The 57,671-nt window shown below is 53.1% G+C and carries 46 protein-coding genes, 7 tRNA genes and 3 rRNA genes (2 of these 56 running past the window's edge); 42 read left to right on the top strand and 14 right to left on the bottom strand.

The window, feature by feature from the left end:
- The 5 genes from rbsA to rbsR all read left to right on the top strand — a co-directional run.
- Positions 1-1,307, top strand: the 3' portion of a protein-coding gene (gene rbsA, locus M4I31_RS23830; RefSeq protein ID WP_085049159.1) for a ribose ABC transporter ATP-binding protein RbsA. 199 nt of this gene lie to the left of the window's left edge; 1,307 of the gene's 1,506 nt are visible here — the last part of the coding sequence; its start codon lies beyond the left edge, outside the window; it ends in the stop codon at positions 1,305-1,307.
- Between the two features lie 5 nt (positions 1,308-1,312).
- Complete coding sequence (gene rbsC, locus M4I31_RS23825) at positions 1,313-2,278, top strand: ribose ABC transporter permease (protein ID WP_003023762.1); 966 nt, start codon at positions 1,313-1,315, stop codon at positions 2,276-2,278.
- A 24-nt stretch (positions 2,279-2,302) separates the two neighbouring features.
- The gene (rbsB, locus tag M4I31_RS23820) at positions 2,303-3,193 is read left to right on the top strand and encodes a ribose ABC transporter substrate-binding protein RbsB (protein WP_006687780.1); all 891 of its coding nucleotides are present in this window, start codon (positions 2,303-2,305) and stop codon (positions 3,191-3,193) included.
- A gap of 140 nt (positions 3,194-3,333) precedes the next feature.
- Positions 3,334-4,263: a ribokinase gene (gene rbsK / locus M4I31_RS23815; RefSeq protein ID WP_038635803.1), complete on the top strand. Its 930-nt coding sequence runs from the start codon at positions 3,334-3,336 to the stop codon at positions 4,261-4,263.
- A 3-nt stretch (positions 4,264-4,266) separates the two neighbouring features.
- Positions 4,267-5,259, top strand: coding sequence for a ribose operon transcriptional repressor RbsR (rbsR, locus tag M4I31_RS23810; protein WP_250856845.1), 993 nt, complete (start codon positions 4,267-4,269; stop codon positions 5,257-5,259).
- On the opposite strand, the gene mdtD is transcribed toward rbsR, so the two are convergent.
- The gene (mdtD, locus tag M4I31_RS23805; RefSeq protein ID WP_038635809.1) at positions 5,225-6,652 is read right to left on the bottom strand and encodes a multidrug transporter subunit MdtD; all 1,428 of its coding nucleotides are present in this window, start codon (positions 6,650-6,652) and stop codon (positions 5,225-5,227) included. The genes rbsR and mdtD overlap by 35 nt on opposite strands.
- A 1-nt stretch (position 6,653) precedes the next feature.
- Positions 6,654-7,358 (bottom strand): FadR/GntR family transcriptional regulator, encoded by a 705-nt coding sequence (locus M4I31_RS23800; RefSeq protein ID WP_038635812.1) that lies wholly within the window; start codon positions 7,356-7,358, stop codon positions 6,654-6,656.
- A 454-nt stretch (positions 7,359-7,812) separates the two neighbouring features.
- Between M4I31_RS23800 and M4I31_RS23795 the strand changes: the two genes are divergently transcribed.
- The 6 genes from M4I31_RS23795 (at position 7,813) to M4I31_RS23770 (ending at position 13,101) form a co-directional block, all read left to right on the top strand.
- Positions 7,813-9,352, top strand: a 16S ribosomal RNA gene (locus M4I31_RS23795).
- A gap of 85 nt (positions 9,353-9,437) precedes the next feature.
- Positions 9,438-9,513 (top strand) — tRNA-Glu (locus M4I31_RS23790).
- Positions 9,514-9,722: 209 nt separating this feature from the next.
- Positions 9,723-12,627 (top strand): 23S ribosomal RNA (locus M4I31_RS23785).
- Between the two features lie 99 nt (positions 12,628-12,726).
- A 5S ribosomal RNA gene (gene rrf, locus M4I31_RS23780) occupies positions 12,727-12,842 on the top strand.
- Together the 16S, 23S and 5S rRNA genes with 3 tRNA genes alongside form the textbook arrangement of a ribosomal RNA operon.
- A gap of 54 nt (positions 12,843-12,896) precedes the next feature.
- A tRNA-Asp gene (locus tag M4I31_RS23775) sits at positions 12,897-12,973 on the top strand.
- 52 nt (positions 12,974-13,025) lie between these two features.
- A tRNA-Trp gene (locus M4I31_RS23770) sits at positions 13,026-13,101 on the top strand.
- A gap of 99 nt (positions 13,102-13,200) precedes the next feature.
- On the opposite strand, the gene hdfR is transcribed toward M4I31_RS23770, so the two are convergent.
- Positions 13,201-14,046, bottom strand: coding sequence for an HTH-type transcriptional regulator HdfR (gene hdfR / locus M4I31_RS23765; protein WP_087856748.1), 846 nt, complete (start codon positions 14,044-14,046; stop codon positions 13,201-13,203).
- Positions 14,047-14,152: 106 nt separating this feature from the next.
- Here hdfR and maoP point away from each other — a divergent pair, with 106 nt between their 5' ends.
- Positions 14,153-14,491 (top strand): macrodomain Ori organization protein MaoP, encoded by a 339-nt coding sequence (gene maoP, locus M4I31_RS23760; RefSeq protein WP_003018025.1) that lies wholly within the window; start codon positions 14,153-14,155, stop codon positions 14,489-14,491.
- Between the two features lie 24 nt (positions 14,492-14,515).
- Here the strand turns inward: maoP and M4I31_RS23755 are convergent, their stop codons facing one another.
- Entirely contained in the window at positions 14,516-16,036 is a 1,521-nt protein-coding gene (locus M4I31_RS23755) for a YifB family Mg chelatase-like AAA ATPase (RefSeq protein WP_038634615.1), read from the bottom strand.
- A gap of 352 nt (positions 16,037-16,388) precedes the next feature.
- On the opposite strand from M4I31_RS23755, the gene ilvL reads away from it, so the two are divergent.
- The 6 genes from ilvL to ilvA all read left to right on the top strand — a co-directional run bounded on the left by ilvL (position 16,389) and on the right by ilvA (position 23,024).
- Positions 16,389-16,487, top strand: a complete 99-nt coding sequence (ilvL, locus tag M4I31_RS23750) for an ilv operon leader peptide (RefSeq protein WP_001311244.1) — start codon at positions 16,389-16,391, stop codon at positions 16,485-16,487.
- Positions 16,488-16,627: 140 nt separating this feature from the next.
- The gene (gene ilvG, locus M4I31_RS23745) at positions 16,628-18,274 is read left to right on the top strand and encodes an acetolactate synthase 2 catalytic subunit (RefSeq protein ID WP_085049759.1); all 1,647 of its coding nucleotides are present in this window, start codon (positions 16,628-16,630) and stop codon (positions 18,272-18,274) included.
- Positions 18,271-18,534 (top strand): acetolactate synthase 2 small subunit, encoded by a 264-nt coding sequence (ilvM, locus tag M4I31_RS23740; RefSeq protein ID WP_085049760.1) that lies wholly within the window; start codon positions 18,271-18,273, stop codon positions 18,532-18,534. The genes ilvG and ilvM overlap by 4 nt, the downstream gene beginning before the upstream one ends.
- 17 nt (positions 18,535-18,551) lie before the next feature.
- Positions 18,552-19,481 (top strand): branched-chain amino acid transaminase, encoded by a 930-nt coding sequence (locus tag M4I31_RS23735; RefSeq protein ID WP_003829030.1) that lies wholly within the window; start codon positions 18,552-18,554, stop codon positions 19,479-19,481.
- A 142-nt stretch (positions 19,482-19,623) separates the two neighbouring features.
- Positions 19,624-21,474 (top strand): dihydroxy-acid dehydratase, encoded by a 1,851-nt coding sequence (gene ilvD, locus M4I31_RS23730; protein WP_038634606.1) that lies wholly within the window; start codon positions 19,624-19,626, stop codon positions 21,472-21,474.
- A 5-nt stretch (positions 21,475-21,479) separates the two neighbouring features.
- Positions 21,480-23,024: a threonine ammonia-lyase, biosynthetic gene (gene ilvA / locus M4I31_RS23725; protein ID WP_038642902.1), complete on the top strand. Its 1,545-nt coding sequence runs from the start codon at positions 21,480-21,482 to the stop codon at positions 23,022-23,024.
- A gap of 62 nt (positions 23,025-23,086) precedes the next feature.
- Here ilvA and fabV read toward each other — a convergent pair whose 3' ends face one another.
- Complete coding sequence (fabV, locus tag M4I31_RS23720) at positions 23,087-24,280, bottom strand: enoyl-ACP reductase FabV (RefSeq protein ID WP_038634603.1); 1,194 nt, start codon at positions 24,278-24,280, stop codon at positions 23,087-23,089.
- A 175-nt stretch (positions 24,281-24,455) separates the two neighbouring features.
- Positions 24,456-25,382 carry an HTH-type transcriptional activator IlvY gene (gene ilvY, locus M4I31_RS23715; RefSeq protein ID WP_087856750.1) on the bottom strand — a complete coding sequence of 309 codons (927 nt, stop codon included), beginning with the start codon at positions 25,380-25,382 and terminating at the stop codon, positions 24,456-24,458.
- A gap of 253 nt (positions 25,383-25,635) precedes the next feature.
- Here ilvY and ilvC point away from each other — a divergent pair, with 253 nt between their 5' ends.
- Positions 25,636-27,111 carry a ketol-acid reductoisomerase gene (gene ilvC, locus M4I31_RS23710; protein WP_085049761.1) on the top strand — a complete coding sequence of 492 codons (1,476 nt, stop codon included), beginning with the start codon at positions 25,636-25,638 and terminating at the stop codon, positions 27,109-27,111.
- A 131-nt stretch (positions 27,112-27,242) separates the two neighbouring features.
- Here ilvC and ppiC (M4I31_RS23705) read toward each other — a convergent pair whose 3' ends face one another.
- Positions 27,243-27,524 carry a peptidylprolyl isomerase PpiC gene (gene ppiC, locus M4I31_RS23705; protein ID WP_003017999.1) on the bottom strand — a complete coding sequence of 94 codons (282 nt, stop codon included), beginning with the start codon at positions 27,522-27,524 and terminating at the stop codon, positions 27,243-27,245.
- Positions 27,525-27,573: 49 nt separating this feature from the next.
- Positions 27,574-27,855: a peptidylprolyl isomerase PpiC gene (gene ppiC / locus M4I31_RS23700; RefSeq protein WP_038634595.1), complete on the bottom strand. Its 282-nt coding sequence runs from the start codon at positions 27,853-27,855 to the stop codon at positions 27,574-27,576.
- Between the two features lie 194 nt (positions 27,856-28,049).
- On the opposite strand from ppiC (M4I31_RS23700), the gene M4I31_RS23695 reads away from it, so the two are divergent.
- The 4 genes from M4I31_RS23695 (at position 28,050) to rep (ending at position 32,385) form a co-directional block, all read left to right on the top strand.
- On the top strand, positions 28,050-28,754 hold the full coding sequence (locus M4I31_RS23695; RefSeq protein WP_085049762.1) for a Crp/Fnr family transcriptional regulator: 705 nt from the start codon (positions 28,050-28,052) through the stop codon (positions 28,752-28,754).
- 25 nt (positions 28,755-28,779) lie between these two features.
- Positions 28,780-29,529, top strand: a complete 750-nt coding sequence (locus M4I31_RS23690; protein ID WP_085049763.1) for a nucleoside phosphorylase — start codon at positions 28,780-28,782, stop codon at positions 29,527-29,529.
- Complete coding sequence (pnuC, locus tag M4I31_RS23685; RefSeq protein WP_161668065.1) at positions 29,529-30,257, top strand: nicotinamide riboside transporter PnuC; 729 nt, start codon at positions 29,529-29,531, stop codon at positions 30,255-30,257. Before M4I31_RS23690 ends, pnuC begins: the two co-directional genes overlap by 1 nt.
- Positions 30,258-30,360: 103 nt before the next feature.
- Entirely contained in the window at positions 30,361-32,385 is a 2,025-nt protein-coding gene (rep, locus tag M4I31_RS23680; RefSeq protein WP_085049765.1) for a DNA helicase Rep, read from the top strand.
- Between the two features lie 37 nt (positions 32,386-32,422).
- Here the strand turns inward: rep and gppA are convergent, their stop codons facing one another.
- Both gppA and rhlB read right to left on the bottom strand, forming a co-directional pair.
- Positions 32,423-33,904 (bottom strand): guanosine-5'-triphosphate,3'-diphosphate diphosphatase, encoded by a 1,482-nt coding sequence (gene gppA, locus M4I31_RS23675; protein WP_085049766.1) that lies wholly within the window; start codon positions 33,902-33,904, stop codon positions 32,423-32,425.
- A 136-nt stretch (positions 33,905-34,040) separates the two neighbouring features.
- Positions 34,041-35,309, bottom strand: coding sequence for an ATP-dependent RNA helicase RhlB (gene rhlB, locus M4I31_RS23670; protein WP_003829013.1), 1,269 nt, complete (start codon positions 35,307-35,309; stop codon positions 34,041-34,043).
- A gap of 131 nt (positions 35,310-35,440) precedes the next feature.
- Here rhlB and trxA point away from each other — a divergent pair, with 131 nt between their 5' ends.
- The 18 genes from trxA (at position 35,441) to M4I31_RS23580 (ending at position 50,631) form a co-directional block, all read left to right on the top strand.
- Positions 35,441-35,770, top strand: coding sequence for a thioredoxin TrxA (gene trxA, locus M4I31_RS23665; protein WP_001280776.1), 330 nt, complete (start codon positions 35,441-35,443; stop codon positions 35,768-35,770).
- Between the two features lie 158 nt (positions 35,771-35,928).
- Positions 35,929-36,030 carry a rho operon leader peptide gene (locus tag M4I31_RS23660; protein ID WP_110496374.1) on the top strand — a complete coding sequence of 34 codons (102 nt, stop codon included), beginning with the start codon at positions 35,929-35,931 and terminating at the stop codon, positions 36,028-36,030.
- 78 nt (positions 36,031-36,108) lie between these two features.
- Positions 36,109-37,368, top strand: coding sequence for a transcription termination factor Rho (rho, locus tag M4I31_RS23655; protein ID WP_002437993.1), 1,260 nt, complete (start codon positions 36,109-36,111; stop codon positions 37,366-37,368).
- Positions 37,369-37,570: 202 nt separating this feature from the next.
- The gene (gene wecA / locus M4I31_RS23650) at positions 37,571-38,701 is read left to right on the top strand and encodes a UDP-N-acetylglucosamine--undecaprenyl-phosphate N-acetylglucosaminephosphotransferase (protein WP_201745949.1); all 1,131 of its coding nucleotides are present in this window, start codon (positions 37,571-37,573) and stop codon (positions 38,699-38,701) included.
- Between the two features lie 12 nt (positions 38,702-38,713).
- Positions 38,714-39,760 (top strand): ECA polysaccharide chain length modulation protein, encoded by a 1,047-nt coding sequence (gene wzzE / locus M4I31_RS23645; RefSeq protein ID WP_085049768.1) that lies wholly within the window; start codon positions 38,714-38,716, stop codon positions 39,758-39,760.
- Between the two features lie 55 nt (positions 39,761-39,815).
- On the top strand, positions 39,816-40,946 hold the full coding sequence (wecB, locus tag M4I31_RS23640) for a non-hydrolyzing UDP-N-acetylglucosamine 2-epimerase (protein WP_085049769.1): 1,131 nt from the start codon (positions 39,816-39,818) through the stop codon (positions 40,944-40,946).
- Positions 40,943-42,205 carry a UDP-N-acetyl-D-mannosamine dehydrogenase gene (wecC, locus tag M4I31_RS23635; RefSeq protein WP_085049770.1) on the top strand — a complete coding sequence of 421 codons (1,263 nt, stop codon included), beginning with the start codon at positions 40,943-40,945 and terminating at the stop codon, positions 42,203-42,205. Before wecB ends, wecC begins: the two co-directional genes overlap by 4 nt.
- Entirely contained in the window at positions 42,202-42,879 is a 678-nt protein-coding gene (rffC, locus tag M4I31_RS23630; protein WP_085049771.1) for a dTDP-4-amino-4,6-dideoxy-D-galactose acyltransferase, read from the top strand. The genes wecC and rffC overlap by 4 nt, the downstream gene beginning before the upstream one ends.
- Positions 42,880-42,883: 4 nt before the next feature.
- Complete coding sequence (gene rffA / locus M4I31_RS23625; protein WP_069325091.1) at positions 42,884-44,014, top strand: dTDP-4-amino-4,6-dideoxygalactose transaminase; 1,131 nt, start codon at positions 42,884-42,886, stop codon at positions 44,012-44,014.
- A gap of 1 nt (position 44,015) precedes the next feature.
- Positions 44,016-45,266, top strand: a complete 1,251-nt coding sequence (wzxE, locus tag M4I31_RS23620) for a lipid III flippase WzxE (protein WP_085049772.1) — start codon at positions 44,016-44,018, stop codon at positions 45,264-45,266.
- Positions 45,263-46,342: a TDP-N-acetylfucosamine:lipid II N-acetylfucosaminyltransferase gene (locus tag M4I31_RS23615; protein ID WP_085049773.1), complete on the top strand. Its 1,080-nt coding sequence runs from the start codon at positions 45,263-45,265 to the stop codon at positions 46,340-46,342. The genes wzxE and M4I31_RS23615 overlap by 4 nt, the downstream gene beginning before the upstream one ends.
- A complete protein-coding gene (gene wzyE, locus M4I31_RS23610; protein ID WP_038634539.1) occupies positions 46,339-47,694 on the top strand; it encodes an ECA oligosaccharide polymerase in 1,356 nt (451 codons plus the stop codon). Before M4I31_RS23615 ends, wzyE begins: the two co-directional genes overlap by 4 nt.
- A complete protein-coding gene (wecG, locus tag M4I31_RS23605) occupies positions 47,694-48,434 on the top strand; it encodes a lipopolysaccharide N-acetylmannosaminouronosyltransferase (protein WP_069325088.1) in 741 nt (246 codons plus the stop codon). The genes wzyE and wecG overlap by 1 nt, the downstream gene beginning before the upstream one ends.
- A gap of 276 nt (positions 48,435-48,710) precedes the next feature.
- Positions 48,711-50,096: an amino acid permease gene (locus M4I31_RS23600; RefSeq protein ID WP_038634533.1), complete on the top strand. Its 1,386-nt coding sequence runs from the start codon at positions 48,711-48,713 to the stop codon at positions 50,094-50,096.
- A gap of 102 nt (positions 50,097-50,198) precedes the next feature.
- Positions 50,199-50,275: transfer RNA gene (locus M4I31_RS23595), tRNA-Arg, on the top strand.
- Positions 50,276-50,331: 56 nt separating this feature from the next.
- Positions 50,332-50,407 (top strand) — tRNA-His (locus M4I31_RS23590).
- Positions 50,408-50,427: 20 nt separating this feature from the next.
- Positions 50,428-50,513, top strand: a tRNA-Leu gene (locus M4I31_RS23585).
- A 41-nt stretch (positions 50,514-50,554) separates the two neighbouring features.
- Positions 50,555-50,631, top strand: a tRNA-Pro gene (locus M4I31_RS23580).
- A gap of 524 nt (positions 50,632-51,155) precedes the next feature.
- Here the strand turns inward: M4I31_RS23580 and hemY are convergent.
- The 4 genes from hemY to hemC are packed head-to-tail and all read right to left on the bottom strand — an operon-like array spanning position 51,156 to position 55,233.
- Entirely contained in the window at positions 51,156-52,355 is a 1,200-nt protein-coding gene (hemY, locus tag M4I31_RS23575) for a protoheme IX biogenesis protein HemY (RefSeq protein ID WP_038634530.1), read from the bottom strand.
- A gap of 2 nt (positions 52,356-52,357) precedes the next feature.
- Positions 52,358-53,533: a uroporphyrinogen-III C-methyltransferase gene (gene hemX, locus M4I31_RS23570; RefSeq protein WP_038634526.1), complete on the bottom strand. Its 1,176-nt coding sequence runs from the start codon at positions 53,531-53,533 to the stop codon at positions 52,358-52,360.
- Positions 53,534-53,554: 21 nt separating this feature from the next.
- Positions 53,555-54,295, bottom strand: a complete 741-nt coding sequence (gene hemD, locus M4I31_RS23565) for a uroporphyrinogen-III synthase (protein WP_085049774.1) — start codon at positions 54,293-54,295, stop codon at positions 53,555-53,557.
- Positions 54,292-55,233, bottom strand: coding sequence for a hydroxymethylbilane synthase (gene hemC / locus M4I31_RS23560; RefSeq protein WP_038634520.1), 942 nt, complete (start codon positions 55,231-55,233; stop codon positions 54,292-54,294). The genes hemD and hemC overlap by 4 nt, the downstream gene beginning before the upstream one ends.
- A 394-nt stretch (positions 55,234-55,627) precedes the next feature.
- Here hemC and cyaA point away from each other — a divergent pair, with 394 nt between their 5' ends.
- On the top strand, positions 55,628-57,671 hold the 5' portion of the coding sequence (cyaA, locus tag M4I31_RS23555) for a class I adenylate cyclase (RefSeq protein WP_038634518.1). It continues 503 nt past the right edge of the window; the window shows 2,044 of its 2,547 coding nt (coding positions 1-2,044); the start codon lies at positions 55,628-55,630; its stop codon lies off the right edge, out of view.

Below are 57,671 nucleotides of genomic sequence, written 5' to 3'. Positions count from 1 at the left end.
AGACCACCTTTAATGGCCCGAAATCCTCTCAGGAAGCCGGAATCGGTATCATCCACCAGGAATTGAACCTGATCCCGCAACTCACTATCGCTGAGAACATTTTTCTTGGCCGTGAGTTTGTGAATCGCTTTGGCAAAATTGACTGGAAGAAGATGTACGCCGAAGCCGATCTGCTGCTCGCCAAACTCAATCTACGCTTTAAAAGCGACAGGCTGGTCGGTGAGTTGTCGATTGGCGATCAGCAAATGGTCGAAATTGCTAAAGTGCTGAGCTTTGAATCGAAGGTCATCATTATGGATGAGCCGACGGATGCGCTCACCGATACCGAAACCGAATCCCTGTTCCGCGTTATCCGCGAGCTGAAATCGCAGGGGCGCGGCATTGTCTATATCTCCCACCGTATGAAAGAGATCTTCGAAATCTGTGATGACGTGACCGTCTTCCGTGACGGGCAGTTTATTGCCGAGCGTGAAGTCGCAACGCTGACCGAAGACTCACTGATTGAAATGATGGTGGGACGTAAGCTGGAAGATCAGTACCCGCGTCTGGAAAAAGCGCCGGGCGATATTCGCCTGAAGGTCGATAATCTGTGCGGCCCAGGGGTAAACGATGTTTCGTTCACGCTGCGTAAAGGCGAGATCCTTGGCGTATCGGGGCTGATGGGCGCCGGACGTACCGAGCTGATGAAAGTGTTGTATGGCGCATTGCCGCGCACCAGCGGCTACGTCACGCTTGATGGGCATGAAGTTGTCACCCGTTCGCCACAGGATGGCCTTGCAAACGGCATCGTCTATATTTCTGAAGACCGTAAACGTGATGGCTTAGTGCTGGGCATGTCGGTGAAAGAGAACATGTCACTGACCGCGCTGCGCTATTTCAGCCGCGCCAGTGGAAGCCTGAAGCATAAAGATGAGCAGCAGGCGGTAGGTGATTTTATTCGTCTGTTCAATGTTAAAACGCCATCGATGGAACAGGCTATCGGCCTGCTCTCGGGCGGTAACCAGCAGAAAGTGGCCATTGCGCGCGGTCTGATGACCCGACCAAAAGTCCTGATCCTCGATGAACCAACACGCGGCGTCGACGTTGGGGCTAAGAAAGAAATTTATCAGCTTATCAACCAGTTTAAGGCCGATGGGCTGAGCATCATTCTGGTCTCCTCTGAGATGCCAGAAGTATTGGGCATGAGCGATCGTATTATCGTTATGCATGAAGGGCATCTCGGCGGTGAATTCACTCGCGAGCAGGCCACTCAGGAAGTATTAATGGCTGCCGCTGTGGGCAAGCTTAATCGCGTGAATCAGGAGTAAAAAAGATGACTACCCAGGCTGTTTCTGGTCGCCGTTATTTCACTAAAGCATGGCTTCTGGAGCAAAAGTCGCTCATCGCTCTGTTAGTGCTGATCGCGATTGTTTCCACCATGAGCCCCAACTTTTTTACCGTTAATAATCTGTTCAACATTCTCCAGCAAACGTCGGTAAACGCCATCATGGCCGTCGGCATGACGTTGGTCATACTGACGTCGGGTATCGATCTGTCCGTCGGTTCCTTGCTGGCGCTTACCGGTGCGGTGGCAGCGTCCATTGTCGGTATTGAAGTCAATGCGCTGGTGGCCGTTGCCGCTGCTTTGGCGCTCGGCGCTGCCATTGGCGCAGTAACCGGGGTCATTGTCGCGAAAGGCCGCGTGCAGGCGTTTATCGCCACGTTGGTGATGATGCTGCTGCTGCGCGGTGTGACCATGGTGTACACCAACGGCAGTCCGGTAAATACCGGGTTTACTGACAATGCCGATCTGTTTGGTTGGTTTGGTATTGGTCGTCCGTTAGGCGTGCCTACGCCTGTGTGGATCATGGGGATTGTCTTCCTGGCGGCGTGGTACATGCTGCACCATACGCGTCTTGGGCGTTATATCTATGCGCTGGGCGGTAACGAAGCAGCAACGCGTCTGTCCGGTATCAGCGTGAGTAAAATCAAAATTATCGTTTACTCCCTGTGCGGTCTGCTGGCATCGCTGGCGGGCATCATTGAAGTGGCTCGTCTCTCCTCTGCGCAGCCGACGGCAGGTACTGGCTATGAGCTGGATGCTATCGCTGCGGTGGTGTTAGGCGGTACCAGCCTGGCGGGCGGTAAAGGACGTATTGTTGGGACGCTGATCGGCGCATTAATTCTTGGTTTCCTCAATAATGGTTTGAATTTGTTAGGTGTATCCTCCTATTACCAGATGATCGTCAAAGCGGTGGTGATTTTGCTGGCGGTACTGGTAGACAACAAAAAGCAGTAACAACGATTACAGGACATCTTAAATATGAACATGAAAAAACTGGCTACCCTGGTTTCTGCTGTTGCGCTGAGCGCCACCGTGAGCGCGAATGCGATGGCGAAAGATACCATTGCGCTGGTGGTCTCCACCCTCAATAACCCGTTCTTTGTGTCTCTGAAGGATGGCGCGCAAAAAGAGGCGGATAAGCTGGGCTATAACCTGGTGATTCTGGATTCACAGAACAACCCGGCGAAAGAGCTGGCTAACGTTCAGGACTTAACGGTTCGTGGAACTAAAATACTGCTGATTAACCCGACTGACTCTGATGCCGTTGGTAACGCTGTGAAGATGGCTAACCAGGCGAAGATCCCGGTTATTACCCTGGATCGTCAGGCGACAAAAGGTGATGTGGTCAGCCACATTGCGTCTGATAACGTGCTGGGCGGTAAAATTGCGGGTGATTACATCGCGAAGAAAGCAGGTGAAGGCGCGAAAGTTATCGAACTGCAGGGGATTGCCGGTACTTCAGCGGCGCGTGAGCGTGGCGAAGGTTTCCAGCAAGCCGTTGCGGCACACAAATTTAACGTACTGGCCAGCCAGCCGGCAGACTTCGACCGCACTAAGGGTCTGAACGTCATGCAGAACCTGCTGACTGCACATCCTGACGTGCAGGCCGTATTTGCCCAGAATGATGAAATGGCGCTGGGTGCGCTGCGCGCACTGCAAACCGCGGGTAAATCTGATGTGATGGTGGTTGGATTTGACGGCACGCCAGATGGCGAAAAAGCAGTAAATGATGGCAAACTGGCTGCGACCATTGCTCAGTTGCCGGATCAGATCGGCGCGAAAGGCGTGGAAACTGCGGATAAGGTTCTGAAAGGCGAGAAGGTTCAGGCTAAATATCCGGTTGATCTGAAGCTGGTCATCAAGCAGTAACACCGATTCAGGTCGCTCGCGGCCTGATGGAGACATAAATACGCCATCCCTGGGCCTGGTTCTAAGGATGAAAGCGTAAAAAGAAAAGCAGGGCACGCGCCACCCTAACCCGGTGGCGCACTTTACTGGACACTCCGAACATGAAAACCGCAGGCAACCTCGTTGTTCTTGGCAGCATCAATGCCGATCACATCCTCAACCTTAAATCTTTCCCAACGCCTGGTGAAACCGTAACCGGTAGCCATTATCAGGTCGCATTTGGCGGAAAGGGCGCTAATCAGGCTGTTGCTGCGGGTCGTAGTGGCGCGAACATCGCGTTTATTGCCTGTACGGGTGACGACGATATTGGCGAAAGTGTGCGTAAACAGTTGGCCAAAGATAATATCGATATTGCGCCGATCAGCGTCATTTCAGGGGAATCGACCGGCGTGGCACTGATTTTTGTGAATGGTGATGGCGAGAACGTTATTGGCATTCACGCCGGAGCGAACGCAGCCCTTTCTCCTGCACTGGTGGAAGCGCAGCGCGACCGCATTGCGCATGCCTCCGCCTTACTGATGCAGTTAGAGTCGCCGATCGAAAGCGTGCTGGCTGCGGCAAAAATTGCGCAGCAAAATAAGACCACGGTCGCCCTTAACCCGGCTCCGGCGCGTGAACTTTCTGACGAACTGCTGGCGCTGGTGGATATTATTACCCCGAATGAAACCGAGGCTGAGAAGCTGACGGGGATCCGGGTTGAAAACGATGAAGATGCGGCCAAAGCGGCGCAGGCATTACACGCGAAAGGGATCCATACTGTATTGATTACTTTAGGTAGTCGCGGAGTGTGGGCCAGCGTGAATGGTGAAGGTCACCGAGTGCCTGGTTTTAAAGTGGACGCCGTTGATACCATCGCTGCCGGGGATACTTTTAACGGCGCGTTAATTACAGCGTTACTGGAAGAGACACCGCTGCCTGAAGCGATCCGTTTTGCCCATGCAGCTGCGGCGATTGCGGTTACCCGTAAAGGTGCGCAGCCTTCCGTTCCATGGCGCGAAGAAATAGAAGCGTTTTTAAGTCAACAGAGGTAACGCTTGGCTACAATGAAGGACGTCGCCCGCCTGGCGGGTGTTTCTACGTCGACGGTTTCTCACGTCATTAATAAAGATCGCTTTGTCAGTGAGTCTGTCACTGACAAAGTTGAAGCGGCAATTAAAGAGCTTAACTATGCGCCCTCCGCACTGGCGCGTAGTCTCAAGCTAAACCAGACCCGCACCATTGGCATGTTAATCACTGCCAGTACCAATCCTTTTTATTCCGAGCTGGTTCGTGGCGTTGAACGTAGCTGTTTTGAACGCGGTTACAGCCTGGTTTTATGCAATACCGAAGGCGATGAACAGCGAATGAACCGCAATCTGGAAACGCTGATGCAAAAACGGGTGGATGGCTTGCTGCTGCTCTGCACCGAAACGCACCAGCCTTCCAGAGAGATAATGCAACGCTATCCTTCTATTCCTACCGTAATGATGGACTGGTCGCCCTTTGATGGCGAAAGCGATTTGATTCAGGATAACTCTCTGTTAGGCGGGGACTTAGCCACTCAGCATCTTATCGATAAAGGTTTTACGCGCATTGCCTGTATTACCGGGCCGCTGGATAAAACACCGGCGCGTTTACGTCTGGAAGGATATCGGGCGGCCATGAAGCGAGCGGGCTTGCCGGTCCCGGAAGGTTACGAGATCACCGGTGACTTTGAGTTCGGCGGTGGTTTTGAAGCTATGCAAACGTTGTTGTCACATAAACAGCGACCGCAGGCCGTTTTCACCGGGAACGACGCAATGCCCGTCGGAGCGTATCAGGCATTGTATCAGTCAGGATTGCGCATTCCGCAGGATATGGCGGTGGTGGGTTATGATGATATCGAACTGGCACGCTATATGACGCCGCCGCTGACGACCATCCATCAACCCAAAGATGAATTGGGCGAGCTGGCCATCGATGTGTTAATCCACCGGATGGCGCAGCCCGCATTGCAGCAACAACGCCTGCAACTTACTCCTGTTTTGATGGCGCGGGGGTCGGTTTAGGCTTGTGTCGATCTTTGATCAGGTTACGTCCGTCTTTGGCTTTTAGCAGCATAAACATCAGCGCAGAGACAATAGTGATCGCGCCCATGGTTATAAAGGTGTAATGGAACTGTTCAACCGTATTAGTACCTTCCATACCTTCATAGATACGCAGGACGGCTGCGCTGATAGCGACCCCTAAACTGATCGACAGTTGCTGCGTAACGGCCAGCACGCTGTTACCGCTGCTGGCGTTCTCATCGGTCAGGTCCGCCAGAGTGATGGTATTCATTGAGGTAAACTGGGTGGACATCGCCATACCTAAAATAAATAACGGTAGGATCAGCATCCAGACCGGCATGGCAGGCGATTGCAAAGCGAATTGTGCAATCATCAGGCCGATAAAAACCGTTACACCCACCAGTGTCGTTCTGTAGCCGAGTCGGCGCAGCACCTGCGTCACCATTGATTTTGCCAGTATTGATCCCAGCGCCGTTGGCGCCATCATGCAACCCGCAATTAGCGCCGGATATCCAAAGCCTACCTGCAGCATCAGCGGCATTAAGAACGGCACACATCCTGTACCCAGACGCGTGGCAAGGTTTCCAGCGATCCCAACGGAAAAGGTTCTGGTCTTAAATATGGGAAGCGATATCAGCGGCGTTGGGTGACGACGCGCGTGACGAATGTAGGCAAGTAGCAACAGAATACTGGTCACAATTATGCTGAGTGCGACCCAGGTAGCGACAAGCTTCTCACCAAACAGCTCAACACCACTGGAAAACAACACCAGGCTCAGGCCAAAGAGGAAGAAACCTGTCATATCAAAGCCGCGGCGCGGCGTGGTGAAGTTCGGCATATATTTGCGTGCATAGAAGATACCCGCCACGCCTATGGGAATATTAATCAGGAAAATCCAGTGCCAACTGGCCCACGTGACCAGAACCCCGCCCAATACCGGACCTAAAATCGGGCCCACAAGCCCAGGCATGGTCACGAAGTTAAGCACAGGGAGTAATTCGCTGCGCGGGTAAGCTCGCAATAAAGCCAGACGGGCAACAGGCATCATCATCGCGCCGCCGATGCCCTGAATGACGCGGAAAACCACCAATTCACTTAAGGAACTGGATAGCGCACAAGCCAGTGAGCCCAGCGTAAACAGGCTTACGGCAATCATAAAGACGCGTCGGGTACCGAACCTGTCTGCCAGCCATCCACTCACCGGGATCAGCATGGCGACCGTCAGGGTATAACTGATAATAGCCGACTGCATGGCGAGTGGAGAGCGGTTAAGGCTGTGCGCTATTGCGGGTAAAGCGGTATTGAGGATAGTGGCGTCTAATGCCTGCATAAAAAAGGCCATGGCTGCTATCCATGGCAGCCCGGCCATACTGCGAGATTTCTTTTCTGACATATTATTTATCCGGTAGCACGTTCGGTGCTATCAGCAATGCCTGACAGGCGGTGAAGGCGCGATCGCCATCGCTATCCTCTATTGCATCGACAATAGCCTGGTGCAAATCCAGCTTCACCACATCGTTATAGGTAATAGAGGTAAAGTAGGTCTGGTAGACGGAATGGAATAGTGATGCAAAGGAGATAAGGAACGGATTCGCACTCATTTCATAGATGTGCTCATGCCAGGCGATATCAACTTCTATCCAACGCTCGCGCCGGAAATTTCTTTTCAGCTCGACCATCTCTTCCATCAGTGTATTGAGATGCGCTTTTTGTTCTGCCGTACCGATAGTCGCCGCCAGTAAACAGGCCTGAGGCTCCAGACTGATGCGCATCACCAGAAAATGTTTTATGACCTGAGGGAAATTATCTTCCGTCATCCACCAGGTAAGCAGCTCCTGGTCGAGGAAGTTCCAGTTTGCCTGAGGCATGACGCGAGTGCCAATACGCGGGCGCGGTAATACCATACCTTTTGCCGTTAACGTTTTTACCGCTTCTCTTACTGCGGTACGACTCACGCCAAACTGATCGCCCAGCTCTATTTCACCGGGCAGGATAGCTCCCGGCGCATATTCACCTTTTAAGATTCGCTGAGCTAACTTTTCGGCCAGAACGTAGGACAGATTCTTCTGTGCGGCTAGCTGTTGGGCATTTAAAGGCATGAATGTTATTCCTTACTCTTTCTCTTATTCATTAGTATGCCACCAGGTAGTGTGATTGCGGCTGCAAAAACGGCAAATTGCTTATTTTATGGCATGTTAATGGTTGTTTTGGTGAAAAAATGTGCATTCGGAAAGTTATTTTGAATTTCCCCTTGTCAGCCTGAAATAACTCCCTATAATGCGCCTCCACTGACACGGAACAACGGATTACACGCCGCCGGGTCAGCGGAGAAAAGCGTAAATAAACGCTTGACTCTGAAGCGGGATAGCGTAATATGCACACCCCGCGCCGCTGAGAAAAAGCGAAGCGGCACTGCTCTTTAACAATTTATCAGACAATCTGTGTGGGCACTCGAGGATACGGATTCTTAACGTCGCAAGACGAAAAATGAATACCAAGTCTCTGAGTGAACACGTAATTCATTACGAAGTTTAATTCACGAGCATCAAACTTAAATTGAAGAGTTTGATCATGGCTCAGATTGAACGCTGGCGGCAGGCCTAACACATGCAAGTCGAACGGTAGCACAGAGAGCTTGCTCTCGGGTGACGAGTGGCGGACGGGTGAGTAATGTCTGGGAAACTGCCCGATGGAGGGGGATAACTACTGGAAACGGTAGCTAATACCGCATAATGTCGCAAGACCAAAGAGGGGGACCTTCGGGCCTCTTGCCATCGGATGTGCCCAGATGGGATTAGCTAGTAGGTGGGGTAACGGCTCACCTAGGCGACGATCCCTAGCTGGTCTGAGAGGATGACCAGCCACACTGGAACTGAGACACGGTCCAGACTCCTACGGGAGGCAGCAGTGGGGAATATTGCACAATGGGCGCAAGCCTGATGCAGCCATGCCGCGTGTATGAAGAAGGCCTTCGGGTTGTAAAGTACTTTCAGCGAGGAGGAAGGCGTTGTGGTTAATAACCACAGCGATTGACGTTACTCGCAGAAGAAGCACCGGCTAACTCCGTGCCAGCAGCCGCGGTAATACGGAGGGTGCAAGCGTTAATCGGAATTACTGGGCGTAAAGCGCACGCAGGCGGTCTGTCAAGTCGGATGTGAAATCCCCGGGCTCAACCTGGGAACTGCATCCGAAACTGGCAGGCTAGAGTCTTGTAGAGGGGGGTAGAATTCCAGGTGTAGCGGTGAAATGCGTAGAGATCTGGAGGAATACCGGTGGCGAAGGCGGCCCCCTGGACAAAGACTGACGCTCAGGTGCGAAAGCGTGGGGAGCAAACAGGATTAGATACCCTGGTAGTCCACGCCGTAAACGATGTCGACTTGGAGGTTGTGCCCTTGAGGCGTGGCTTCCGGAGCTAACGCGTTAAGTCGACCGCCTGGGGAGTACGGCCGCAAGGTTAAAACTCAAATGAATTGACGGGGGCCCGCACAAGCGGTGGAGCATGTGGTTTAATTCGATGCAACGCGAAGAACCTTACCTACTCTTGACATCCAGAGAACTTAGCAGAGATGCTTTGGTGCCTTCGGGAACTCTGAGACAGGTGCTGCATGGCTGTCGTCAGCTCGTGTTGTGAAATGTTGGGTTAAGTCCCGCAACGAGCGCAACCCTTATCCTTTGTTGCCAGCGGTCCGGCCGGGAACTCAAAGGAGACTGCCAGTGATAAACTGGAGGAAGGTGGGGATGACGTCAAGTCATCATGGCCCTTACGAGTAGGGCTACACACGTGCTACAATGGCATATACAAAGAGAAGCGACCTCGCGAGAGCAAGCGGACCTCATAAAGTATGTCGTAGTCCGGATTGGAGTCTGCAACTCGACTCCATGAAGTCGGAATCGCTAGTAATCGTGGATCAGAATGCCACGGTGAATACGTTCCCGGGCCTTGTACACACCGCCCGTCACACCATGGGAGTGGGTTGCAAAAGAAGTAGGTAGCTTAACCTTCGGGAGGGCGCTTACCACTTTGTGATTCATGACTGGGGTGAAGTCGTAACAAGGTAACCGTAGGGGAACCTGCGGTTGGATCACCTCCTTACCTTAAAGAACCGACCTTTGCAGTGCTCACACAGATTGTCTGATGAAAAGTGAATAGCAAGGCGTCTTGCGATTGAGACTTCAGTGTCCCCTTCGTCTAGAGGCCCAGGACACCGCCCTTTCACGGCGGTAACAGGGGTTCGAATCCCCTAGGGGACGCCACTTGCTGGTTCGTGAGTGAAAGACACGTACCCTGATATCTCAAAACTGGCTTGCGAGTCATGTTTGAGATATTTGCTCTTTAAAAATCTGGATCAAGCTGAAAATTGAAACGACACACTGTGTCTGTTCTCCGTAATAAGAACAGATAAAAGGTGTGTTCGAGTCTCTCAAATTTTCGCAATCAGAAGTGAAACATCTTCGGGTTGTGAGGTTAAGCGACTAAGCGTACACGGTGGATGCCCTGGCAGTCAGAGGCGATGAAGGACGTGCTAATCTGCGATAAGCGCCGGTAAGGTGATATGAACCGTTATAACCGGCGATTTCCGAATGGGGAAACCCAGTGTGATTCGTCACACTATCGTTAACTGAATACATAGGTTAACGAAGCGAACCGGGGGAACTGAAACATCTAAGTACCCCGAGGAAAAGAAATCAACCGAGATTCCCCCAGTAGCGGCGAGCGAACGGGGAGCAGCCCAGAGTCTGAATCAGCATGTGTGTTAGTGGAACGGTCTGGAAAGTCCGACGGTACAGGGTGATAGTCCCGTACACAAAAATGCACATGTTGTGAACTCGAAGAGTAGGGCGGGACACGTGGTATCCTGTCTGAATATGGGGGGACCATCCTCCAAGGCTAAATACTCCTGACTGACCGATAGTGAACCAGTACCGTGAGGGAAAGGCGAAAAGAACCCCGGCGAGGGGAGTGAAAAAGAACCTGAAACCGTGTACGTACAAGCAGTGGGAGCACCTTCGGGTGTGACTGCGTACCTTTTGTATAATGGGTCAGCGACTTATATTCTGTAGCAAGGTTAACCGTATAGGGGAGCCGAAGGGAAACCGAGTCTTAACTGGGCGTTAAGTTGCAGGGTATAGACCCGAAACCCGGTGATCTAGCCATGGGCAGGTTGAAGGTTGGGTAACACTAACTGGAGGACCGAACCGACTAATGTTGAAAAATTAGCGGATGACTTGTGGCTGGGGGTGAAAGGCCAATCAAACCGGGAGATAGCTGGTTCTCCCCGAAAGCTATTTAGGTAGCGCCTCGTGAACTCATCTTCGGGGGTAGAGCACTGTTTCGGCTAGGGGGTCATCCCGACTTACCAACCCGATGCAAACTGCGAATACCGAAGAATGTTATCACGGGAGACACACGGCGGGTGCTAACGTCCGTCGTGAAGAGGGAAACAACCCAGACCGCCAGCTAAGGTCCCAAAGTCATGGTTAAGTGGGAAACGATGTGGGAAGGCACAGACAGCCAGGATGTTGGCTTAGAAGCAGCCATCATTTAAAGAAAGCGTAATAGCTCACTGGTCGAGTCGGCCTGCGCGGAAGATGTAACGGGGCTAAACCATGCACCGAAGCTGCGGCAGCGACACTATGTGTTGTTGGGTAGGGGAGCGTTCTGTAAGCCGTTGAAGGTGGCCTGTGAGGGTTGCTGGAGGTATCAGAAGTGCGAATGCTGACATAAGTAACGATAATGCGGGTGAAAAACCCGCACGCCGGAAGACCAAGGGTTCCTGTCCAACGTTAATCGGGGCAGGGTGAGTCGACCCCTAAGGCGAGGCCGAAAGGCGTAGTCGATGGGAAACAGGTTAATATTCCTGTACTTGGTGTTACTGCGAAGGGGGGACGGAGAAGGCTATGTCGGCCGGGCGACGGTTGTCCCGGTTTAAGCATGTAGGCGGAGGTTCCAGGTAAATCCGGTACCTTTTAACGCTGAGGTGTGATGACGAGGCACTACGGTGCTGAAGTGACAAATGCCCTGCTTCCAGGAAAAGCCTCTAAGCATCAGGTAACACGAAATCGTACCCCAAACCGACACAGGTGGTCAGGTAGAGAATACCAAGGCGCTTGAGAGAACTCGGGTGAAGGAACTAGGCAAAATGGTGCCGTAACTTCGGGAGAAGGCACGCTGATATGTAGGTGAAGTGATTTACTCATGGAGCTGAAATCAGTCGAAGATACCAGCTGGCTGCAACTGTTTATTAAAAACACAGCACTGTGCAAACACGAAAGTGGACGTATACGGTGTGACGCCTGCCCGGTGCCGGAAGGTTAATTGATGGGGTTATCCGTAAGGAGAAGCTCTTGATCGAAGCCCCGGTAAACGGCGGCCGTAACTATAACGGTCCTAAGGTAGCGAAATTCCTTGTCGGGTAAGTTCCGACCTGCACGAATGGCGTAATGATGGCCAGGCTGTCTCCACCCGAGACTCAGTGAAATTGAACTCGCTGTGAAGATGCAGTGTACCCGCGGCAAGACGGAAAGACCCCGTGAACCTTTACTATAGCTTGACACTGAACACTGGTCCTTGATGTGTAGGATAGGTGGGAGGCTTTGAAGTGTGGACGCCAGTCTGCATGGAGCCATCCTTGAAATACCACCCTTTAATGGCTGGTGTTCTAACGTGGGCCCGTAATCCGGGTTGCGGACAGTGTCTGGTGGGTAGTTTGACTGGGGCGGTCTCCTCCCAAAGAGTAACGGAGGAGCACGAAGGTTAGCTAATCCTGGTCGGACATCAGGAGGTTAGTGCAAAGGCATAAGCTAGCTTGACTGCGAGAGTGACGGCTCGAGCAGGTGCGAAAGCAGGTCTTAGTGATCCGGTGGTTCTGAATGGAAGGGCCATCGCTCAACGGATAAAAGGTACTCCGGGGATAACAGGCTGATACCGCCCAAGAGTTCATATCGACGGCGGTGTTTGGCACCTCGATGTCGGCTCATCACATCCTGGGGCTGAAGTAGGTCCCAAGGGTATGGCTGTTCGCCATTTAAAGTGGTACGCGAGCTGGGTTTAGAACGTCGTGAGACAGTTCGGTCCCTATCTGCCGTGGGCGCTGGAGAATTGAGGGGGGCTGCTCCTAGTACGAGAGGACCGGAGTGGACGCATCACTGGTGTTCGGGTTGTCATGCCAATGGCACTGCCCGGTAGCTAAATGCGGAAGAGATAAGTGCTGAAAGCATCTAAGCACGAAACTTGCCCCGAGATGAGTTCTCCCTGAGACTTAAAGTCTCCTGAAGGAACGTTGAAGACGACGACGTTGATAGGTCGGGTGTGTAAGTGTAGCGATACATTGAGCTAACCGATACTAATGAACCGTGAGGCTTAACCTTACAACGCCGAAGGTGTTTTGGCGGATTTGAGAAGACAGATTTTCAGCCTGATTACAGATAAGATTAACCGGCGAAAAGCGGGTTAATAAACAGAATTTGCCTGGCGGCTGTAGCGCGGTGGTCCCACCTGACCCCATGCCGAACTCAGAAGTGAAACGCCGTAGCGCCGATGGTAGTGTGGGGTCTCCCCATGCGAGAGTAGGGAACTGCCAGGCATCAAATTGCAGTAAGCCGGGATGAAAATCCGGGTGGTGACAAAGAAATTCGGTGGAGCGGTAGTTCAGTTGGTTAGAATACCTGCCTGTCACGCAGGGGGTCGCGGGTTCGAGTCCCGTCCGTTCCGCCACTTATTAGAAAATTAAGCCTGCTACTAAGCAGGCTTAATGATAAAAAAATTTAGGGGCGTAGCTCAGTTGGTAGAGCACCGGTCTCCAAAACCGGGTGTCGCGAGTTCGAGTCTCTCCGCCCCTGCCAGAAACAATCCTTAGCATCCTTGCTAAGGATTTTTTTTATCTGCAATTTGAGCTGTGCCTTTCTGCTGTATTACTTCCGGCATCCTTGCCAGTGCTTTCTTTAATCTTCCAGAATACTTGTTCTTAGCAGATCGCAAATAAGGGCATGTTTGTCGCTGTTTTGCAGCCAGACTGCATATAAAGGACGTGAGAGCGTTGTGCTGTCGGTAACCGTGTGTAGATCGCTTTTGGCTTTAGCCCAGTTAACGGGCAACCAACTAAAGCCCTTAAGGACAGAAAGTTGCTGCCTGGCCAGTTCTGCCGAACTGGTGGTAAGTACCGGCACTTCATCCCCCGCGATCAGTCCTGCTTCGTGTTGTTGAAAATCGGGTCCCCATTCCAGGCGTAGGTAATTCAGTTCATCTTTGGTTTGTGAAGGTGAACTGCAATAGAGCGCCAGCGTGAAATATCCCAACAGTTGGCTGCTAAATTCGTCCATTTTGGGCGTTTCGGTGGTGATCAGCAGATCAAGCTGTCGTTCATGTAGCTGCTTTACTAACGACTGCCGTTGAGCGATTCTCGCTTCAAACTGCAGGCTGGTTTGTGGTTCCTGTGACTGATACAAACGCCTTAACCAGTCATTAAGCATACATTCCCAAAGGGATGCGCTGGCACCAATTGAAAACTCGTTATGCCGCGAGGTATTCGCGACCTCCTTGCGCGCTGCTTGCCATGTATTCATCAGCGTTTCAGCGTAAGGCAATAATTTCTCACCCGCCGCGGTTAAACGGATATTGTTTCTGTGTCGGGTGAACAGATTTACACCCAATTGATTTTCCAGTTGTCTGATCCGAAAACTAACCGCCGATTGGGTCAGATAGAGCGCTTCAGCAGCCCTGCCAAAGTGGCGTGTCCGGCTAACCTCCAGGAAAGTTTTTAACAATTCCGTATCCACAACTCGCTCCATAAAATTATTTGTCGTGATGATTTAAATCTTTTGTTTGACGCTCTGTCAAGCGTAACTAATACTCCGCGCCATAAATAGCTCGGCCAAAGAATTAGGAGCGTGCAGGATGGCGGAAAGCTTTACGACGACTAATCGATATTTCGACAATAAATATTATCCCCGCGGATTCTCCCGTCATGGTGATTTCACCATTAAAGAAGCACAACTGCTTGAGCGTCACGGTTATGCTTTCAACGAGCTGGATCTGGGCAAACGTGAGCCGGTAACGGAAGAAGAAAAACTGTTTGTTGCGGTATGCCGTGGTGAACGTGAACCGGTTACCGAAGCCGAACGCGTGTGGTCTAAGTATATGACGCGTATTAAGCGTCCAAAACGTTTCCATACGTTGTCTGGTGGGAAACCTCAGGTGGAAGGTGCAGAAGACTACACCGAATCTGATGATTAATAAAAAAGGGCGAAAGCCCTTTTTTTATGTCAGTAGTTTCTGCAAATGAATGAGTAACCTGTCTATCGCCCTATACCCAACGGCCTCTTGCAAGTGCTGACGGGTAATATGATCACATTGCTCGAGATCCGCGATGGTTCGGGCGACCTTTATCAATCGCAGCCAGGCGCGGATAGACAATCCGAGATGCGCTAATGTCTCTTCAAGCCACTGCGCATCATCACTGCGAAGTCGGCAATATTCATGTATATCCTGACTGTCCAGATGCGCGTTTAACTTATTTTGCCGCCGATACTGACGCTCTTGTGCGGCGATAACGCGTTGCTTCACCGTTGCGCTATCTTCCCCTTTCATCGCACTCTGGCTGAGTATGCCGGGCGGAGGCAAAGGGATTTCGAGGGAGAGATCGAAACGGTCAAGAAACGGTCCTGATAATCGATTGAGGTAACGCAGCGTCTGCTCTGGGGTGCAGCGGTTATGGTTCCCCTGATAATGACCCGTTGGGCTTGGATTCATTGCAGCAATGAGTTGAAAGCGTGCAGGGTAGGTTATTTTAGCCCGAGTGCGGGATAAATGGATCTGCCCGGACTCGATAGGTTCACGCAGGGCATCCAACGTACGTCGCTCAAACTCAGGTAATTCATCCAGGAATAGTATGCCGTTATGCGCCAGAGAGATCTCTCCCGGCGCAGGAATAGACCCGCCACCTACCATGGCGGTTAATGAAGCACTGTGATGCGGTGAGCGAAAGGGGCGCTGCTTCCACTGTTTTTGTATCGTAGTGGAATTGACCAGGCTGAGTATCGCAGCACTTTCTAGTGCCTCATCGTTGCTAAGCGGCGGGAGTAGTCCTCTGAGGCGACTGGCCAGCATGGTCTTTCCCGTCCCCGGAGGGCCGATAAGCAGCAGGTTGTGACCGCCAGCCGCAGTGAGCTCCAACCCGCGTTTGCCTTGTTCCTGACCGATGACATCGCTCAGATCATCGGCTAATGGCTCTGGCGTGAAGTCTGCAGATAACGGTCTGTCTAAATCATGCTTCCCTTCGAGAAATGCGCATACGGACTGTAGGTGATCGGCAATCAGACACCCTTCACCATGTATCAGTCCAACTTCAGCGGCATTCTCTTTTGCGACAATAATTCTCCTGCCTGCTCGTATTGCTTCGGTTGCGCTTGAAATCGCTCCTGGAACGCCGCGTAGCGTGCCTGTAAGCGCTAATTCGCCTACCAGCTCGTAGGTATCGAGATTATGGGCTGTAAGCTGCTCAGAAGCGGCCAGAAGCGCAACTGCGATAGGTAAATCATATCGCCCTCCTTCTTTGGGAAGATCGGCAGGAGCGAGGTTAATGGTTATCTTCTTCGCCGGGAATTCATACCCACTATTAATAATCGCACTGCGAACCCGATCGCGGGCCTCTTTCACCGTTGTTTCTGGCAATCCCACCATGGTTAAACCAGGTAGACCATTGCTGATATGTACCTCAATGGTAATGGCTGGCGCATTCACGCCAAGCGCGGCGCGTGTATGAACAATCGATAGTGACATAACCCCTCCTGATGAAGGCATTATGCGGTAATGCATCACGGCAAAATTTAATTTGATCGCGGATTTTAGATGCTGATTCACGTATTTTTCTGCAAATTAAATCTTTTGCATGAAACCAGGGATAACGCTCGCAAACGTATTTATGAGGTGTTGTCGCGGGGGAGTGTGTGCTCAAGCATGACCTGAAACGTGAAATATTTTCATTTTTTAATTTTTTATATAAAAAACAAGGCGATTTATCAAAACCGTTACCGGGCTCAGAAAAACGAATAAAAAAAATTCTTGTGTTATTTGCAAATTCTATGGTAACTCTTTAGGTATTCCTTCGAACAAGATGCAAGAAAATATAAAAATGACAGCCCTTCTACGAGTGATTAGCCTGGTCGTGATTAGCGTGGTGGTGATTATTATCCCACCGTGCGGGGCTGCACTTGGACGAGGAAAGGCTTAGAAAACAAGCCTTAACGAACTAAGACCCCCGCACCGAAAGGTCCGGGGGTTTTTTTTTGACCTTAAAAACATACACGAGGAGCAGAAAGTGAACGGTAGCATAAAATTCTGTTTCTCAAGATTTACGGCGGGGATGTAACTATGAATGGGGCACAGTGGGTGGTACATGCGTTGCGTGCACAAGGGGTTCAAACCGTCTTTGGTTATCCCGGTGGCGCAATTATGCCGGTTTATGATGCGTTATATGACGGCGGCGTAGAACACCTGTTGTGTCGACATGAGCAGGGCGCGGCGATGGCGGCGATTGGTTATGCTCGTGCTACAGGTAAAACCGGTGTTTGTATCGCTACGTCCGGCCCAGGCGCGACCAACCTGATCACCGGTCTTGCCGATGCGCTGTTAGATTCTGTCCCCGTTGTGGCGATCACCGGCCAGGTTGCATCACCTTTCATCGGAACGGATGCGTTCCAGGAAGTGGACGTTCTCGGTATGTCTCTGTCTTGCACCAAGCACAGTTTCCTGGTGCAGTCACTGGAGGAACTGCCGCGCATCATGGCAGAAGCTTTCGACGTGGCGAACTCTGGTCGTCCGGGCCCCGTACTGGTCGATATCCCAAAAGATATTCAGTTAGCCAGCGGTACGCTGGAACCGTATTTCACGACCGTCGGAAACGTAGAGACTTTCCCGCATGCTGACGTTGAGCAGGCGCGTAAAATGCTGGCTCAGGCGCAAAAACCCATCCTGTACGTAGGTGGTGGCGTGGGTATGGCGCAGGCGGTCTCTGCCCTGCGTGAGTTTATCGCGCATACCCAAATACCGGTCGCTTGCACGCTGAAAGGCCTGGGCGCAGTAAACGCGGACTACCCGTACTATTTGGGCATGCTGGGAATGCACGGTACTAAGGCGGCGAATTTCGCGGTGCAAGAGAGTGATTTACTGATCGCAGTGGGCGCACGTTTTGATGACCGGGTAACCGGTAAGCTGAATACTTTCGCGCCTAACGCCAGCGTCATCCATATGGATATCGACCCGGCAGAAATGAATAAGCTGCGTCAGGCACACGTCGCGTTGCAGGGCGATTTAAATTCGCTGTTGCCAGCATTACAACAACCGCTGAAGATCGACGCATGGCGTCAGTCCTGTGCAGAGCTGCGCGCAGAACATGCCTGGCGCTATGATCATCCGGGTGACGCTATCTACGCGCCGCTGTTGTTAAAACAGCTGTCTGAACGCAAACCAGCAGATAGCGTGGTGACGACGGATGTTGGTCAGCATCAAATGTGGTCCGCGCAGCATATGACCTACACCCGCCCGGAAAATTTCATCACCTCCAGCGGTTTGGGTACGATGGGCTTTGGCCTGCCAGCTGCTGTTGGCGCGCAGGTGGCTCGTCCGAACGATACGGTAATCTGTATCTCCGGTGACGGTTCTTTCATGATGAATGTACAAGAACTGGGCACCGTAAAACGCAGGCAGTTGCCGCTGAAGATAGTCTTACTCGACAACCAGCGCTTGGGCATGGTGCGACAATGGCAGCAGCTGTTTTTCCAGGAACGTTATAGCGAAACCACCCTTACCGATAACCCCGATTTCCTCATGTTGGCCAGCGCCTTCGGCATACCTGGTCAGCACATCACCCGTAAAGACCAGGTTGAAGCGGCACTCGACACCATGCTGAACAGCGAGGGGCCATACCTGCTTCATGTCTCAATCGACGAACTTGAGAATGTCTGGCCTCTGGTGCCGCCTGGCGCCAGTAACTCAGAAATGCTGGAGAAATTATCATGATGCAACATCAGGTCGCCGTTGAGGCTCGTTTCAACCCGGAAACGTTAGAACGTGTTTTACGCGTGGTACGCCATCGTGGTTTTCAGGTGTGCTCCATGAATATGGCAGCCGCCAGCGATGCGCAGAATATAAATATCGAATTGACCGTTGCCAGCCCCCGGTCGGTCGACTTACTGTTTAGTCAGTTAAGTAATCTGGTAGACGTTGCACATGTTGCTATCTGCCAGAGCACAACCACATCACAACAAATCCGCGCCTGAGCGCAAAAGGAAGAAAAATGACGACGAAAAAAGCTGATTACATTTGGTCTAATGGCGAGATGATTCGTTGGGAAGACGCGAAGGTTCACGTGATGTCCCACGCTCTGCACTACGGTACTTCTGTATTTGAAGGCATCCGTTGCTACGATTCTCACAAAGGGCCGGTGGTGTTCCGTCATCGTGAACATATGCAGCGTCTGCGTGATTCAGCCAAGATCTACCGTTTTCCGGTCTCTCAGAGCGTTGATGAACTGATGGAAGCCTGCCGCGAAGTGATCCGCAAAAACAACCTGACCAGCGCCTATATTCGTCCGCTGGTATTTGTTGGCGATGTCGGGATGGGCGTTAACCCGCCAGCGGGTTACACCACTGATGTGATCATCGCCGCGTTCCCGTGGGGGGCATACCTCGGCGCAGAAGCGCTGGAACAGGGGATCGATGCGATGGTTTCTTCCTGGAACCGCGTTGCGCCGAACACCATCCCTACCGCTGCTAAAGCGGGCGGTAACTATCTGTCTTCGCTGCTGGTGGGTAGCGAAGCGCGTCGTCATGGTTATCAGGAAGGTATTGCGCTGGACGTGAATGGCTACATTTCCGAAGGCGCGGGCGAGAACCTGTTTGAAGTTAAAGACGGCATTCTGTTTACCCCGCCATTTACCTCTTCCGCGCTGCCGGGTATCACCCGTGATGCCATCATTAAACTGGCGAAAGATCTTGATATCGAAGTGCGTGAGCAGGTGCTGTCCCGTGAATCGCTGTACCTGGCCGACGAAGTGTTTATGTCCGGTACCGCGGCGGAAATCACGCCAGTACGCAGCGTAGATGGTATTCAGGTAGGCGAAGGCCGCTGCGGCCCGGTCACCAAACGCATCCAGCAGGCCTTCTTTGGCCTCTTCACCGGTGAAACGGAAGACAAATACGGCTGGTTGGATTCAGTAAACCAATAACAATATTAATATTTCCCCAAAATAATTCACGTTGCAGGAAGTCCCAGGAGCTTATTGTAGTAAGTGACTGGGGTGAGCGAGGCAGCCAACGCACCTGCGGCGTGAAGTATGCAGGGGAAAGACAGACGGGAGTTAATCAAGCATGCCTAAGTATCGTTCTGCCACCACCACCCACGGCCGCAATATGGCGGGTGCCCGCGCACTGTGGCGCGCCACCGGGATGACCGACGCCGACTTCGGCAAGCCGATTATCGCTGTGGTGAACTCCTTTACCCAGTTCGTGCCGGGTCACGTACACCTGCGCGATCTCGGTAAGCTGGTTGCCGAACAAATCGAAGCCTCAGGCGGTGTGGCGAAAGAGTTCAACACCATCGCGGTGGATGACGGTATCGCTATGGGCCACGGGGGCATGCTTTATTCACTGCCGTCCCGCGAGCTGATCGCCGACTCCGTTGAGTACATGGTTAACGCCCACTGTGCCGACGCGATGGTCTGCATCTCCAACTGCGACAAAATCACCCCCGGTATGTTAATGGCCTCGCTGCGTCTTAATATTCCAGTGATCTTCGTCTCTGGCGGTCCGATGGAAGCCGGGAAAACCAAGCTTTCCGACAAAATCATCAAGCTCGACCTGGTTGACGCGATGATTCAGGGCGCAGACCCGAAAGTCTCCGACTCGCAGAGCGAGCAGGTTGAACGTTCCGCCTGTCCGACCTGCGGCTCCTGCTCCGGGATGTTCACCGCCAACTCGATGAACTGTCTGACCGAAGCGCTGGGCCTGTCACAACCGGGCAACGGCTCGCTATTGGCCACTCACGCCGACCGTAAAGAGCTGTTCCTCACCGCAGGTCAACGCATCGTTGAGCTGACCAAACGTTATTACGAGCAGGATGATGCATCGGCGTTGCCGCGCAACATTGCCAGCAAAGCAGCGTTTGAGAATGCCATGACGCTGGATATCGCCATGGGTGGTTCCACTAACACCGTTCTGCATCTGCTGGCGGCAGCACAGGAAGCGGAAATTGACTTCACCATGAGTGATATCGACAAGCTGTCTCGTAAAGTGCCGCAACTGTGTAAAGTGGCGCCAAGCACGCAAAAATACCATATGGAAGACGTTCACCGTGCCGGCGGCGTCTTGGGCATTTTAGGTGAGCTGGATCGTGCTGGGCTGCTGAACCGCAACGTGAAAAACGTCCTTGGTCTCTCTCTGCCGCAGACGCTGGAGCAGTACGACATCGCCGTGACCCAGGATGAGGCGGTCAAAAAAATGTTCCGCGCTGGTCCGGCGGGCATCCGCACCACCCAGGCGTTCTCGCAGGATTGCCGTTGGGATACGCTGGATGACGATCGCGCCGAAGGCTGTATCCGCTCGCTGGAGCACGCTTACAGCAAGGATGGCGGTCTGGCGGTGCTGTACGGCAACTTCGCGGAAAATGGCTGTATCGTAAAAACCGCAGGTGTTGACGACAGTATTCTCAAATTTACCGGCCCGGCGAAAGTCTACGAAAGTCAGGACGAGGCGGTTGAGGCTATCCTCGGCGGTAAAGTGGTCGAAGGCGACGTGGTGGTGATTCGCTACGAAGGGCCGAAAGGCGGGCCGGGCATGCAGGAAATGCTCTACCCAACCACGTTCCTGAAATCAATGGGTCTCGGCAAAGCCTGTGCGCTGATCACCGATGGCCGCTTCTCCGGCGGCACCTCCGGCCTGTCTATCGGCCACGTTTCCCCGGAAGCGGCCAGCGGCGGCAACATCGCGATCATCGAAGACGGCGATATGATTGCTATCGATATCCCGAATCGCGGTATTCAACTGCAACTGAGCGATGCGGAAATCGCCGCCCGTCGTGAAGCGCAGGAAGCCCGCGGCGATCAGGCGTGGACGCCGAAGAATCGTGAGCGTCAGGTCTCCTTTGCCCTTCGCGCCTATGCCAGCCTGGCCACCAGTGCCGATAAAGGCGCGGTGCGCGATAAATCCAAGCTGGGGGGTTAATGACCATGGCGGATTCACAACCCTTGTCCGGTGCCCCTGAGGGCGCCGAGTATCTCAGAGCGGTGCTGCGTGCGCCGGTATACGAAGCGGCGCAGGTAACGCCGCTACAAAAAATGGAAAAGCTCTCTTCGCGCCTCGATAACGTGATTCTGGTCAAGCGCGAAGACAGACAGCCGGTGCACAGCTTCAAGCTGCGCGGGGCCTACGCGATGATGGCAGGCCTGACTGAAGAGCAAAAAGCGCATGGCGTCATTACCGCATCGGCAGGTAATCACGCCCAGGGTGTGGCTTTCTCCTCTGCGCGATTAGGCGTGAAGGCGCTGATTGTGATGCCGGTGGCGACCGCGGATATCAAAGTCGACGCCGTTCGCGGCTTCGGCGGTGAAGTTCTGCTGCACGGCGCGAATTTTGATGAAGCCAAAGCCAAAGCGATTGAGCTTTCCCGGCAGCAGGGCTTTACCTGGGTGCCGCCGTTTGATCACCCGATGGTGATTGCCGGGCAGGGCACGCTGGCGCTGGAGTTACTTCAGCAGGATGCTCACCTTGACCGCGTCTTTGTGCCAGTTGGCGGCGGTGGTCTGGCGGCGGGCGTGGCGGTGCTGATTAAACAGCTGATGCCGCAGATCAAAGTGATCGCCGTCGAAGCCGAAGATTCAGCCTGCCTGAAAGCGGCGCTGGATGCCGGTCATCCGGTGGATCTGCCACGCGTCGGTCTCTTTGCTGAAGGTGTGGCGGTCAAACGCATCGGCGATGAAACCTTCCGTCTGTGCCAGGAGTATCTCGACGACATTATCACAGTCGATAGCGATGCTATCTGTGCGGCAATGAAAGACCTGTTTGAAGATGTACGCGCGGTGGCGGAACCTTCCGGGGCGCTGGCGCTGGCGGGGATGAAGAAATACATCGCCCAGCACAATATTCGCGGCGAACGTCTGGCGCATGTGCTGTCCGGCGCTAATGTGAACTTCCATGGTCTGCGCTACGTTTCCGAACGCTGCGAGCTGGGCGAACAGCGCGAGGCGCTGCTGGCGGTGACGATTCCGGAAGAGAAGGGCAGCTTCCTGAAGTTCTGCCAACTGCTGGGCGGGCGTTCGGTGACCGAGTTCAACTATCGCTTTGCTGACGCCAAAGATGCCTGCATCTTCGTGGGCGTGCGGCTGAGCCGTGGCGTTGAGGAGCGCAAGGAAATCCTTAGCCTACTCAAAGACGGCGGTTACAGCGTGGTGGATCTGTCAGATGATGAAATGGCCAAGTTGCATGTGCGCTATATGGTCGGCGGCCGTCCTTCTAAGCCGTTGCAAGAGCGCCTTTATAGCTTTGAGTTCCCGGAATCACCGGGCGCGCTGCTGAAGTTCCTCTACACCCTGGGAACGCACTGGAATATCTCGCTATTCCACTACCGTAGCCACGGTACCGACTATGGCCGTGTACTGGCGGCGTTTGAACTGGGCGAGAATGAACCGGACTTTGAAACCCGGCTCAATGAACTGGGCTATGAGTGCCACGACGAGACGAATAACCCGGCGTTCCGCTTCTTCCTGGCGGGCTAACGGCGGCCATAAAAAAAGGGTTCATGGAGACATGAACCCTTTTTTACATCTGAATCAGAGAATTACAGCGTGATCACTTCGAATTCGACTTCGGTGTTCACGTCCGCATCGTAATCCACACCGTCGAGGGCAAAACCGAACAGGTTCAGGAATTCCTGCTTGTAACCTGCATAGTCAGTTTCCTGCGTCAGGTTTTCGGTGGTGATCAGCGGCCACAGGTCGCGGCAGGCTTGCTGAATATCGTCACGCAGTTCCCAGTCATCCATACGGATGCGTTGATTGTCATCCAGCGCCACTTTATCGCCGTACAGGCTGGTGGTCATCAGACGGTTGATCTGCTCGATGCAACCTTCGTGAATGCCTTGCTCTTTCATCAGCTTGAAGACCATAGAGATGTACAGCGGCATCACCGGAATAGCAGAAGATGCCTGCGTGATAACCGATTTCAGGACGGCAACGTTAGCGGAACCGTTGAGCGGTGCCAGCTGCTTACGCAGTTCACCCGCCGCGCGGTCGAGGTCTTCTTTCGCTTTACCCAGCGCGCCGTGCCAGTAGATTGGCCAGGTCAGGTCGGTACCGATGTAAGAGTAAGCCACGGTTTTCACGCCGTCAGCCAGCACGCCTGCTTCGCTCAGCGCGCCCATCCACAGTTCCCAGTCTTCGCCGCCCATCACGGTGACGGTGTTCTGAACTTCTTCTTCGGTTGCCGGCTCAATGCTGGCGGTGATGATCTGATCTTTGTTGGTATCAATCGCTTTAGAGGTGTAAACCTCGCCGATCGGCTTCAGCGCAGAACGAACGATTTCGCCGGTTTTCGGCATTTTACGCACCGGGGATGCCAGTGAGTAAACCACCAGGTCGATTTGGCCCAGATCTTCTTTGATCAGTTTGATAACTTCATCGCGGCACTCGTCAGAGAACGCGTCGCCGTTGATGCTTTTGGAGTACAGACCTTCACGCTTAGCGGCTTCATCGAAGGCGGCAGAGTTATACCAGCCCGCGGAACCTGGTTTGGTTTCCGTGCCCGGTTTTTCAAAAAATACGCCGATAGTGGCGGCACCGCTGCCAAAGGCGGCGGAAATTCTGGATGCCAGGCCGTAACCGGTGGAAGCACCGATCACCAGCACGCGGGAAGGACCGTTCTCAATTTTCCCGTTTTGCTTTACGTACTCGATCTGTTTTTCCACATTGACTTTGCAGCCAGTCGGATGGGTCGTTGTACAGATGAATCCACGAATTTTTGGTTTGATTATCATAATGATGGCTAATTAAGTTTGTATTTTCGCTGTCAAGTGCGCAATGACACCGTCTGTTCTGGCTTGCTTAACGACATGGTTAACAAGCCCCCCACATCTATTATGGCACGGGACATTATACAGAAAAGGAGTGCCAATACTGAATCTACCACTGATTTTAGGCCAGACGCTGGCGCTACTCGGCGATTTTACGCTCCAGCACAATCTTCCAGAAGGCATCGATCAGCGGCTCATGCAGCCGCTTTTTCGGCGCGCAGACGCCCAGTTCAAACGGCGTTTTTTCGTCGCTGCGCTCTAAAATCATCACGCGATTGCGCACCGGCTCCGGGCTGTTTTCCAGCACAACTTCCGGCAGCAGCGCCACGCCGCAGCCTAGCGCTACCATTGAGACCATCGCCTCATGGCCGCCGACGGTGGCGTAAATCTGCGGGTTACTGATTTTGTGGCGACGGAACCACAGCTCAATGCGACGGCGCACCGGCCCCTGGTCGGCCATGATAAACGGCACGGTTGACCAGTCGGGCTTATCGACGGAAACCTGATTGCGCACCGGGCAGGGCAGCGCCGGGGCGATCAGCACCACCGCCAGATTCTCCAGCATGGAAAACGCCACCGCGCCGGGCAGCGTTTCCGGCTTACCGGCAATCGCCAGATCGGCCTCGCCGGTGACCACTTTGTCCATGGCGTCGGCGGCGTCGCCGGTGGTGAGCTTAATTTCGACGGAGGGATGCTCGGCGCGAAAACGATCGAGAATCGGCGGCAGATGGCTATAAGCCGCCGTCACCGAACAGAAAATGTGCAGTTCACCAGAAAGTGATGGCCCCTGCTGATCGAGGGTGTGGCGCAGTTGCTGATACTGCAACAACGTTTGCTGGGCAAATACCCGTAGTTCTTCCCCTGCTTCGGTCAGCGTGACCGTGCGGTTATCACGCACAAACAGTGCCTGACCGAGGTCCTCTTCCAGCCGCTGAATTTGCCGGGAGAGCGTGGAGGGGCTGACGTGCATCGCCCGCGCGCTGCGACCAAAGTGGCGGCTTTCCGCCAGATGCAGGAAGGTTTTCAGATCGCGTAAATCCACCGATTTCACCTCACGGCTTAACATTGCAGAACTTGCAACATGACGTTGTGAATATATCAATTTCCGCAATAAATTTCCTGTTGTAATGTGGGTACATTCTCGCTGAAACGCGAACCGAACAATATACTCGTCGTCTTTCAAGTTGCAGATGTGTTGGCTGCGTCAGCTCACCCCAGTCACTTACCTGAGTAAGCTCTTGGGGATTCGCTGCCTTACCGCCTTCCTACAACTCGAAATCCATAGAGTAACGACACACAACATCACGGAGTACACCATCATGGCTAACTACTTTAATACACTGAATCTGCGCCAGCAGCTGGCGCAGCTGGGTAAATGCCGCTTTATGGGCCGCGACGAATTCGCCGACGGCGCGAGCTACCTTCAGGGTAAAAAAGTGGTCATCGTCGGCTGTGGCGCTCAGGGTCTGAACCAGGGCCTGAACATGCGTGACTCCGGTCTGGATATTTCTTATGCCCTGCGTAAAGAAGCCATTGCTGAGAAGCGTGCTTCCTGGCGTAAAGCGACCGAAAACGGTTTTAAAGTGGGGACCTACGAAGAGCTGATCCCGCAGGCGGACCTGGTGGTTAACCTGACGCCGGACAAACAGCACTCTGACGTGGTGCGTTCCGTACAGCCGCTGATGAAAGACGGCGCGGCGCTGGGCTACTCTCACGGCTTCAACATCGTCGAAGTGGGCGAGCAGATCCGTAAAGACATCACCGTAGTGATGGTGGCGCCGAAGTGTCCGGGTACCGAAGTGCGCGAAGAGTACAAACGTGGTTTCGGTGTTCCGACGCTGATCGCCGTTCACCCGGAAAACGATCCGAAAGGCGAAGGTATGGCGATTGCTAAAGCCTGGGCTGCGGCCACCGGCGGTCACCGTGCGGGTGTACTGGAATCTTCTTTCGTGGCGGAAGTGAAATCTGACCTGATGGGCGAGCAGACCATCCTGTGCGGCATGCTGCAGGCCGGTTCTCTGCTGTGCTTCGACAAGCTGGTGGCAGAAGGCACCGACCCGGCTTACGCCGAAAAACTGATTCAGTTCGGCTGGGAAACCATCACCGAAGCGCTGAAGCAGGGTGGTATCACCCTGATGATGGACCGTCTGTCTAACCCGGCGAAACTGCGTGCTTACGCGCTGTCTGAACAGCTGAAAGAGATCATGGCGCCGCTGTTCCAGAAACACATGGATGACATCATCTCCGGCGAATTCTCTTCCGGCATGATGGCTGACTGGGCCAACGACGATAAGAAACTGCTGACCTGGCGTGAAGAGACCGGCAAAACCGCGTTCGAAACCGCGCCGCAGTATGAAGGTAAAATCGGCGAGCAGGAGTACTTCGATAAAGGCGTGCTGATGATTGCGATGGTGAAAGCGGGCGTTGAGCTGGCGTTCGAAACCATGGTCGATTCCGGCATCATCGAAGAATCTGCTTACTACGAATCACTGCACGAACTGCCGCTGATTGCCAACACCATCGCCCGTAAGCGCCTGTATGAAATGAACGTCGTTATCTCCGATACCGCAGAATACGGTAACTACCTGTTCTCTTACGCTTGCGTACCGCTGCTGAAAGAGTTCATGACCACGCTGCAGGCTGGCGATCTGGGCAAAGCGATTGCCGAAGGCGCGGTAGACAACGCGCAGCTGCGCGACGTGAACGACGCAATTCGCGGTCATGCTATCGAGAAAGTAGGCCAGAAACTGCGTGGCTACATGACTGATATGAAGCGCATTGCAGTAGCTGGATAAGAGGCTGCTGGAATCGCCGGATGGCGGCGTGAACGCCTTATTCGGCCTACAATAAAGTGACCATTATGTAGGCTGGATAAGCGTATCGCCATCCGATAAAAAAGCCCGGTGTTTAAACACCGGGCTTTTTATTAGTTGCGGTACAGCACTTTAATGATGTGGTAACCGAACTGGGTGTGCAGCGGGCCGGTTGGCTCCAGCACCGGGCAGGAGAAGACCACTTTGTCGAACGCCGGCACCATCTGGCCCTGACGGAATTCACCTAAATCGCCGCCGCGTTTGCCCGATGGGCAGATGGAATGCTTCTTCGCCAGTTTGCCGAAGTCGGCGCCGTTTTTAATCTGCTCCAGAAGATCCAGTGCCAGTTTCTCTTCTTTTACAAGGATATGCACTGCTGCTGCTGTTTTTGCCATGATCGTGCCTTCAAAAGGGAATATATAAGGCTGGCGATTTTAGCATGGCTTATCGGCGATACAGCACCTTGATGATGTGATAGCCGAATTTGGTTTTGACCGGCCCGTAAGGTTTAAGCAGTGGGCAGCTAAACACGGCGGCATCAAATGGCCCGACCATCATCCCCTGTTTGAACTCACCCAAATCGCCGCCGTTGCGCCCGGATGGGCAGCGAGAGTAGCGTTTTGCCAGGTGATCGAAGCTAATACCGCGATCCAGCTTGCTCAGGATTTCCAGAGCAAGTTTTTCTTCTTTTACCAGGATGTGCAGGGCTGCCGCGCTCTTAGCCATTATTTTGTTCTCATGTCTCAAAGATATCTCGTTACTTTATCATCCGCCTTCGCCGTGAACATATACTCTTCGCCATCACGGGACAGATGTCTCGCCTGATGTATGGAAGCGAGAGATGAGCGACATTTTTATCTGTCCTGTTCCTTCTTGTCACGGACAGCCGTCCTGTCCCTACCGCTGTGGAGCGAGATAACATGGATACAATGAAAAAACCTGAATTTTCAGTCGGCTGGCTTTCCGGGCTTAGTGATATTGTTCGCGATCCACAGCTTTATGAATTACTGAAATATTGCCCTCTGGAAATCATGCAGCAATGGCGCTTTGAAGAGATCCCGCGTGGAGACTTTATTTGCCGGCAGGGGGAAATATGTCAGCGCTTTTCGCTGATTATTGCTGGCGAAGTGGATGTGTTCTATGAGGCTGAAGATGGACGTCGTTATCGTCAGGCCCGCTACCGGAAAGGCGACATGCTGGGCGAGCTCGAGATCTTTGAGTCACGTCATTACATCTGTTCGGTGGTGGCGGTAGGGCATGTGCAGCTCCTGAGTTTGTCGCAGGAATATTTTTGCCGCTGGCTGGCCTTAGATAACCATTTTAACCAGCGGATGCTGCGCTTCTTTAGTCAGCAATATTATCAGCTGTCAAAAAAGGCCAGCAGCGACAATCTTTACTCGCTGCATCAGCGAGTATGTCAGGCGTTATGGCTGCGTTATCAACAAGATGGCACCAACGCAATCTTGCTGGATAAGCTAAACCTCAGCGAGGAGCTGGCGGCGACGACCCGTAGTATTAATCGTATTTTACATGATCTGAAAGCGTTACAGATTATTGATACCGATGGTGAAAGCATTGTGTTGTTAGTCCCTGAAAAGTTAAAGCAGGAGGCTGATATCGGATAACCGCAAGAGTGAAGGAGGCGCGAGAATGTCGCTGCAACCCCATATCCAGTTAAGCAAGGAGATGACCGGCGCACGCTATGCGCTGCTGCCGGGCGATCCGTTGCGGGTGGACCGCATCGTCAATTTTCTTGATAACCCAGAACTGCTTGGTCAAAACCGGGAGTTTCGCGCCGCGCGAGGTTGGTATAAGGGCGTCGAGATTTTGGTGCTCTCTACCGGGATCGGCGGGCCGTCTACGGCGATTGCCATTGAAGAACTGCGCCAGATCGGCCTAACAACCCTGATTCGTATCGGTAGCTGTGGGGCGTTGCAGGATAATCTTGCGCTCGGTGACGTGATTATCGCCCATGCCGCAGTAACGGATGACGGGACCAGCCGTACCTATGCGCCAGCAGGCTATCCGGCCTGCGCCGACCCGCAGTTAACCTGGGAACTGATGGCGCAGGCTCGCCAGATGAATATCCCCGCCGTGTGCGGCCTGGTGCGTAGCCACGACAGTTTTTATACCGATCGGGAAGCAGAACTGGATGCGCAGTGGTCGGCGCTCGGCGTTCTGGGCGCGGATATGGAGAGCGCCGCTCTGATGACTATCGGCGCGCTGCGAGGGTTACGTACGGCGTCATTACTCAACGTGGTGGTTGCCCACAACGGTTGTCTGGATAGCAGCATCAATGATTATGTCCAACAGGACGCGTTGTGCCAGCAGGGCGAAGAACGGCAAATTGCCCTGGCGCTCCGCGCCATTTATTCCGTCAGCCAGTCAGGAGGTCAGTGATGGACTTTTTTAGCATTAACAATGTGATGGTCAACATTCCTCTCGGCGAAGGCGGGTATGCGCTATCGTGGATTGAAGCCATTGGTACCGTATTTGGTCTGTTATGTATCTGGTGTGCCAGCCGGGAAAAAATCATCAATTACCTGTTTGGCTTGATTAACGTCACGCTGTTTGCCGCGATTTTCTTCCAGATTCAGCTCTATGCCAGCCTGCTGCTGCAGGTGTTTTTCTTCGCCGCTAACATTTACGGCTGGTATGCGTGGAGCCGGCAAAACGAGGCGCAGGAAGCTGCGCTCAAAGTACGTTGGCTTTCCCGCCAGCAAACCCTGGTACTGGGCGGCGTATGCGCGGTGGCGATAGTTCTGATGACGCTGTTTATCGACCCGGTGTTTTCGGCGCTCACCCGCATCATGATTGCCCTGCTGCAGACATTTGGTATGCAGGTCGCTTTGCCTGACCTCCAGCCTGATGCTTTCCCGTTCTGGGATTCCACCATGCTGGTATTGTCGATTGCGGCCATGGTGCTGATGACGCGTAAATATGTTGAAAACTGGCTGCTATGGGTACTTATCGATGTTATTAGCGTGGTTATATACGCGGTGCAGGGCGTTTACGCCATGTCGCTTGAGTATGTCCTCCTGACTGCGATTGCTGTCATGGGAGCGTACGGCTGGATCAAAAGTGCGCAGCGAAACGGCTATACACCGCTTGCCGCGACGGTCTCCTGATTGACCCGATTTTCTGGCTACCCGCAGAGGTAGCCAGTTACTCTTTCTCCCCCTCTTTCTGCTACAATCCACCTCCCCGTGTTTACAGATTGAGCAATCCTCTATGCGTTTGAACCCCGGACAACAACAAGCCGTCGAATTCGTCACCGGACCTTGCCTGGTGCTGGCGGGAGCTGGTTCCGGTAAGACACGTGTTATCACCAATAAAATCGCGCATCTGATTCGTGAATGTGGCTACCAGGCACGACATATTGCGGCCGTAACCTTTACCAATAAGGCTGCGCGCGAGATGAAAGAGCGCGTGGCGCAAACGCTGGGGCGTAAAGAAGCACGCGGGTTGATGATCTCCACTTTCCACACACTGGGACTGGATGTCATTAAGCGCGAATATGCGGCGCTGGGGATGAAGTCGAACTTCTCGTTGTTTGACGATACCGACCAGGTGGCCCTGCTTAAGGAACTGACCGAAGGGCTAATTGAAGACGACAAGCTTATTCTCCAACAGTTGATCTCGACGATCTCCAACTGGAAAAACGATCTGATGACCCCGGCGCAGGCTGCAGCCAGCGCGAAGGGCGAACGCGATCGTATTTTTGCCCACTGCTACGGTTTGTATGACGCCCATATGAAGGCGTGTAACGTTCTCGATTTTGACGATCTGATCCTGCTCCCGACGCTGCTGCTTCAGCGCAATGAAGAAGTGCGCGAGCGCTGGCAGAATAAAATCCGCTATCTGCTGGTGGATGAATATCAGGACACCAACACCAGTCAGTACGAGCTGGTGAAGTTGCTGGTGGGGAAACGGGCACGCTTCACCGTCGTGGGCGATGACGATCAGTCGATCTACTCTTGGCGCGGCGCGCGTCCGCAGAACCTGGTGCTGCTGAGCAAAGACTTCCCGGACTTGCAGGTGGTTAAACTGGAGCAGAACTACCGCTCCTCCGGGCGCATTCTCAAGGCGGCGAATATTCTCATCGCTAATAACCCGCATGTGTTTGAAAAGCGACTCTTTTCTGAGCTGGGCTATGGTGCGGAGCTTAAGGTATTGAGCGCCAATAATGAAGAGCATGAAGCGGAGCGCGTCACCGGTGAACTGATCGCCCATCACTTCGTCAATAAGACGCAGTATAAGGACTATGCAATTCTGTATCGCGGCAACCATCAGTCGCGGGTGTTTGAAAAATTCCTGATGCAGAACCGCATCCCGTACAAAATTTCCGGCGGTACCTCGTTCTTCTCTCGTCCGGAGATTAAAGACTTGCTGGCCTATCTACGCGTACTCAGCAACCCGGATGACGACAGCGCGTTCCTGCGCATCGTTAATACGCCGAAGCGCGAGATTGGCCCGGCGACGCTGCAGAAATTGGGTGAATGGGCGATGACGCGTAATAAAAGCCTGTTTACCGCCAGTTTTGACATGGGCCTGAGCTCGACGCTGACCGGACGCGGATATGATTCACTGACCCGTTTTACGCACTGGTTGGGTGAAATTCAGCGCCTGGCAGAGCGTGAGCCCGTTGCGGCCGTGCGCGATCTTATCCACGGCATTGATTACGAGTCCTGGCTGTATGAAACCTCGCCGAATCCGAAAGCGGCAGAAATGCGCATGAAGAACGTCAACACGCTGTTTAGCTGGATGACAGAGATGCTGGAAGGCAGCGAGCTGGAAGAGCCAATGACCCTGACCCAGGTGGTTACTCGTTTTACCCTGCGTGACATGATGGAGCGCGGAGAGAGCGAAGAAGAACTGGATCAGGTGCAGTTGATGACGCTGCATGCTTCGAAAGGGCTGGAGTTCCCGTACGTGTTTATGGTGGGAATGGAAGAGGGATTTTTGCCGCACCAGAGCAGCATTGATGAAGACAATATCGATGAAGAGCGTCGTCTGGCTTACGTAGGGATTACCCGCGCACAGAAAGAGCTCATCTTTACCCTGTGCAAAGAACGCCGTCAGTACGGTGAGCTGGTACGCCCGGAACCGAGCCGTTTCCTGTTAGAACTGCCACAGGATGACGTTATCTGGGAACAGGAGCGTAAAGTGGTAAGCGCTGAGGAACGGATGCAAAAAGGGCAGGCCAGTATTGCCAATATTCGGGCGATGATGGCAAAGGCGAAAGCGAAGCCGTAGGCCGGATAAGCGCAAGCGCCTTCCGGCAAATCAACGATTAACGTACTTCCAGCGGCCAGTGGACATAGCTTTGCCACTCGCTTTCCTGATCGATGAGCTCTTTACCTAGCGGGTGATGTTCCAGCCAGCCTTCAGGCAGTATGACCGTCAAGTGCTCATCTCTTGCATCCAGCTGAATTTCCGGCACCAAATCATCGCGGCGACGGCTGGCGAAAATAATCGCCAGACGCAGCAAACGGCAAAGGTGCTCCGCGATGCGCGGTGGCACGGCGTTTTGCTGATGGAGCGAAGAGAGATCGACCGGATTGGTCTGGTTAAGTAACAACGTGGCTAACAGTTTTTTCTGCGCCGGCGTAAAACCTGGAAGATCGAGATTGCGCACCAGATAAGCCGCATGCTGTGGTGCCTGTTTAAAATCAACGCTCAACCCAATTTCATGCAGCTGGCAGGCGCTAATCAGCAGTTCGCGGCTAATTGCTTCCAGATGCCACTTATTTTCCACTTGATCGAGGAATTTCGTTGCTAACATGGCAACGCGATGCGCTTGCTCTGTATCGACCATGAATCGACGCTGAATATTACGTAACGTGCGGCTGCGAATATCCTGATCCACCGCCAGATGTAGCATGCCATAGACCAGCCCTTCGCGTAATGCGCCGCCAGCAAGGGTCATGCACTGAATATTCAGTTCGGTGAAAATGGCAATCAGGATCGCCAGCCCGCTGGGGAAAACCAGCGCACGTTCCAGCGTTAAGCCTTCAATTTCCAGCTCTTCCAGACGGCCACAATGAATGGCTCGCTGCTTTAGCTGCTGAAGTTTCGCCAGCGTGATACGCTCATCCATGCCTTGCGCCATCATGATTTCCTGCAACGCCTGGACGGTACCAGAAGCACCAACGCAGACTTTCCAGCCATGAAAACGCAGTTTGTCAGCGACCGGACGCAGCACTTCGCGCGCAGCCTGCTCGGCCTGGTCGAAGTTTTCCTGCGCCAGATTACGATCGGTAAAATACCGTTCGAGCCAGGTGACGCAGCCCATTGACAGGCTAAACAAGGAAGTCGTTTGTGCGCCGGAGCCGGTAACCAGTTCAGTGCTGGCGCCGCCAATATCAACGACCAGACGCTGATCGGCCCCGCCGGTAGTGTGGGCTACACCCTGATAAATCAGTCGTGCTTCTTCTTCGCCGCTAATGACCTGGACAGGACAGCCGAGGATTCCTTGCGCTTTAGCGATAAACTCATCGGCATTTACGGCGATGCGTAATGTTGCCGTGGCGACCACGCGGATTTGCGGTTGAGGTATATCCTGCAGGCGTTCAGCAAACAGGCGAAGACATTGCCAACCGCGCTCCATCGCCTCTGTGGAGAGAACGTAGTCGCTATTGAGTCCAGCGGCCAGACGCACTTTGCGTTTAATACGCGTGAGCGTCTGGATGCTTCCCGCCACCTCGCGTACGACCAGCATATGAAAACTATTGGAGCCGAGATCGATTGCCGCATACAACGAGGTCGAGTTCATACACTTCATCCTTCAACCTGTATCTGTGTTGGCTGCGTTCTCTCACCCGAATCACTTACTTTAGTAAGCTCATCGGGATTCGTTTTCTTGCCGCCTTGATAAAGGCTGAATGATTTTGTGTATGGCATAACTTTTCTTAACCTGAACGACGACGATTACGCGGAGCGCCACCGGTACGACGTGGGCCATTACCTGTGCGCGGGCGCGTCAGGCGCAGCGGCTTCGGCAGATCGGTCATTAGCGCATCCGGGTTGTACTTGCTGACCGGAATCGAGTGGCCGATATAGGTCTCGATTGCAGGTAAATTCAGCGCGTATTCTTCGCAGGCCAGGCTGATAGAGTGACCGCTTGCGCCAGCACGACCCGTACGACCGATACGGTGAACGTAATCTTCACAGTCATCCGGCAGGTCATAGTTAAAGACGTGCGTTACGGCTGGGATATGCAGGCCACGCGCGGCCACGTCAGTCGCAACGAGAATGTCGAGATCGCCACGGGTGAACTCATCCAGGATACGCAGGCGTTTTTTCTGCGCCACGTCACCGGTCAACAGGCCGACGCGATGACCATCCGCAGCGAGGCTGCCCCAGATATCTTCACAACGATGCTTGGTGTTAGCAAAGACGATGGCGCGATCTGGCCACTCTTCTTCAATCAGCGTTTGCAATAAACGCATTTTTTCTTCGTTGGAAGGATAGAAGAGTTCTTCTTTAATGCGGTGACCTGTCTTCTGCTCTGGTTCGACTTCCACATACTCAGCGTTATTCATTTGTTCGAACGCCAGTTCGCGGACGCGATAAGAGAGGGTTGCAGAAAACAGCATGTTCAGACGTTGGGTGGTTGGCGGCATACGACGGAACAGCCAACGGATATCTTTAATAAAGCCCAGATCGTACATACGATCGGCTTCATCCAGCACCACGACCTGAATCGCGCCCAGGTTAATGTGGTTCTGCTTTGCATAGTCAATGAGACGACCGGTGGTGCCGATAAGAATATCGACGCCGCTTTCCAGCACTTTCAGCTGTTTGTCGTAACCGTCGCCGCCATAAGCCAGGCCTAATTTCAGACCGGTGGTCTGTGCCAGCGGCTCGGCATCGGCGTGGATTTGCACGGCTAACTCACGCGTTGGCGCCATAATTAACGCACGCGGTTGGTTCACCTTGCGATCGGCAATCGCGGGATGAGAGAGAAGATAATGAAACGTTGACGTCAGGAACGCCATCGTTTTTCCGGTACCGGTTTGCGCCTGCCCTGCAACATCACGACCTGCCAGCGTTAGCGGCAGCGCGAGGGCCTGAATGGGCGTGCAGTTATGAAACCCTTTATTTTCAAGGGCTTCTATCACCTTTGGGTGCAGGGCGAAGTCGGAAAACTTCTGTTCTGTTAAATGTGTTTTGCTCATAGTGTGGTAGAATATCAGCTTACTATTGCTTTACGAAAGCGTATCCGGTGAAATAAAGTCAACCTTTAGTTGGTTAATGCTACACCAACAGCCTACACCAACACGCCAGGCTTATTCCTGTGGAGTTATATATGAGCGATAAAATTATTCACCTGACTGACGACAGTTTTGACACGGATGTACTCAAAGCGGACGGAGCGATCCTTGTTGATTTCTGGGCAGAGTGGTGCGGTCCGTGCAAAATGATCGCTCCGATTCTGGATGAAATCGCTGACGAATATCAGGGCAAACTGACGGTTGCTAAACTGAACATTGACCAAAACCCAGGCACCGCGCCGAAGTATGGTATTCGTGGTATCCCGACCCTGCTGTTGTTTAAAAACGGCGAAGTAGCGGCGACTAAAGTCGGCGCACTGTCCAAAGGTCAGTTGAAAGAATTCCTCGACGCGAATTTGGCGTAAGGAAGTCTCATGATCGGGCGACCATACTTCGAATTGATTCGGATGACTGGACGCCCGACTTGAGTCGTGCTAAGTTAGTGTTGACTTCGTATTAAACATACCTTATTAAGTTTGAATCTGGTTATATCCCATACTTCCCGTAGTTTCTCGCGCGAGGAGTGGACAGATTCAGGGCCTTATCACTCAATCCGTCTTGTCGTTTCAGTTCTGCGTACTTTCCTGTGACCAGACAGCGAACAGACATGAGTCGATGGCCGTAAACAGGCATGGATGACCCTGCCATACCATTCACAACATTAAGTTCGAGATTTACCCCAAGTTTAAGAACTCACACCATTATGAATCTTACCGAATTAAAGAATACGCCGGTTTCTGAGCTGATCACTCTCGGCGAAAATATGGGCCTTGAAAACCTGGCTCGTATGCGCAAGCAGGACATTATTTTTGCCATCCTGAAGCAGCACGCAAAGAGTGGCGAGGATATCTTTGGTGACGGTGTGCTGGAGATATTGCAGGACGGATTTGGTTTCCTCCGCTCTGCAGACAGCTCCTACCTCGCCGGTCCTGATGACATCTACGTTTCTCCCAGCCAAATCCGCCGTTTCAACCTCCGCACTGGTGATACCATTTCTGGTAAGATTCGCCCGCCGAAAGAAGGTGAACGCTACTTTGCGCTGTTGAAAGTTAACGAAGTTAACTACGACAAACCAGAAAACGCCCGTAACAAAATCCTCTTTGAGAACTTAACCCCGCTGCACGCAAACTCACGTCTGCGTATGGAACGTGGTAACGGTTCTACTGAAGACTTAACGGCGCGCGTACTGGATCTGGCATCGCCGATCGGTCGTGGTCAGCGCGGTCTGATCGTTGCTCCGCCGAAAGCGGGTAAAACCATGCTGCTGCAGAACATCGCGCAGAGCATTGCTTACAATCATCCAGACTGTGTGCTGATGGTGCTGCTGATTGACGAACGTCCGGAAGAAGTAACCGAGATGCAGCGTCTGGTGAAAGGTGAAGTTGTTGCGTCTACTTTTGACGAACCCGCCTCCCGTCACGTTCAGGTTGCGGAAATGGTCATCGAGAAGGCGAAGCGTCTGGTTGAACACAAGAAAGACGTTATCATTCTGCTTGACTCCATCACCCGTCTGGCGCGTGCTTATAACACCGTAGTTCCGGCTTCCGGTAAAGTTCTGACTGGTGGTGTGGACGCTAACGCCCTGCACCGTCCGAAACGTTTCTTCGGTGCTGCGCGTAACGTGGAAGAGGGCGGCAGCCTGACCATCATCGCGACTGCGCTGATCGATACCGGCTCTAAAATGGATGAAGTTATCTACGAAGAGTTTAAAGGTACCGGCAACATGGAACTGCACCTCTCTCGTAAGATTGCTGAAAAACGCGTCTTCCCGGCTATCGACTACAACCGTTCCGGTACCCGTAAAGAAGAGTTGCTCACCACCCAGGAAGAGCTGCAGAAAATGTGGATCCTGCGCAAAATCATCCATCCGATGGGTGAAATCGACGCGATGGAATTCCTCATTAATAAGCTGGCGATGACCAAGACCAACGACGACTTCTTCGATATGATGAAGCGTTCCTGATTCTGGCATCATCTGAAAACGCCACGTTTTTACGTGGCGTTTTGCTTTTACGATTCATCCTAATGTTTGGTCAGATAAAATTGTCAATATTATCGGCGTCATGGATTGTCACAATGTGCGGCATGACCTACAAGAGGTAGGAAGTGTAATGTTTTAGCTGCTCTCTTCAAGGGGGCGTCTTAACGCATTATACTTTAAGGAAATGATATATGCTGAGAACACATACACTGTGAATCTACTCGCTGCTTTCTCTGAGCTAGTTAGTATTTTTTTATTCACAACCATTTTTATTTTTTTGGCGCGAAAAGTAGCCATAAAAATAGGTTTAGTGGATAAGCCAAACTTCCGCAAACGTCACCAAGGGATTATTCCTTTAGTGGGCGGGATTTCTGTGTTTGCAGGGATCAATTTTATGTTTGGTCTTTCGGATTATTACATTCCCCATGCCTCGTTATACCTCTTTTGTGCAAGTGTGCTGGTGTTTGTTGGCGCGCTTGACGATCGTTTTGATATCAGCGTAAAAATTCGGGCAGTCGTTCAGGCGGCGATTGCTATTGTGATGATGGTAAAAGGGGAGCTTTACCTAAGTAGCCTGGGGTATATTTTTGGCCCGTGGGAGTTGTTGTTGGGTCCCTTTGGTTATTTTCTCACCCTTTTTGCCGTCTGGGCGGCGATTAACGCCTTTAATATGGTTGATGGCATTGATGGCTTGTTAGGCGGGCTATCCAGCGTCTCATTCGCCGCGATGGGGTTTATCCTGTGGTTCGATGGTCAGACAAGCCTGGCTATCTGGTGTTTTGCCATGATTGCCGCCATCCTGCCTTACATCATGCTGAATCTGGGCATTCTTGGACGCCGCTATAAAGTCTTTATGGGCGATGCGGGGAGTACGCTGATTGGCTTTACAGTAATTTGGATCCTGCTGGAGACCACACAAGGTGCAACACACCCTATTAGCCCGGTCACTGCACTGTGGATTATCGCCATTCCGTTAATGGATATGGTGGCGATTATGTATCGTCGTTTACGTAAAGGCATGAGTCCTTTCTCGGCAGATCGCCAGCATATTCATCATTTAGTGATGCGCGCAGGGTTTACTTCCCGACAGGCATTTGTTCTGATCACGCTGGCTGCAGCGATTCTGGCCTCTATCGGCGTACTGGCTGAATATTTTCGTTTAGTCCCTGAATGGGCCATGTTGGTGCTCTTTTTACTGGCATTCGGTCTTTACGGTTACTGTATTAAGCGGGCATGGAAGGTGGCGAGATTTATTAAGCGTGTTAAGCGCAGGCTGCGAAGGCACCGCGAAGGCAAACCAAACTTAACCAAGTGAATTGAGGATGCGATGACACAACCATTACCGGGGGAACACGCCGTGAGCGCAGAAAATGAACTGGATATCCGTGGGTTGTTTCGTGCCTTATGGGCAGGGAAAGTGTGGATTATTGGTATCGCGCTTGCCTTTGCGATAGTCGCTCTTGCCTATACGTTCTTTGCTCGTCAGGAGTGGAGTGCTACGGCGATTTCAGACAAGCCAACGGTTAATATGTTGGGCGGTTACTACTCTCAACAGCAGTTTTTGCGTAACCTGGATATTAAGGCCAGCCTCGCATCTGCGGACCAGCCGTCGGTAATGGACGAAGCCTATAAAGAATTCATCATGCAGCTCGCCTCCTGGGATACGCGTCGTGAATTCTGGCAGCAGACTGATTACTATAAGCAGCGTATGGTAGGTAACAGTAAAGCCGATGCGGCGATGCTGGATGAACTGATTGGTAACATCCAGTTTATGCCAGGCGATGCGTTGCGTAATACCAATGACAGTGTGAAACTGATTGCGGAGACGGCTCCTGATGCCAACAATCTACTGCGTCAGTACGTCGCCTTTGCCAGCCAGCGCGCGGCGCATCATCTGAACGAAGAGTTAAAAGGAGCCTGGGCTGCGCGCACTGTGCAGATGAAGGCGCAGGTTAAACGCCAGGAAGAAGTGGCGAAATCACTATTCTCCCGCCGTGTTCACAACATTGAGCAGGCACTCAAAATTGCCGAACAGCATAACATTTCGCGTACCTCCACTGATGTTCCTGCTGATGAGTTGCCGGATTCTGAACTGTTCTTACTTGGACGTCCTATGCTGCAGGCGCGACTTGAAAACTTGCAGTCTGTTGGTCCGGACTTCGATCTGGACTACTTCCAAAACCGAGCCATGCTGAACACACTGAACGTTGGGCCAACTCTGGATCCGCGTTTTCAGACCTATCGTTATCTGCGTACGCCGGAAGAGCCAGTAAAACGTGACAGCCCTCGCCGTGCCTTCCTGATGATTATGTGGGGCATTGTTGGGGCTCTGATTGGTGCTGGCGTCGCGTTAACCCGTCGCCGCGCGATTTAGCAATACCGTTGCAGTGAGGGGCTGGGCCCTTACTGCCAATCCGAAGAGAATCGATGTGAAAGTACTGACTGTATTTGGCACGCGACCGGAGGCTATAAAAATGGCACCTCTGGTTCATGCGTTGGCAAAAGATCCTGATTTTGAGGCAAAAGTTTGCGTCACAGCGCAGCATCGGGAGATGCTCGATCAGGTGTTGAACCTCTTTTCCATAGTACCTGACTACGATCTCAATATTATGCAGCCAGGTCAGGGGCTAACAGAAATTACCTGCCGAATTCTTGAAGGGTTAAAGCCAATTCTGGCTGATTTCAAACCTGATGTGGTGCTGGTTCACGGTGATACCACGACCACTATTGCTACCAGTTTGGCTGCGTTCTATCAGCGCATCCCGGTGGGGCATGTCGAGGCGGGGTTACGTACTGGCGATCTTTACTCTCCCTGGCCGGAAGAGGCGAACCGTACGCTGACCGGGCGTCTGGCTATGTATCATTTTGCGCCGACAGAAAACTCGCGGCAGAATTTGTTACGGGAAGCTATTCCTGATAATCGTATTTTCGTCACGGGCAATACGGTTATTGATGCGTTGATCTGGGTACGCGACCGCGTACTGGCGAGTGATGCATTGCGGGCTGAACTGGCCGAACATTACCCTTTCCTCGACGCTAATAAAAAGATGATACTGGTGACCGGTCATCGTCGGGAAAGCTTCGGTCGCGGCTTTGAAAACATTTGCCACGCGCTGGCGGAAATTGCCGCGGCTAATCAGAATGTGCAGATTGTCTATCCGGTACACCTGAATCCTAACGTCAGCGAGCCGGTCAACCGCATCCTGGGGCACGTTGAAAACGTGATTCTGATTGAACCGCAGGACTACATGCCGTTTGTCTGGCTGATGAATCACGCCTGGCTGATCCTGACCGATTCCGGCGGGATTCAGGAAGAAGCCCCATCCCTGGGGAAACCTGTGCTGGTGATGCGTGAAACAACGGAACGGCCTGAAGCTATTACCGCAGGCACTGTACGCCTGGTGGGGACTGACCCACAGCGTATCGTAGAAGAAGTCACGCGTTTGCTGCATGACGACAATGAATATCAGACCATGAGCCGTGCCCATAACCCATATGGTGACGGGCTGGCGTGTGGCCGCATTTTACACGCGTTAAAAAATAATCGGGTATCGCTATGAGTTTTACGACCATTTCTGTCATTGGGCTGGGTTATATCGGACTGCCAACGGCGGCTGCCTTTGCTTCCCGTCAAAAACATGTAATTGGCGTAGATGTAAATCAACATGCAGTGGATACCATTAATCGCGGCGAAATTCACATTGTTGAGCCCGATCTGGCCGCTGTGGTGAAAACGGCGGTCGAAAACGGATTTCTTCGTGCAACCACTACTCCCGTAGACGCTGATGCGTATCTGATTGCTGTGCCTACCCCGTTCAAGGGAGAGCATGAACCCGATATGGTCTACGTTGAAGCTGCGGCGAAGTCTGTCGCGCCGGTGCTGAAAAAAGGCGCGTTGGTGATACTTGAATCGACGTCACCTGTCGGGGCAACTGAACAGATGGCCGCATGGCTTGCAGAAATGCGGCCTGATCTGACTTTCCCGCAGCAGGTCGGTGAAGAGGCCGATGTGAATATTGCGTATTGTCCGGAGCGCGTGCTGCCAGGCCAGGTCATGGTCGAACTGATTAAAAACGACCGCGTGATCGGCGGGATGACCGCCGTCTGCTCCGCGCGTGCCAGTGAGTTGTATAACATCTTCCTTGAGGGCGAATGTGTCGTGACCAACGCCCGCACCGCGGAAATGTGCAAGCTGACTGAGAATAGCTTCCGCGACGTTAATATCGCCTTTGCGAATGAATTATCGCTAATTTGCGCCGATCAGGGGATTAACGTCTGGGAACTGATTCGCCTGGCAAACCGTCATCCGCGAGTCAATATTCTGCAACCAGGACCTGGCGTTGGTGGACACTGTATCGCGGTCGATCCGTGGTTTATCGTGGCGCAGAACCCGCAGCAGGCGAAACTGATCCGTACCGCACGCGAAGTTAATGATGGTAAGCCTCATTGGGTCGTCGAGCGGGTAAAAGCCGCTGTGGCCGACTGTCTGGCAGATACCAACAAACGGGCCAGTGAAGTGAAAATCGCCTGCTTTGGTTTGGCTTTTAAACCGAATATTGATGATTTACGTGAAAGCCCGGCGATGGGAATTGCGCAGAGTATCGCGCATTGGCACAAAGGTGAAATGCTGGTGGTGGAACCGAATATCCATCAACTGCCGAAAAAACTGGACGGCATTTGCCAACTGGCGACATTGGACGATGCGCTGGCAAGCGCCGATGTGCTGGTCATGCTGGTCGACCATAATGAATTTAAAGCCATTAAAGGCGATGCGGTTCTTCAGCAGTACATCGTTGATACCAAAGGGGTCTGGCGGTGACAATTCGCGCCAGTATTGAGCCGCTTAGCTGGGAAAATACGTTTTTTGGCGTGAATAGCGCCATTATACGGTTTGACCAACACGCGCCGGTTCTGACGGTGGATGCGTTACGTCCCTGGTCGCGGGTACAGGCAAAAATTGCTGCCGCAAATACCCATGAATTGGATGCCTTGCAGCGGTTGGGTTTCTCACTGGTCGAAGGCGAAGTGGATTTTGTACTGCCAGTGACGTGTGCCAGCGGCAACTCTGACGCGCAGATCGCGCAAACTACGGATATCCCGGCATTACGCTGCCTGGCAGAACAGGCATTCGCGCAAAGTCGTTTTCGCGCTCCGTGGTACGCCGCAGATGCCAGTTCGCGTTTTTATGCGCAGTGGATTGAAAATGCGGTGCTGGGGACGTTCGATCATCAATGCCTCGTTTTACGCACGCCGACAGGTGAAATTCGTGGTTATATCTCGCTGCGCGAACTGAATGCGACCGAGGCGCGAATAGGCCTACTGGCTGGGCGTGGCGCGGGTGAAGAACTAATGCTGGCTGCGCTTTGCTGGGCGCAGGCCCGCGGTAAAACAATATTGCGCGTGGCAACCCAAATGGGTAACACCGCCGCGCTTAAACGTTACATACACAGTGGTGCGAATGTGGAAAGCACCGCGTATTGGTTATACAGGTGACACGATGATTCCATTTAATGCACCGCCGGTGGTGGGAACTGAACTCGATTACATGCAGTCTGCGATGAACAGCGGCAAACTGTGTGGCGACGGCGGCTTTACCCGTCGCTGTCAGCAGTGGCTGGAGCAGCATTTTGGCAGCGAGAAAGTTCTGTTGACGCCATCTTGTACCGCATCGCTTGAGATGGCGGCATTGCTGTTGGACATTCAGCCCGGCGATGAAATCATCATGCCGAGCTACACATTTGTCTCCACGGCTAACGCATTCGTTTTACGCGGGGCGAAAATCGTCTTTGTTGATATCCGTCCGGATACCATGAACATTGACGAAACGCTGATTGAAGCGGCGATCACCGACAAAACCCGCGCTATTGTGCCGGTACATTACGCGGGCGTGGCCTGCGAAATGGATACCATTATGGCGCTGGCCAGCAAACATAACCTGTATGTGGTCGAAGATGCGGCTCAAGGCGTGATGTCGACCTACAAAGGCCGGGCGCTGGGGACAATTGGTCACATCGGCTGCTTTAGCTTCCATGAAACCAAAAACTACACTGCAGGCGGTGAAGGCGGCGCGACGTTGATTAATGATAAAAAATTAGTCGAACGTGCCGAGATTATTCGTGAAAAAGGAACGAACCGTAGCCAGTTTTTCCGTGGCCAGGTAGATAAGTATACCTGGCGCGATATCGGCTCCAGCTATCTGATGTCCGATCTGCAGGCCGCCTATCTGTGGGCGCAACTGGAAGCGGCCGACCGTATTAACCAGCAGCGTCTGGCGCTGTGGCAGAATTACTATGATGCCCTCGAACCGCTGGCGCGTGCCGGACGTATTGAGCTGCCTGCTGTCCCGGAAAACTGCGTGCAGAATGCCCATATGTTTTATATCAAGCTGCGCGATATCGACGATCGCACCGCGTTGATTAATTTCCTCAAAGAAGCCGAAATTATGGCGGTGTTCCACTATATCCCGCTACATGATTGCCCGGCTGGCGATAAATTTGGCGAGTTTGCCGGTGTTGATCGTTACACCACCAAAGAGAGCGAGCGTCTGCTGCGTTTACCGCTGTTCTATAACCTGTCACCGGTTAATCAGCGAACGGTAATCTCGACCTTACTCAATTACTTCTCCTGATATGTCGCTTGCTAAAGCGTCCTTATGGACGGCGGCCAGTACGCTGGTAAAAATTGGGGCGGGTCTGCTGGTGGTGAAGTTATTGGCCGTCTCCTTTGGCCCGGCAGGTGTGGGTCAGGCGGGTAATTTTCGCCAAATGGTCACCGTGCTGGGCGTGTTGGCGGGAGCCGGCATTTTCAACGGCGTCACGAAATACGTTGCGCAGCACCATGACGATCCGGCCCGGCTCCGTAAGGTGGTCGGTACATCTTCCGCAATGGTGCTGGGATTCTCTACGCTGATGGCGGCGGTTTTTCTGCTGGCGGCCGCGCCGATCAGTCAGGGGTTGTTTGGCCATACGCATTATCAGGGGCTGGTTCGACTGGTTGCGCTGGTGCAGATGGGCATTGCCTGGGCTAACCTGCTGCTGGCGCTGATGAAAGGCTTCCGCGATGCGGCAGGCAACGCGCTGTCGCTGATTGTGGGTAGCCTGGTTGGCGTAGTGGCTTACTATGGCTGCTATCGCCTGGGGGGCTATGAAGGCGCTTTACTGGGCCTGGCCCTGGTGCCTGCGCTGGTCGTTATCCCTGCCATCATTATGCTGCTTAAACGTGGAACTATTCCGCTGCATTACCTGAAGCCCTCGTGGGACAATGGTCTGGCAGGGCAGTTAAGCAAGTTTACGCTGATGGCGCTGATTACCTCTGTAACGCTGCCTGTGGCATACGTGATGATGCGAAACCTGCTGGCGGCACAGTACAGCTGGGATGATGTGGGGATCTGGCAGGGGGTCAGCAGTATCTCCGATGCGTATCTGCAATTTATTACCGCCTCATTCAGCGTTTACTTGCTGCCGACGTTGTCGCGGCTGACAGAAAAGCATGACATTACCCGCGAGGTCATTAAGTCGCTGAAGTTCGTGCTGCCGGCGGTTGCCGCCGCGAGCTTTACGGTTTGGCTATTGCGTGATTTTGCGATCTGGCTGCTCTTTTCCGCAAAATTTACCGCCATGCGCGACCTGTTTGCCTGGCAACTGGTCGGCGATGTACTGAAAGTTGGCGCCTACGTTTTTGGTTATCTGGTGATCGCGAAAGCGTCGCTGCGGTTTTATATTTTGGCTGAAATTAGCCAGTTCATGTTATTGACGGCGTTTGCCCACTGGCTGATCCCGGCACAGGGTGCTCTGGGCGCAGCGCAGGCGTATATGGCAACATACATCGTCTATTTTTCTCTTTGTTGTGGCGTGTTTTTACTCTGGCGTAGGCGGGCATGACTGTACTGATTCACGTTCTGGGATCGGATATCCCTCACCATAACCACACCGTGCTGCGGTTTTTTAACGATTCGCTGGCTGCGACGAGCGAGCACGCGCGCACGTTTATGGTTGCAGGCCAGGATGCTGGGTTCAGTGAGAGCTGCCCGGCGTTATCGCTGAGTTTCTACGACGGAAAAAAGGCGCTGGCCCAGGCGGTTATTGCGAAGGCGAAAGCGGATCGCCAACAGCGCTTCTTCTTTCATGGTCAGTTCAACACCAGCCTGTGGCTGGCGCTGCTGAGCGGGGGAATTAAACCGGAGCAGTTTTACTGGCACATCTGGGGCGCGGATTTATATGAAGTTTCCAGTGGGCTGAAATTCCGCCTGTTTTACCCGATTCGTCGCATGGCGCAGAATCGCGTGGGCTGCGTGTTTGCTACGCGAGGCGATTTACGTTATTTCGCCGGGCAGCATCCGCACGTTCGCGGCGAACTGCTCTATTTCCCAACGCGGATGGATCCCTCGCTCAATAATATGAGCAGTGAAAGCCAGCGCAGCGGTAAGATGACGGTGTTGGTTGGCAACTCTGGCGATCGCAGCAATGAGCATATTGCCGCGCTACGTGCTGTTCACCAGCAGTTTGGTGACACGGTGAATGTGATCGTGCCAATGGGGTATCCGGCCAATAATACGGCCTATATCGACGAGGTTCGTCAGGCGGGTCTGGCATTATTTAGCGCGGATAATTTGCAAATATTGAGTGAAAAACTGGAGTTTGATGCCTATCTGGCACTATTGCGTCAGTGCGATCTGGGCTACTTTATTTTTGCTCGTCAGCAAGGGATCGGCACCTTATGTTTGTTGATCCAGGCCGGTATCCCATGCGTGCTCAACCGTGAAAATCCTTTCTGGCAGGATATGGCAGAGCAAAATATCCCGGTTCTGTTTACGACAGATCAACTCAATGAAGGTCTCGTACGCGAAGCGCAGCGGCAACTGGCGTTGGTAGATAAAAATACGATCACCTTCTTTAGTCCGAATTATCTGCAGCCGTGGCATAACGCGCTGCGCATTGCTTCAGGAGAAACTAAATGAGCCTGATGCAATTCAGCGGGCTGCTGGTGGTCTGGCTGCTCTCCACTTTGTTTATCGCCACGCTGACCTGGTTTGAATTCCGCCGCGTGCGTTTTAACTTCAACGTCTTTTTCTCGTTGCTGTTTTTGCTAACGTTCTTCTTCGGATTCCCGCTGACCAGCATCCTGGTGTTTCGTTTTGATGTGGCGGTAGCGCCCCCGGAGATCCTGCTGCAGGCTTTGCTGTCAGCCGCTTGCTTCTATGCCGTTTACTACGTGACGTATAAAACGCGTTTACGTAAGCGCGTAGAGGATAAGCCGCGCAGGCCGCTATTTACCATTAATCGCGTTGAAGCCCATTTAACCTGGGTTATTCTGATGGCGATTGCGTTGGTGAGCGTGGGCGTCTTCTTTATGCACAATGGGTTCCTGCTGTTCAGACTGCAATCCTACAGCCAGATTTTTTCCAGTGAAGTCTCTGGCGTGGCGTTAAAGCGCTTCTTCTACTTCTTCATTCCGGCGATGCTGGTGGTCTACTTTCTGCGTCAGGACAGCAAAGCGTGGCTGTTCTTCCTGGTAAGCACCGTCGCTTTTGGCTTGTTGACCTATATGATTGTCGGCGGAACGCGCGCCAATATTATTATCGCGTTTGCCATCTTCCTGTTTATCGGCATTATTCGCGGTTGGATTTCGCTGTGGATGCTGGCCGCCGCAGGCGTGTTGGGCATCGTCGGTATGTTCTGGCTGGCGCTGAAACGCTACGGGATGAACGTGAGCGGTGACGAGGCGTTCTATACGTTCCTGTACCTGACGCGTGATACTTTCTCGCCGTGGGAAAACCTGGCGCTGTTGCTGCAGAACTACCACAATATTGAGTTCCAGGGGCTGGCGCCGATCGTCCGTGATTTCTACGTCTTTATCCCCACCTGGCTGTGGCCCGGGCGGCCGAGTATCGTTCTCAACTCCGCGAACTACTTTACCTGGGAAGTGTTGAACAACCACTCGGGGCTGGCGATTTCACCCACGTTAATTGGTTCGCTGGTGGTGATGGGCGGGGCGCTGTTTATACCGTTAGGCGCGATTGTCGTCGGGTTAATCATTAAATGGTTCGACTGGCTATATGAATTAGGTAACCGCGAAACCAATCGCTACAAGGCGGCCATTTTGCACAGTTTCTGTTTTGGCGCCATTTTCAATATGATCGTTTTGGCACGTGAAGGACTGGATTCGTTTGTCTCGCGAGTGGTCTTTTTCCTCGTGATTTTTGGCGTTTGTCTGCTGGTGGCAAAACTGCTGTTCTGGCTATTCGATAGCGCGGGACTTATCCATAAACGAATTAAATCGCTGCCCCGGACACAGATTGAAGGATCGTAATGACGGATAACACAACTGCGCCACTCTATTCGCTGCGCGGACTACAACTGATTGGCTGGCGCGATATGCAACACGCGCTAAATTACCTGTTTGCCGAAGGACGCCTCAGGCCTGGGACGCTGGTGGCTATCAATGCCGAGAAAATGCTGACGGCAGAAGATAACCCTGAAGTACGGGATCTGATTAACGCCGCTGAGTTCAAATATGCGGATGGTATTAGCGTGGTGCGTTCGGTGCGTAAAAAATTCCCGCAGGCTCAGATTTCACGCGTAGCGGGGGCCGATCTCTGGGAAGCGCTAATGGCGAGAGCCGGGCAGGAGGGAACGCCGGTTTTCCTGATTGGCGGCAAGCCTGAGGTTCTGGCGCAAACCGAAGCCAAATTGCGTGCGCAGTGGCATGTGAACATTGTGGGTAGCCAGGACGGTTATTTTACGCCGGAGCAGCGTCAGGCATTGTTTGAACGTATCCACGCCAGCGGTGCGCAAATTGTGACGGTAGCGATGGGATCGCCGAAACAAGAAATTTTTATGCGTGATTGCCGGAAGATCCACCCTGAAGCGCTGTATATGGGGGTAGGGGGGACCTACGACGTCTTTACCGGTCACGTTAAGCGTGCGCCTAAACTCTGGCAAAATCTGGGGCTGGAGTGGCTGTATCGCTTACTGTCACAGCCGAGCCGTATCACCCGTCAACTTCGTTTGTTGCGCTATCTCCGCTGGCACTATACCGGCAACCTCTGATGCTCTCTCCTCTGATAAGTAGCGTGATCTGCTAATCACGCTACTTATTCACAACATAATCGCTGCTTTCTCGCACAATCTATTCATTTTTTGAATGCTTTAATTGCCATTTAAGCGATTTTAGGAAACCATTCGCAACAATCATTACAGTGCCGTGGTGTTTTTGGCGCCAACCGTTAAGCGGTCGGTGCCGTATGGCCTGTTATGGAATAACAAGATGTACCCATAACGAGAACCGGTAATACCGGACAGCATGCAAACACATCAAGAGGATTTATGGCCGAGAACAAACCTGAGCTACAGCGTGGGCTGGAGGCTCGTCACATCGAATTAATTGCCCTTGGAGGCACTATTGGCGTCGGACTGTTTATGGGCGCCGCCAGTACCCTGAAATGGGCGGGGCCTTCGGTACTGCTGGCGTATATCGTCGCGGGGCTGTTCGTCTTTTTCATTATGCGTTCCATGGGGGAGATGTTATTCCTCGAGCCGGTTGCCGGTTCATTCGCGGTTTACGCGCACCGTTACATGAGCCCCTTCTTTGGCTATCTCACCGCCTGGTCATACTGGTTTATGTGGATGGCGGTAGGGATATCAGAGATTACCGCCATCGGGGTGTACGTACAGTTCTGGTTCCCGGAAATGGCGCAATGGATACCTGCCCTGATTGCTGTCGGGCTGGTTGCGCTGGCAAACCTCGCCGCGGTTCGCCTGTATGGTGAAATTGAATTCTGGTTTGCCATGATCAAAGTGACCACCATCATTGTGATGATCGTTATTGGGTTAGGGGTCATTTTCTTCGGCTTTGGCAATGGCGGTCAGGCGATTGGCTTTGGCAACCTGACCGACCACGGCGGCTTCTTTGCCGGCGGCTGGAAGGGTTTTCTGACGGCATTGTGTATTGTCGTGGCTTCCTACCAGGGCGTAGAGCTGATCGGCATTACTGCGGGTGAGGCGAAGAACCCCCAGGTCACGCTGCGTAGCGCGGTGGGGAAGGTGCTGTGGCGTATCCTGATTTTCTACGTCGGCGCGATCTTTGTTATCGTCACTATTTTCCCGTGGAACGAGATCGGCAGCAACGGCAGCCCGTTTGTTCTCACTTTTGCCAAGATTGGTATTACCGCCGCGGCAGGGATTATTAACTTTGTGGTCCTGACGGCGGCACTGTCTGGCTGTAACAGCGGCATGTACAGCTGCGGGCGTATGCTCTACGCGCTGGCAAAGAATCGCCAGCTACCAGCAGTTGTTGGAAAAGTCTCTCGCCATGGCGTGCCGGTTGCCGGTGTAGCGATTTCTATCGCGATCCTGCTGATTGGTTCGTGCCTGAACTACATCATTCCCAATCCGCAACGGGTGTTCGTTTATGTCTATAGTGCCAGTGTGTTGCCGGGGATGGTGCCGTGGTTTGTGATCCTGATAAGCCAGTTGCGTTTCCGTCAGGCGCATAAAGCGGCGATCGCCAGTCATCCTTTCCGCTCGATTCTGTTCCCGTGGGCGAATTATTTGACGATGGCGTTCCTGATTTGCGTATTAATCGGTATGTACTTTAATGAAGATACCCGAATGTCGCTGTTTGTTGGGATTATCTTCTTACTGGCTGTGACGCTCATTTATAAGGTTTTTGGTCTGAATCGTCATGGCACAGCCCATAAATTGCGGGAATAAGCGACAAAACGCACAAACCATGACCAAACGATAATTTATTTTAAAAAAGCACTAGACAGAAGACCGAGACCTCCGTAATATCCAGCCCCGCAACGGCGCTAAGCGCCCGTAGCTCAGCTGGATAGAGCGCTGCCCTCCGGAGGCAGAGGTCTCAGGTTCGAATCCTGTCGGGCGCACCATTTAGTTAGGTGCCGGAGCTGCGGTGGTTTTAATACCGCGTAAAAGATTTGCAGTGGTGGCTATAGCTCAGTTGGTAGAGCCCTGGATTGTGATTCCAGTTGTCGTGGGTTCGAATCCCATTAGCCACCCCATTAATTTAAAGTTGTGAAATGCGAAGGTGGCGGAATTGGTAGACGCGCTAGCTTCAGGTGTTAGTGTCCTTAGGATGTGGGGGTTCGAGTCCCCCCCCTCGCACCACGACTTAAAGAATTGAACTAAAAATTCAAAAAGCAGTAAAACGGCGAGTAGCGCAGCTTGGTAGCGCAACTGGTTTGGGACCAGTGGGTCGGAGGTTCGAATCCTCTCTCGCCGACCAATTTTGAACCCCGCTTCGGCGGGGTTTTTTGTTTTCTGATTTTCCCTCCTCAGCCTTTATTCTCGCGAATTACCTGATGTCTTAAAAAGTTCGAATCCATAGTTTTTGCAGTGCAATCGTGGCATGCGTTGTGCAATAATATACGGGTAGATGCTCATTCCATCTCTTATGTTCGCCATCAGGCCTCATAAACTCAGGAATGATGCAGAGCCGTTTACGGTGCTTATCGTCCACAGACAGATGTCGCTCATGCCTCATCAAACACCATGGACATAACGTTGAGTGAAGCACCCATTATGTTGTCATACAGACCTGTTTAACGCCTGCTCCTTACCGAGCGGGCGTTTTTTTATGCATATACACGTCATCCTTCAAGCTGCCTCTTTGTTGGCTACGTCTGCTCACCCCAGTCACTTACTTATGTAAGCTCTTGGGGATTCCCAGACTTGCCGCCTTGATGCATCTTGAATGATTTTGTGTAGACGGTAGGCCCGGTAAGCGAAGCGCCACCGGGCAAGAGGGAATTACTGCGGGGGATTGTTGTTCTGCAGCGTCAACATCAGACCATCACGGCGCATGGTGGCGGCTTCTTCCGGCTGATGCAGCCTGTCCAGCGCGTCAGCAAGCCAGGCGTAGTCGTAGGCGTCCGGGCGCTGTTTGAGCGCAGCACGGAAGGCGAGCGTGGCTTCCTGCCATTCGCCATGCTTCATTAACGATTGCCCCAGCGTGCTCCACAGCAACGGGCGATCGCCAACGGCCTTAATCTGCTGGCGCAACACTTTTTCTATCTGTTCCGGGTTGTTGGTTTTCAGGCGCGGGATCGGCAGCACCAGACGGTCGTCATACTGACGTTTCAGACCGTCAATGATGACCTGCTGAGCCGTATCGTGATCGTCGCACTCAATCAGATGTTCAGCCATCGCTACCTGCAGGGCAACCTGATGACGGGTTTTACGGTTCTGGTTTTTCCACCACGTACGTAGCCCCTCACTGCCCTGATCGGCGCGAACCTGATCCATCAGACCCACCCATGCCTGTTGTTCCAGCATTGCGCGGTGCTCTTCATCACCCACATGCGCTTTAGCCATAGATGGAATGATATCCAGTAACGAACTCCATGCGCCGGTGCGAATGTAGGCTTGCTCAGCCAGACGCAGCACTTCCGGATGACGTGGCGTCACCTCCAGCAGCTTATCTACGCTGTGGCGCGCGGCGTGATTTTCATTACGCGCCAGTTGCAGACGAACGCGAGCGATTTCTACCGGGATCGTATCATTCCCGGCCAGTTCAGCTGCACGCTCAAGGTGTTGATTCGCGCGCGCTTCATCGCCGCGTTGCTGGGCCGCTTCTGCCGCCAGCAGGTAATTCACTACCGGTTGTTCAGCATGATCGGCGTTTTTCGACATCAGCTTTTCAACCTGCTGATAATCGCCTTCCGCCAGTTTGAGCAGCGCTTGTTCAGTCTGCTTGCGGGCGCGGCGACGTTTACGGCCGACAAACCATCCGCGGGTATGCGCGCCAGTGCGGAAAATTCGGCGCAGCAGCCATTCAATCGCAAACAGGACGACCATCGCGACGATCAGGATGATCACCAGGCCCGTCACGCTGGTTTCAATGTTGTAATTATCGGTTTGGATCAGCACGTAGCCCTGATGACCGGCAATCATTGGACCAACGACGATCCCGGCAATCAACAGTACAAAGAGTAATAATACTTTTAGCATCATTATTCTCCTTGCGGCGCGGTTGCCGGGGTGTCTGCCGAAGGAGCAGGAGCGGCGGCAACCGGCGCTGTGACAGGCTGCGCCAGTAAATTACGCACGCGGGTCTGCATTAATTTGTCGAGAATAGCCTGGCTCTGCAGTGTTTCTGGCACATCCATACTGATGCTTTGTTGGCTCAGCTGGTCTACCTCTTCCAGGAAAGCTTTGGTGGTTGCATCGTCGGTGTCGTAGTAGGCGCGTACCCAGGTAGAGACATTTTCCAGCGCCTGGCGGTATGTCTCTTCCTGATGACGCGGTACGGCCTGGGCGGCTACTAACAGGCGAGAACGAATGTTCTCACGTAAGTAAACGTCCTGGTTCGGCGCCAGCAGCGGGACGGCGGTTTCATCTCGACGGCGAACAGTGATAAAGCTGTCCATAAAATTCTGCCAGCTTTTTTGCAGGTTGACGCGCCATTCACTAATTGAGCTGGACAGCTCGCTGCTGTCGGAGTCCATCGGTGAATCGTCGGTGTCGTTGTCGGCCAGACGCAGGTTATCAATCTGGTTAGAGAGCTGATTCACTTTCAGGATAATGCCGTCATAGTCGACCTGAGTTACCGCGGAGAGGCTCGCGATGTCGTCAGTAATCGCGCGACGGGCGGCAATTAAGCTCGGGTCGTTCATATCCGCCAGACTGGCGTCGGCGCTTTTCAGCAGCGCCGCGGCGGTGGTAACGTCCTGATCGCTCCATAATTTACGACCAGCCAGTTTTACCAGAAAATCAGCCTGCGCCAGCAGCCATGTCCCAGCATCGCTGCCGGAGATAGTGGCGACTTTTTGCTGTACTTCATCAAGCTGTTTGACCAGCGCGGCTTGCTGGCGAGTGGCTTCATCAAGCTGCGTTGCCTGCTGTTTAATGATGCCTTCCAGCTCAGCTTTTTGGCTTTCTTGCGCTTTTTGCAGCGCCGTCAGCTGGTTCGCCAGCGCATCGCTGGTTGCCGTCTGCGTTGTTGCCTGCTGTTTCCCCCAGCCATACAGACCCACACCTGCTGCCAGCGCAATAGCAATCGCCACCGCGCTCAGAATCAGCGCCGTGCTGTTGTTACCCTTTTTTTCAGTATTGACTGGCTGTGCTGTGGTTTCCACGGCCTCCCTGGTCTCTTCAACCACGGCGGAGGATTTTTCTTGTTCCGTCATTATGGCATCCCATTATGAGAGTTATTGTAATGCGCGTAGTAGCGCATCGTTGTCGGCGTTATCAGCGACCTTAATATCTTGCCAGCCCAGTTCCCGGGCGAGGTGCGCCAGACGCTCACTGACGACCAGCAGCCGACAGCGTAGTAACCAGTGCTCACGATACCACTGCGGAATGAGCGACCAGAGCTGTTGTAACATCTCACCGCTGGTGACCACCACCGTGGTCACGCCGCGAGATTGCCAGCGCATTGCTTCTTCCGCACCATCGTAATTTTTTGCACTGCGTTGATAACATTCAAAAAAATCAACATCGGCTCCACGCACCGTCAGGGTTTCACCTATCAGTTCCCGACCGCCGTTGCCGCGTAAAATAAGCGCGCGTTTTCCCGCAATATTTTGTAATTCAGGTAATTGTAGCAAGACTTCGCTGATTTCCCGATCCAGAGGATAGTGAATATTGCAGCCGCTAACAGTATGCAGTGCCAGCGCCGTTGTACGACCAATGGCAAAATAATGCGGAAGGGAAGGCCAGCTTTTCCCTTGTTGCTGAAGTTCGGCATCGGCAAAGGTGACAGCGTGCTGCGAGAGGGCAAAAACCAGATCGTTATCCGTCAGCGCCGACAGTCGGGAGGCGAGTGTTGCCAGTTCCCGACCCGGGGAAAACTCGATGAGCGGAAAACTCCAGGCCACCTGCCCCAGTGTGCGCAGACGGCTCACTAACTCTTCCCCTGCGGGAGACGGGCGGGTGACCAGAATACTCATGCGGGTGCTTCTCCGTTATAAACTTCAGCCAGAATGGCGCGCGCACCATTCTCCAGGAGCTCTTCTGCCAGAGAGATGCCCATCTGTTCAGCATCCTGCGCGGCGCCGCGACGTTCCCCGCATACCATCTGCGATCCGTCAGGCGCGCCGACCAGCGCGCGTAGCCAAATCTCACCGTTGATGAGTTCGGCATAACTGCCGATAGGCACCTGACATCCCCCTTCGAGGCGAGTGTTCATGGCGCGTTCGGCTGTTACGCGTAGCGCGGTCTCTTCGTGGTTGAGCGGCGCTAACAACGCCTGAGTACGCATATCGTCCAGTCGGCACTCTATGCCGACGGCGCCTTGCCCGACTGCGGGCAGGGAGACTTCCGGCGGCAGTGCGGTACGGACTCGCGACTCAAGCCCTAAACGTTTTAACCCAGCGACCGCCAGAATAATGGCGTCATAATCGCCGTTATCCAATTTGCCGAGACGCGTACCGACGTTGCCGCGCAGCGAACGGATGACGAGATCCGGGCGACGCTTTGCCAATTGGCACTGGCGACGCAAACTGGATGTCCCGACAATGCTACCTGCGGGAAGGTCATCCAACGTGTTGTACTTATTTGAGACGAAAGCATCACGCGGATCCTCTCGCTCGCAAATGGTGACCAGTCCAAGACCGTCAGGGAATTCAACCGGCACATCCTTCATGGAATGCACGGCGATATCGGCGCGTTTTTCCAGCAGCGCGACTTCCAGCTCTTTAACAAACAACCCTTTCCCTCCGACCTTTGCCAGCGGGGTATCAAGGATCACATCGCCACGGGTTACCATAGGAACCAGTTCCACGATCAGACCGGGGTGATTTGCCATTAAGGCGTCTTTGACATAATGTGCCTGCCAGAGCGCAAGGGGGCTTTGGCGTGTGGCAATTCTCAAAACATTGTCTAACATGCTTGTTACCGTCATTATCAATCATTGACCATCCTAACATCCTTATCAAAGGGATGTCAGCGTTACGCTCAAACGTAAGTGAGAGGAAAAGCTGCTGCATCATCAGTGGCAGTGAATAATGACGAGAAACCTTCCGACCGTATGAAGGAATTTACACGTAACGAACGGTGCTACACTTGTATGTAGCGCATCTTTCTTTACGGTCAATGAGCAAGGTGTTAAATTGATCACGTTTTAGACCATTTTTTCGGCTGTACCGCACAAAAAAATACGGGCGAAAAACAGGTAACGGTTATTTTTGACATACGGTTTATCCGAATTGATGACGATTATTGTGAGCGCTTGCGCCGCAGTAATCGACAACATGACGGATAGCAACATCAGGCGATACGTCTTGTACCTCTATATTGAGACTCTGAAACAGAGACTGGATGCCATAAATCAACTGCGTGTGGATCGCGCGCTTGCTGCCATGGGACCTGCTTTCCAGCAGGTATACAGTCTGCTGCCGACATTATTGCACTACCACCACCCTCTGATGCCGGGTTACCTCGATGGTAACGTTCCCAAAGGCATATGCTTTTACACGCCTGATGAAACCCAACGCCACTACCTCAACGAACTCGAACTGTACCGCGGTATGTCACCGCAGGAACCTCCCAAGGGCGAACTGCCGATCACCGGCGTTTACTCAATGGGCAGCACCTCTTCGGTAGGGCAAAGCTGTTCTTCCGACCTCGATATCTGGGTCTGCCACCAATCCTGGCTGGATAGCGAAGAGCGCCAGCTGTTGCAGCGTAAATGTAGCCTGCTCGAAAGCTGGGCCGCTTCGCTGGGCGTGGAAGTCAGTTTCTTCCTGATTGATGAAAACCGTTTCCGTCACAATGAAAGCGGCAGTCTTGGTGGTGAAGACTGTGGCTCGACGCAGCATATCCTGTTGCTTGATGAATTCTATCGCACCGCTGTGCGCCTCGCGGGCAAACGTATTCTGTGGAATATGGTGCCGGGCGACGAAGAAGAGCATTACGACGATTACGTCATGAAGCTCTACGCGCAGGGCGTATTAACGCCAAACGAATGGCTGGATCTCGGCGGACTCAGTTCGCTCTCCGCCGAAGAGTACTTTGGCGCCAGCCTCTGGCAGTTATACAAAAGTATCGATTCCCCGTACAAAGCGGTGCTGAAGACGCTGCTGCTGGAAGCCTACTCCTGGGAATATCCCAATCCTCGCCTGTTGGCGAAAGACATTAAACAGCGCCTGCACGATGGCGAGATCGTCTCTTTTGGTCTCGATCCCTACTGCATGATGCTGGAGCGTGTGACCGAATATCTCACGGCGATCGAAGACCCGACGCGCCTGGATTTAGTGCGTCGATGTTTCTACTTAAAAGTGTGTGAGAAACTGAGCCGCGAGCGCGCCTGCGTGGGCTGGCGTCGTGAAGTATTAAGTCAGTTAGTGCAAGAATGGGGCTGGGACGAAGCCCGTCTGACAATGCTGGATAACCGCGCTAACTGGAAGATTGATCAGGTACGTGAAGCGCATAACGAACTGCTTGATGCGATGATGCAGAGCTATCGTAATCTGATCCGCTTTGCGCGGCGCAATAACCTCAGCGTTAGCGCCAGTCCGCAGGATATCGGCGTGCTGACCCGTAAGCTGTATGCCGCGTTTGAAGCGTTGCCGGGTAAGGTAACGCTGGTGAACCCGCAAATATCTCCGGACCTCTCAGAACCGAACCTGACCTTTATCCATGTGCCGCCGGGCCGCGCCAACCGTTCGGGTTGGTATCTCTACAACCGCGCGCCAAATATGGATTCGATCATTAGCCATCAGCCGCTGGAATATAACCGCTATCTCAACAAGCTGGTGGCGTGGGCCTGGTTCAACGGTCTGCTGACATCGCGTACGCATTTGTTTATTAAGGGCAACGGCATTGTCGATTTGCCGAAGCTGCAGGAAATGGTCGCCGATGTATCGCACCACTTCCCGCTGCGCCTGCCGGCACCAACGCCGAAAGCGCTCTACAGCCCGTGCGAAATTCGCCATCTGGCGATTATCGTTAACCTTGAATATGACCCGACGACCGCATTCCGTAATCAGGTGGTGCATTTTGATTTCCGTAAGCTGGACGTCTTCAGCTTTGGCGAAGAGCAAAATTGCCTGGTAGGGAGCGTCGACCTGCTGTACCGCAACTCGTGGAATGAAGTACGTACGCTGCACTTCAACGGCGAGCAGGCGATGATTGAAGCGTTAAAAACGATTCTGGGCAAAATGCACCAGGATGCCGCGCCGCCGGATAGCGTCGAAGTGTTCTGCTACAGCCAGCATCTGCGTGGGTTAATCCGTACCCGCGTGCAGCAACTGGTTTCTGAGTGTATCGAGCTGCGCCTTTCCAGTACCCGCCAGGAAACCGGGCGTTTCAAAGCGCTGCGCGTGT

It is taken from the genome of Citrobacter sp. XT1-2-2 (genome assembly GCF_023516235.1).
Lineage (GTDB): Bacteria > Pseudomonadota > Gammaproteobacteria > Enterobacterales > Enterobacteriaceae > Citrobacter > Citrobacter werkmanii.
Note: the sequence above shows the minus strand (reverse complement) of the source record. Positions and strands in the feature narration are given on the sequence as shown.

Excerpts from the sequence above, each read along its gene's own strand:
- hemD (WP_085049774.1), bottom strand. The coding sequence starts at position 54,295 with ATGAGTATTCTGGTCACCCGCCCGTCTCCCGCAGGGGAAGAGTTAGTG.
- rbsC (WP_003023762.1), top strand. The coding sequence starts at position 1,313 with ATGACTACCCAGGCTGTTTCTGGTCGCCGTTATTTCACTAAAGCATGG.
- M4I31_RS23690 (WP_085049763.1), top strand. The coding sequence starts at position 28,780 with ATGTCGCTGCAACCCCATATCCAGTTAAGCAAGGAGATGACCGGCGCA.
- wzxE (WP_085049772.1), top strand. The coding sequence starts at position 44,016 with ATGTCGCTTGCTAAAGCGTCCTTATGGACGGCGGCCAGTACGCTGGTA.
- wecG (WP_069325088.1), top strand. The coding sequence starts at position 47,694 with ATGACGGATAACACAACTGCGCCACTCTATTCGCTGCGCGGACTACAA.
- M4I31_RS23695 (WP_085049762.1), top strand. The coding sequence starts at position 28,050 with ATGGATACAATGAAAAAACCTGAATTTTCAGTCGGCTGGCTTTCCGGG.
- hdfR (WP_087856748.1), bottom strand. The coding sequence starts at position 14,046 with ATGGAGCGAGTTGTGGATACGGAATTGTTAAAAACTTTCCTGGAGGTT.
- M4I31_RS23615 (WP_085049773.1), top strand. The coding sequence starts at position 45,263 with ATGACTGTACTGATTCACGTTCTGGGATCGGATATCCCTCACCATAAC.
- wzyE (WP_038634539.1), top strand. The coding sequence starts at position 46,339 with ATGAGCCTGATGCAATTCAGCGGGCTGCTGGTGGTCTGGCTGCTCTCC.
- maoP (WP_003018025.1), top strand. The coding sequence starts at position 14,153 with ATGGCGGAAAGCTTTACGACGACTAATCGATATTTCGACAATAAATAT.
- rhlB (WP_003829013.1), bottom strand. The coding sequence starts at position 35,309 with ATGAGCAAAACACATTTAACAGAACAGAAGTTTTCCGACTTCGCCCTG.
- M4I31_RS23800 (WP_038635812.1), bottom strand. The coding sequence starts at position 7,358 with ATGCCTTTAAATGCCCAACAGCTAGCCGCACAGAAGAATCTGTCCTAC.
- ilvA (WP_038642902.1), top strand. The coding sequence starts at position 21,480 with ATGGCGGATTCACAACCCTTGTCCGGTGCCCCTGAGGGCGCCGAGTAT.
- rep (WP_085049765.1), top strand. The coding sequence starts at position 30,361 with ATGCGTTTGAACCCCGGACAACAACAAGCCGTCGAATTCGTCACCGGA.
- hemY (WP_038634530.1), bottom strand. The coding sequence starts at position 52,355 with ATGCTAAAAGTATTATTACTCTTTGTACTGTTGATTGCCGGGATCGTC.
- ilvM (WP_085049760.1), top strand. The coding sequence starts at position 18,271 with ATGATGCAACATCAGGTCGCCGTTGAGGCTCGTTTCAACCCGGAAACG.
- rffA (WP_069325091.1), top strand. The coding sequence starts at position 42,884 with ATGATTCCATTTAATGCACCGCCGGTGGTGGGAACTGAACTCGATTAC.
- ilvC (WP_085049761.1), top strand. The coding sequence starts at position 25,636 with ATGGCTAACTACTTTAATACACTGAATCTGCGCCAGCAGCTGGCGCAG.
- rho (WP_002437993.1), top strand. The coding sequence starts at position 36,109 with ATGAATCTTACCGAATTAAAGAATACGCCGGTTTCTGAGCTGATCACT.
- ilvY (WP_087856750.1), bottom strand. The coding sequence starts at position 25,382 with ATGTTAAGCCGTGAGGTGAAATCGGTGGATTTACGCGATCTGAAAACC.
- M4I31_RS23735 (WP_003829030.1), top strand. The coding sequence starts at position 18,552 with ATGACGACGAAAAAAGCTGATTACATTTGGTCTAATGGCGAGATGATT.
- pnuC (WP_161668065.1), top strand. The coding sequence starts at position 29,529 with ATGGACTTTTTTAGCATTAACAATGTGATGGTCAACATTCCTCTCGGC.
- wecC (WP_085049770.1), top strand. The coding sequence starts at position 40,943 with ATGAGTTTTACGACCATTTCTGTCATTGGGCTGGGTTATATCGGACTG.
- hemX (WP_038634526.1), bottom strand. The coding sequence starts at position 53,533 with ATGACGGAACAAGAAAAATCCTCCGCCGTGGTTGAAGAGACCAGGGAG.
- ilvD (WP_038634606.1), top strand. The coding sequence starts at position 19,624 with ATGCCTAAGTATCGTTCTGCCACCACCACCCACGGCCGCAATATGGCG.
- ppiC (WP_038634595.1), bottom strand. The coding sequence starts at position 27,855 with ATGGCTAAGAGCGCGGCAGCCCTGCACATCCTGGTAAAAGAAGAAAAA.
- gppA (WP_085049766.1), bottom strand. The coding sequence starts at position 33,904 with ATGAACTCGACCTCGTTGTATGCGGCAATCGATCTCGGCTCCAATAGT.
- rbsB (WP_006687780.1), top strand. The coding sequence starts at position 2,303 with ATGAACATGAAAAAACTGGCTACCCTGGTTTCTGCTGTTGCGCTGAGC.
- mdtD (WP_038635809.1), bottom strand. The coding sequence starts at position 6,652 with ATGTCAGAAAAGAAATCTCGCAGTATGGCCGGGCTGCCATGGATAGCA.
- rbsK (WP_038635803.1), top strand. The coding sequence starts at position 3,334 with ATGAAAACCGCAGGCAACCTCGTTGTTCTTGGCAGCATCAATGCCGAT.
- ilvL (WP_001311244.1), top strand. The coding sequence starts at position 16,389 with ATGACAGCCCTTCTACGAGTGATTAGCCTGGTCGTGATTAGCGTGGTG.
- wecA (WP_201745949.1), top strand. The coding sequence starts at position 37,571 with ATGATATATGCTGAGAACACATACACTGTGAATCTACTCGCTGCTTTC.
- trxA (WP_001280776.1), top strand. The coding sequence starts at position 35,441 with ATGAGCGATAAAATTATTCACCTGACTGACGACAGTTTTGACACGGAT.
- fabV (WP_038634603.1), bottom strand. The coding sequence starts at position 24,280 with ATGATAATCAAACCAAAAATTCGTGGATTCATCTGTACAACGACCCAT.
- hemC (WP_038634520.1), bottom strand. The coding sequence starts at position 55,233 with ATGTTAGACAATGTTTTGAGAATTGCCACACGCCAAAGCCCCCTTGCG.
- wzzE (WP_085049768.1), top strand. The coding sequence starts at position 38,714 with ATGACACAACCATTACCGGGGGAACACGCCGTGAGCGCAGAAAATGAA.
- ilvG (WP_085049759.1), top strand. The coding sequence starts at position 16,628 with ATGAATGGGGCACAGTGGGTGGTACATGCGTTGCGTGCACAAGGGGTT.
- M4I31_RS23755 (WP_038634615.1), bottom strand. The coding sequence starts at position 16,036 with ATGTCACTATCGATTGTTCATACACGCGCCGCGCTTGGCGTGAATGCG.
- ppiC (WP_003017999.1), bottom strand. The coding sequence starts at position 27,524 with ATGGCAAAAACAGCAGCAGCAGTGCATATCCTTGTAAAAGAAGAGAAA.
- M4I31_RS23600 (WP_038634533.1), top strand. The coding sequence starts at position 48,711 with ATGGCCGAGAACAAACCTGAGCTACAGCGTGGGCTGGAGGCTCGTCAC.